The following is a 51,937-nucleotide window of genomic DNA, read 5'->3' as shown; positions in this document are numbered from 1 at the left end:
TCGTTTCGAGGCTGCCGGCCATCATCGCCATCCTCCTCATCGTGGCGGGTGCCGGGTTGTATTTACTGAAATTACGATCGCGAAACCGATGAGTTTTTTGTGATTGTGCATTATTATCGTTTTTTTTCATTTTGTTAAATCAACATCTGCTGTATTTTTCCCTGGTACGTGCAATTCAGTTTCGATATATATCCCGGCAGGCCATATCCCGGAACGGTTGCGTGGAGATAAGATCCGGGCCGTTCGCTACGGTGGGCGAGGGTTTCTGCATGCCCACGAGAAACAGTAAAGAATTGGCTGATGCAGCCACCTTCCCGTATTCTACGACCGTATGAAAATAAAGTGAATCCTTCTTTCCTGCCGTTCTCACATTGCCAGGCTCAGCACCCGGAACGCGATCCCGCCAATACCAATTGCCATGATGATCTCGGCTGCAGAAATCGAAAGCGCTTTCTTCCAGCCGAACTCCGATGCGAGTACAAGGATCACCGAGATGCACGGAATATAGAGCATCGAGACCAGGGCAAGGACAATCAGCTGGACCGGGGACATGATCGACGCGAAGTTTGTAGTGTGGAAGATCACGGCGAGGGTAAGGATCGTCAGCTCTTTCCGGACGATACCGAAGATCAGCGTAATCCCGATGACCGCAGGCAACCCGAGCCAGAGAACGGTCACGGGTGAAAGAAGATTGTTTACCGGGGTGAGGAGCCCGGCCGCATAGAATGCCTGGATTATTGCGCTCCCGATGATATACGCCGGGAAGACGATCCAGATGAGCGACTTTGTCCGGGTCCAGGTCTGCTTCAGGACGACCGAGACAGAAGGGACATGGTAATCGGCCATCTCCATGATCAGCCCGACCGATTCACCTGGAACCGCTTTAAACGCGATTCTTCCGACAACAATGATAAGGAGGATATCAAATGCATAGAGCGCAAGCGCCCACCAGATATTGACGAATGCGGCGACAAGGCCAAGGATGACAACCGTCCGTGCCGTGCAGGGAACAAGCGTCACCAGGAATGCAGCAAGGGTCTTCTGCTTCGGCGTTTCCATGATCCGGCAGGAATAGATGGCAGGGACATTGCACCCGTATCCAAGGATCAGGGGGATGATCGCTTTCCCGTGCAGCCCCAGTTTGTGCATGCCGCGATCGAGCATCACCGAGATGCGGGTGAGATAGCCCGAATCTTCCAGAATGGCCAGGAGCAGGTAGAACGGCAGGACATAGGGAATGACCAGAGTAACTCCCGCAACGAAACCGGTGAATGCCCCGTTCCAGAGAATGTCCATGATCGGTCCCGAGACAACCGGTTCATACTGTTCAAAATGGGAAAGAAATGCCTGCAGGAACCCCGAGACCTGTGCTCCGATTAAAAATGTCCAGACCAGCAACCCGCCGATCACCGCAATGACACCGAGATACCCGAAAACCGGGTGAAGGGCCACTTCATCGAGCCGGTCGGTCAGGCTCTTTTTCAGGGAACCCTCGCCCGGTGGCCGCATGGTCATTACTTCAGCTGCAATCCGGTCTGCAATCTGGTACCGCTCCGCGCTCATGACAACGCAAACCGGTTCCCCGTGGATGGATTCAATCTCCCCTGCGAGTAATCCCGCTTTTTCAACGATGGCAGGATCCTGCGCATTTATAAGCTGCACGATAGCCGGATCGCGTTCGAGGAGTTTGATTGCTGTCCACCGTACGGGGTACTGTGTAGTTACCGTTTCCAGCAGGGCGATTATTTTTCCAATCCGTTCTTCTATTTCCTTCCCGTAGTGGAGGACCGGGGGAACCGGGTGGTCCTGCATGAGACCCGTGATTGCGTCAGTGAGTACGGGGATTCCCTTCCCCCTGATGGCAACAGTCTGGACAACCGGAACACCAAGCAATGCGGAAAACTTCTGCGTATCGATCGTAATTCCTTTTTTCTCCGCGAGATCGACCTGGTTGACCGCTATCATCAGCGGGGGTGCCAGCTCCAGGAGCTGTATCGTGAAGAAGAGATTGCGTTCCAGTGCCGAGGCATCGATGACATTGATCACCGCATCCGGGTGTTCGAGTGCGATAAAATCCCGCGATACCAGTTCTTCCATGGAGTACGTGGAGAATGAGTAGATGCCGGGCAGGTCGATGACCCGGATCCGCTTCCCTTTGTGGAGCAGGAGTCCCTCGGCCCGCTCAACGGTCTTTCCCGGCCAGTTGCCGATGATCTGGTCAACACCGGTCAGCTGGTTGAAGATCACGCTTTTGCCGACGTTCGCATTGCCGGCAAGGGCAATCGTATAATCCACATTCCTGATTTTGGACTCCCCACCGGTTGAGCAGCCTTTGCATTCGCCACAACCGCTCATAGCTCACCCAAAAGAGGTGGTTCAATAAAGATATTCTCGGCGATTGCGTGATCGACAGCAAGTTTGGTCCTCCTGACCGAGATCTCCACCGGTCCGCCCATGGGCGCTTTTTTCAGGACAGAAACGTTTGTCCCGAGTGTCAACCCAAGGTCGGAGAGGCGCTGGACAACTTTACAGTCCCCCCGGATAAATGCGATCCGGCCTTTCTGTTCCGGGCGGAGGTCCGTGATAGGTATTATCTTTTTATCACGGATGACTAAGGGCATACCGGTGTTTCCTGCGCCATCGCACTCGGCGCAGCTCCCCACGCCTTTGTTACAGGGGCTGATCGGGCTGCCATGAGGGCAATGTGCCGGGGCGTCCAGCATCCGGCAGAGTGCATCCTCGGTCTCTTCTGAGATCGTGTGCTCCATCCTGCACGCTTCATCGTGGACCTTTTCCCGGTTCAGTTTGAGGACATCCGTTAAAAATACTTCAAGGAGCCGGTGTTTCCGCTTTATAGTACCCGCGATCTTTTTCCCCTCTTCCGTCAGGGTCGCACCACGGTACGGTTCATACTGTACGAACCCTTTGTCTGAGAGACTTTTCAGCACCTCCGTCACACTTGCCGGCGCGATCTTCAGGCACTTTGCTATCGCGGTCGTCTTCGCAGACCCGTCCCGCGATTCGAGATCATAGATTGTTTCGAGGTACTCCTCGACCTGCTCCTGAGCCATTATACCTGCTCCTGAGGCATGGTACCGGATAGCTGGGCCGGCCCTACTGTCGCGCCCTGCATGACCGCGGATTCTGGCACCTCGTATGTTGTACGTGTGCCTTCGATCTGGTATGGGCCGATGGCCTTCACCGGGTACGGGTTATCGCTTGTTGAATACGGGACGATGAATTCACCGTTGACACTCTCCTGCCGGTACGTGAAGTTCCTGCCGGTGTTGGTAACAAGGGGTATATCGATGATACCGGTTCCTTTGATATGAGCGCCATTGACGTATTCGAAGATCTTTACGTACTTTACATCGATTGTATCTGAGTTTGCCGCGTTGGTCGGAGACTCGTGGACAAGCCGGTAATGCCGGAGTGCGGGAACGGTGTCAAGGGGCTGGACGAGCGATAAACTGAGAACTGTAGCATGGTATCCCGCAGGAGCCGCCTGGTTGTATTGTTCTGCCGCAAGGGTTGCTGCAGAGAGATTTAATGGCTTGGCGTTAGTGATGACCGGTAATGATGCATGCGTTACTTCCGGATCAGCATATTCAATATAATAAACGTCTGTTGGCTCCGCCATTGATCCATCAGAGTTATGGAGACGGGAGATCATGGTCAGGTAATACGGCTGTTTATTGAGTGTTACGAGCTGGTATTTCTGGTCCAGACTATTGTCCTGCATGAACATGTTTTCCTGGTAGGGTTCTGTGGCGGCAGATGCGTTGTACCATGTTGACATCGCCCAGAATTTTCCGGTGTCCATTTCGATATCGGTAATCACGTAGCGGGTGCCGTCGCCATCGAGGATGGCATTTGCAGTATCCTCTGAAGTTGCCATGAAGTACGCAGCGGCACCATCGGGACCGGTAACGCCCTGCTGGAATGGGTTTGCATTCGGAATGCGTTTTGCGACATACGTGATCATATGCCCGTAGTCCCACCAAGACATGATCCCGTACGCGGTGGAAGGATACTGGAATGTCTTCTGGTCATAGATGGTAAAATAATTCACGCCGGTATCCGGTGTACTGTTGCCCAGCCATTCGAGAGATTCTTTCCAGTCGGGGTTCATCGTGTTAACCCCGCTGGATCCGACGGTGTAATTATAGGAAATTGATGTATAGGCAAAGAGGAGACCAAGGCCCAGCACGATTACTACTCCCCCAAGAACGGGGTAGTTCAGTTTTCGGGAATCGCCCGGACTTTTCTTGTGCTTCTGGCTTTTGCCCCTGCGTGGTTGATCTCTCCCGGCTTCGCCTGAACCACCCGATTCATCATGCGTCATGATTCCACTCACCAGCGTGCGGAGATCTCCCCACCCCCTCTCAAAAACGAAATGGACGCAAACAGCTGAAAGCAATGCGATGACAACTGCAAGATAATACTCGTACCGTACGTGCTGCCAGGTGGAGAATAATATGATGAGAGCCCAGACCAGCGCAAAAATTTCATGGGGCCGTTCATCCCTGAGGTTGTTGTAGAGAGCTACAAGTATGCCCCCGGCCATCAGAAAGAGGCCGTAGTTGAATGCCTGCCACGCTTCTGCAGGCGACCATGCCATCGCATCCATGACGGTCTGGGTTACGGATGCCTGACCGAAGAATGCATAGAGATCGTTGATAAACAGGGTATAGAGCTGCGGAGCTGCCACGAAGAGGATTGCCGCAAACAGGATCCCGCTACCGATAATGATTCCGGGATAATAGTATCGCTCCCTGTTTTTAAGATACCGGGCAAGGAGATACAACAGTACAGTTGCACCGATCAGGCATACATAGGCATACACATGGCCTATGGAATATGTCGAGAGATCCATGCCGGGGCTTTTGAATCCGAAGAGGAGGAGCCCGGCAGTTGCAATGGTAAAAACGATGGCGTTTGCAATCAGCAGGTATTCACTGGAACGTCCGCGGTAGAAATCGAACATGAACTGGATGACGGTGAATACACCGACGATGAAGGCGAACAGGATCATGGTCGGCATGACAAAGAGGCCGAGAAGATACGCGATACCCGCAAGGACGGATAACAAAGCGGTCTTTCTCCAGGTACTGAAATCGGTGAGATGTATCGTTGTGCCCTTTTCCGAGATCAGGATATACAGGTATGCCAGGCAGAACAATGTGGAGAAGAGCACCTCACCGTCGCGGTGATTAAAATAACCGTAGAGGGAGTAGAGGAAAAAGGTTCCGGAAACAACCGCGGTGAACCCCGAAGCGAGCAGTCCGGTCTTCCAGTCCCCGTACGCCTTTCCCACAAAATACATGAGAACTACTGTAGCGGTTGCGAAGAAGGGTGTCACAAGGAGACATACGCCGATAATATCCGGGCGAGTGACCACTCCTGCGATCGTGCAGGCAATTCCAGCAATATAAATGGTCATCGGACCCCAGTAAATCAATGTCCCATGAGGGAAATTTGACATCGGGTCGAACCAGGCATACTGGAAATGATTTGCAAGGAACAGTTCGACCAGCCGCAGATCGTACTGGGGGTCATCGCTTGCTACTTTCGAAAGAATATCGACGGGACCCGTAAACATGGGAAGAAGGCGGAGCCAGAGGGCAACGAGGGTAAAAATACCCACGAGACCAATGATCACCAGTCTCTGATGGTTTTTAAGGATTGAACAATTCACGTTTTAACACCATCTTGGACTTTTTGATACTACACAATTATTTAGGCTCCCCTAAATAATAAATATTTAGGTGATCCTAAAAATTACCCTACATCTCCCCACATCCCGTTTACAAGCTTGAGGGTTGCAGCTCATGGAAGATCAACCAAGCTCATCATGCCGCCAGGAGCACAGGCATGTGAGATCAGGATGAGCACCGTAACGGATGATATGCCCGCGTCCCGAGGTTTTCTGGTCTTTTTCTGATGTGATGGGTTTAATGTACCTTTCATAGTTTGTCGGCCGAGAGCTGTATCTGCCGCATCAGTCCAGCCTTTGAGCACCGTGATTGTTGGTATTGTCAGGGTTGTGCGAACACATCCTGTCAATACTTCGGAATCTGATCTTACCGATTTGAAAAAACCCTGCTGTTTATTCATAATATTGATACGAAAATATGGAGCTGATTTGTGTTCCAAAATTTCCGGCGTTCAGGACGCAGTTACACACAGGTGAGGGAGACAAAAATATACTTACTTGTAATAAGAAAGAAGAAGTGATGCTTGGATGGGACGGGGAGCTTCCTCCCCCTGCTGTCAGGACAATGGAAGAGATGCGCCCTGTCCTTGCCGACCCTTCGTGTACGTGTGGGGATCCGCTCTATTTTATGTACCGTGACCTTGCAAAATCCGACGCGGACTGGCGCTGGCTCCATGTCCATCACCTGCGCTATGATCTCACCGTTATCCCGTCCCGGGATCTCTGCGGGGAATGGGTGAAAACAAAAGGGCATTACCACCCGGAGAACAAGGCCGGGGTCGGGTACCCGGAGATTTACGAGGTGCTTGAAGGTGAGGCACATTATATTCTCCAGTCAAAAGACCTCACGGATGTAGTGATGATCCCGGCAAAAGCCGGGGACGTGGTGATAATCCCCCCGGGATACGGCCATATCTCCATCAACCCGTCTCCGGATAAAACTCTTGTAATGGCCAATCTCGTCTCAACTGCATTCGAGAGTGAGTACGGCGAGTACGAGTCCCGGCACGGTGCGGCATACTATGAGTACATCTCTGAGGAACTCCGGAAGAACCCCAGGTACCCTGCCCTGCCCCCGGTCCGGACACTCCGGCCGAAATCCGGGAACGGTGATCACCGGATCGCTAAAGGCCCGCTCTACAACCTCATCGGGGACGCGGACGCACTCGCCTTCTTAAACTACCCGGAAAAATATCTGGCTGTCTTTTCTGTACTTCTGAAAAACTAAAACGAGATAAGAGTGGGATAATATCAGGGCAGGAGACTTGGGACAGGCGCCCGCTTGTGCAGGTTCTTTTTCACCAGGGCAAGGATCTTTTCTTCCGTGGGGGTGTCAGCTTTCCATGCATGCGCATCAAGTGTTTTTAAGGAGGCGTCGATCTCGGCATAGGAGAGGCCAAGCTCCCCTTCGTCGCTCTGCCCGGCCCACAAGCCCGCAGAAGGTGCCTTTGTCATGATCGGGTCAGGGATGCCGAGTTCCTTAGCCACGATGTACACTTCGGTCTTGTATAAATGGACGATCGGCTGGAGATCGGCTGCATTGTCGCCGTACTTGGTACAGTACCCTAGCATGAACTCGCTCCGGTTCGATGTACCGCAGACGATCCGGTTGTCCCGGTTTGCATAATAATAGAGGGCGGTCATTCGGATCCGGGCCATGAGGTTACCAAGGAGATAGGGAGTTTCCACGAATCCCGGTATTGACGTAAACCCGGAGAGCATCGGGTCGATGTTCACGACCTCGTGAGCAATCCCGAGTTTTCTGCTCAGGTCCGCTGCATCCTTTATGTCAGCAGGATGACTGACCGAAGACGGCAGGGAGAGGCCGAGTACCTTCTCGGAACCGACAGCCCGGCAGCAGAAAGCGGCTGCAACCGCCGAATCAACACCGCCGCTCAGGCCGACAACGATTCCTTTGCATCCTGTGTTCCAGTAAGCGTACCGGATCATCTGTTCGACCCGGCCCATGCTGCACCCGATATCCTCTGCCATGGTTGTATCCGGTTAAAGTAGACGGATAAACCTTTTTAACTGTTCGGTATTCCCTACCACGATGATGGAATCATCCTGCTGGAGTACCTCTTCCTTCAATGGTGCAACAATGGTCCGGCTCACGCTCTCAATGCCAATGATTCGGATCCCCGGCACCTTTCGCATGAGCCATCCGACCGTCCTTGCATCGTTCCGTTTCACCTGCTTCATGACAACGATGTCGCCGTTGGGCAGATCGAGGAGGATAGTTACCGTGTCAGCAAGGATGATCCTCCCGATGATCTGGCCGCCGATCATGGGAAGGAGGGCCACATAGTCCGCACCTGCACGGTAGAGTTTGTCCACGGATGCCGGTTTATTCGCCCGGGCAAGGATCCGTATGTTCGGGTTGATGTTCCGTGCCATAAGGGTGGTGAAGATGTTCACGTCATCGTCATTCAAGGCCACGATGCAGTGCTGTGCGCTCTCAATCCGGCTTTCCTTGAGCACCTGTTCGTCCTCGGCATTTCCCACTACCTGATCCTGCAGGTCGTAGGGACCGGAATCGATCACCGTGGCGGTGGCACCGGCCTGCAGGAGCTCCTGGTACGCGGCCTTGCCGACATCGCCATACCCTGCGATCACAGCCCGGGTATCTTTCAGGCCACCAGCACAGAACTCCGTAGTGATCGCCCGGACGATCGCTTCGGCCCTGCCGAAGAGAAAGAGGGAAGTGGTATCGTCCACGATCACGTCATCGCCGGGCTGGGCTAAAAAAGTCCCCTCTTTCCAGAGGAAGAGGACGATGATACCGTACGTGTCGAAGAGCCGGAGTTCCCGCAGGTTCTTCCCCTGGGCGCTGCAGCCCGCAATTACCGGGATGTTGATCAGGCGGATACCATTATCCGGCGTATGATTGATGTTGATCGTGATCCGGTCAAGCCCCGGGATTTCCTGTATGGTATCTCCGGCCGGATTGAGGACTGCGTGGCGGGCGAGGATCCTTCCCGTGGAGTCCTTGGGCGAGAGCACGTAATCGGCCCCGGCGTACCTCAGGTACCGCTCAAAGGAGATCTTGTCGATGACCGATATGATCTTTCCCCTCGCCATTTTGCGTATACCGAGGATGATATTGGCGGTCAGCCGTTCCTCCTTGCTGATGACAACAAACGCGGCTGAGGTGATATGCGCTGCCTGCCACGTGCCGGGATCGGTATACTCGCCCCAGATCACGTATGCCCTCCGCCGGTAACTGGTGGCGATCTCGAGTGCGGTTGCCTTGTTCTCCTCGACAATCACGATATCGTGATCGGCGATGGTCAGGCTTTCAATGACGGAGCGGGTGAGTTCGTCGTACCCGAATACCACGGTGTGGTTGGAGAGGACGTGCGAGGTCGTTTTTGGTGGCGTGGGGGCCAGCAGCGTGGTGAGGAAGGGGGCCAGCAGGAGCGGGACCACGATGAAAATCATGATAACTCCCGATATCATGATCTGGATCGCAAGAAATATCGTCAGATTGTTGACGAATGGAGGAAGATCAGTATATCCTACCGTAGTCATTGATTCCACTACGAATAGCAGGGCATGGGACCAGGATATTGTGTTGTTCTCAAGAACGGGGTAGAATGCGTGGAAGATGTACGTGTAGAGGCCGATGAGCAGGGCAAATGCCAGGAAGTAGAGCGATATCTGGATCCCCGGCGAGTTGCGGATCGCCCGCCAGGTATGCCCCCGTTTTGGCGTCATGATATATCCTCATCGATATGCAGGCTGCACCTGGCCAGCTGGTGACCAAGACCGGCAACCGCGTATTTCGTGGCCGGGTGTCGCGAGCTGTACTCGTCCAGGAAAGTTTTCACTTCGTAATGGAACATCCCGCGAAGATCTCCATGACGGGAATTATCGCTGCCCACACCCTGCAGCTGTGCGTAGAGTACAATCTCTTCTGCCGGTATCCGGGAAAACGGGAATATGCAGGGTATCGTCCTGTCCATGACCCGGTGCTGTTCTTCGGGAATCGGGGCAGGTCCGGGCAATCCCCGGAGGATCCCGCTGAGCACAGAAATTGCGATCTCATCAAGGCTGGTTGGCAAAGCCAGGCGGGTGGCGCCGATATTTTCGGCTGCCTCTTCATACGGGGAAGCCTCCGGCCCCCCAACCGTCTCCCGGTTCCCGGGTATGGCAGAGATCCGCACATCCCGGCGCCTGCCACCCAGTTCCTGCAGGAAGAAGAGGAGGGCGCTGCAAGGCCGGTCACCGGAGATGGGAATTGCGATGTGATCGCCCGGCCGCATCCACTGGTGCTGCCGGATCACCCGTTTTGCCCTTGCCTCGAAATCGGCAATAAAATGGTCCCGGCAGAGATCCCGCCCGGAATAGGGCTGGAATATAACCGGGTCGCTCCTGCACCTGTCGCACTGCATCGCCTGATCAAAGCTAATCTGGACGATAAAAGATGTTTAAGGTTGTGCTGGCAGGCCAGGAGTGGTGTGGCACGGAAGATGCGATTTTATAGTCTGCCACATAACCACTCTAACGATTATGTCCGTCGCGGCAGAGCATATCCGCAGCCTGAACAAGTACGAGAAGGTGATCCTGCTCGCACTCGAACGCGGTATGAAGCGCTACGCGTGGGTCCCGCTCGAACAGCTCATCACCGCGACAAAGCTCTCGGAGTCTGAGGTCAATTACCGCCTGTCGCGGCTGATTGCCTGGGGCATGGTGAGGTTCAACCCGGTCCCCTACGATGGCTATGCCCTTGTCTTCGGGGGGTATGATACCCTCGCCCTTGCCACTCTCACTCATAAAGGAACGATCTCGGCGCTGGGGACTATGATCGGGGAGGGCAAGGAATCGGTCGTATACGAGGCCCTCGGGCTCGGGCCGGTAGCGATCAAGTTCCACCGGGTGGGGGGGCGATCCTTTTCCTCGGCCCGGGTGAACCGCGAGTACATGGATGACGGGCATTGCCCCTGGTTGGTGGCCTCGCGGAGGTCAGCGGAGCGGGAATACGAAGCGCTAAGGATCCTGCACCCCAAAGTCAGCGTACCTCTGCCGATCGCACAGAACCGGCACACCGTGGTCATGTCCCTGATCAACGGCGGGATCCTCAACCGCTGCCGGCTCGAGTCCCCGGAAGACGTGCTCGAAGAGATCCTCATGAACGTCCGGACTGCCTGGCAGGCCGGAGTCATCCACTCCGACCTCTCGGAGTATAACATCCTTGTCGAGGACGGGAAGTGCGTCCTCATCGACTGGCCCCAGTGGATAGAGACCACGCACCCGAACGCCACGACTATCCTGGAGCGGGATCTCGACAACATCCTCGCCTTCTTCCGGAGGAAGTACCAGATGAACCCCGACCGTGAGGACGCGGTACGATGCGTGACCGGCTGAAGGTCTTTGGCATCGATATCATCAAAGGATCTGTCCGGTCCCGGTCCCGGCGGCCGATGTATGCCCTCGTCCGCATGGAGGGCTCCCGAATCGAGAGCGAATCGGAGGTCTCATTATTCCGGCTCTTCCGCATGCTCACGGAGGAACAGCCGGACATCCTCGCGGTTGACAGCCTCCAGGAGATCGCCGCGGACCAGCGCGAGCTCTTCTTCTTCTTACAGGGCCTTCCTCCGCAGACACGGCTCGTCCAGGTGACCGGCGGAGAACGCAAGGAGACACTCGGGAAGGTCGCAGCCAGGTTCAATATCAGTTTCAACCGGTTCGACCCCTTTGCTGAGGCACGGACGACGGCCCAGGTCGCCTCCCTCGGCGCCGGAGCGGAGGTAATCGCATTCGAGAACGAGAGCGAGGTCGTAGTCAGCCGCCACCGGTCGCCCGGGAAGGGTGGCTGGAGCCAGAACCGGTACGTGCGGAAAATGCACGGGGCGGTGCAGCTCAAAGGCCGGGAAATCGAGCAGGAGCTCGTGGCTGCAGGGCTCCGGTACGAGAAAAAGGAGACACGGGCATTTGGCGGGTGCAGCCGGGTCGCCTTCCGGGTCTTTGCCACCCGGGACCAGGTGCCGGTCTCTACCTATCGCGGCGCGGATGTCCAGGTCCGGATCAGCGGCAAGCGGCTGGAGCGGATCCGGTTCCGCCCGCTCGCCGGGAAACCGCGGTACCTGATCGTCGGCATCGACCCTGGAACGACTACCGCGTTCGCGGCGCTCGATCTCGACGGGAACCTTCTCCACCTGCAAAGCTCCCGCCAAATGACCAACTCGGATGTGATCGAGGCCCTCTGCAAGGTGGGCAAACCCCTTATCATCGCTTCCGACGTCGAAGAGATGCCGTACACCGTAGAGAAGATCCGCCGGGCCTTCTCGGCGATCGCTTATACCCCTAACCAGGACACGAGTGTGGAAACAAAGGTGGAACTCACCGTCCCGTTCCCCTATGCAAACGACCACGAGCGGGATGCCCTCTCTGCTGCACTTGATGCATACCGCCAGTACCGGCACAAGTTCCAGAACCTGATGAAACGGATCCCACCAGGGCACGATCTCGATGAAGTGCGGGCCCGGGTGATCCGCGGGCAGTCTCTTGACCAGGTGATTGGCGATATGCGTATGCCGGCACCTGTTCCGACAATTCCGGTTCCCCCGGTGGCAGTGGATGCTAAACACGATGAACGGGTGAGGGTGCTGGAGGGGATGGTGAAGCGCCTGCGCAGCTATGTTGCCGAACTCCAGGAAGAGATCAAGGGGAAGGACTACGAGATCCACCGGCTCTCCGCCCGGCTCCGGAAGGTCCATACCTCGCGGGATGCTGAACTGGCAAGGGATGCGGAGGTGGTAAAGAAGGATGTTGTGATCCAGAGCCTGAAAAAGCATCTCCACAAGGAAGAGAGGCACAACCGGAACCTAGCAAAACGCCTTGCCCGGATAAAGAAATTCGCGGAGCTCTCAGTGGAGGGTGACGTGGTACCGGTGAAGGTGATGGAGAGCCTGACAAAAGAGGGGATCAGAAAGCTTGCCGAGGATGTAGGAATTGGTGAGGCGGACGTCATATGGGTAAACCGGACGGACGGGTGGGGCAGGAGCGTAATCAAGGAGCTTGCGGACCGCCGGATCACTGCAGTGATTGTGGGAGACGACGTATTCCAGGGAGGCGATCCCCAGCTGCTGCCCTCGTTCCATGAGGCCGGTCTCCCTCTCCTGTCAGGCAGGGAGACCGGAGTTCAGGTGCGAAACCGGCAGGGGCTCTGCGGGAAAGTGATCCTTGATGCCGCCCTTGCCCGCTGGAATGACCAGCAGGTGAAGGTCGAGCGGGAGAAAAAGACCGAGATGATCGAGCACATCTTCAAGGAGTACAAGAGCGAACGCGGTAAGGAGGTGCGGAAAGGTGGATGATCGCGAGCTCTTGCAGATCGTGATGAGGATTGTAGGAAAAGATAACTGCGCGGATGATTGCGCGGTTGTTCCCTGTGGTGACCTGGAGATGGTTATAACGACCGACATGCTCCACCGCACAACGGATTTTGTCCCCGGCATGACCGACTGGCAGGCAGGATGGATGAGCGCTGCCGTCACGCTCTCTGATATCGCGAGCATGGGGGCGGCCCCGAAATACCTGCTCATCGCCGTTGGGCTCGATGACTGGAAGTGCCTGGAAGGCGTGATGCAGGGTGCAAAGGACTGCTGTATGCAGTTCGGCGCCTCGATCATCGGGGGTGACATCGACCGGCACAACGAGCTGACCGTTGTGACAACCGGTCTCGGGTTGGTGGACAAGGATCATCTCGTCCGGAGGACCGGCGCCAGGCCTGGGGATCTCGTCTGCATTACCGGGACACCGGGGCAGGCGCAGGCATGGCTCGACGGTTATCTCCAGTTCGAGAAGGCCCTCTTCGAGCCGCAGCCCCGGGTGCGGGAAGGCCAGATGCTTGGGCGGGCTGGAGTGAATGCGATGATGGACGATAGTGATGGTATTGCCCTTTCGCTCTACGATCTGATGAGCGTGAACGGGTACGGTTTTGCGCTCGACTCCCAAAAACTCCCTCTCCCGGTCGGGATCCCACCCGGGCATGCTTTGGAGCTTGCCCTGTACGGGGGAGGGGACTATGAGTTGATCTATATGATTGATCGCGGGAAGTTCCCGGTCGAGGGCGTCCCATCCACGGTAATCGGTACGGTGGTGGCAGAACCAGCGGTCACCGTTGACGGCAGGCCCCTGGAAAAGCGGGGGTACCAGCACCGGTGGGAATAGACACCCATCCCAGCCCAACGCCGTGGCCTTGAAATATCATTGAAACGAGATACTGTATTTACTGTATAATGGCATCAGCAATGGAATCACTCGAGAGCAAACTGGACAGACTGGCCCCTGAACAGAGGAAAGAAGTGGAGGACTTTGTTGACTTCCTCATCTTCCGGTCAGGTGAACCTCAGGCAGCCCCACGGATGATCCCGCAGGCGCCCCCGTCCCTGGAAACAGTTCCCCTGCTGCCTGTACCCACCCCGGTCTCATCCCCTCCCCGGATGCAGGACATTCTCCAGCAGGATCCACCGCAGGTGTCTTCCTCCGTACCGATTTCAGCCCCGGCACCTGCTGAGGAATCCCGGTCGACCGGCGATGACTGGATCACCCGGGATTATATTGATTACGGGCAGTTCGAACGGGCTCCCTCACCTGCAACGGAAGCAGTCAAAAAAGTGAAACAGAAGATCAGCAAACACGAGGAGCAGGAGAAGTCTCACCAGCTGCTCGACTGGATTGATTAGTTTCTCCACCCGGAAGCGGCTTTTTTAGTGATAAGTCCGATATGGCAGCAGCTTATCGACAATTGTTTTTGATTCCCCTGAATAGAGGGTGATTACCACCTGAATCCGGTCGGTGCCGCGTGTACCCTGCAGCTGTACTTCAGACAACCGCTGGTTGAAATTGAGTTTACCTTCAGCGACTGTCCCGTCAGACCGTGTGAGGGTCACCTGGTTGTCCTCCACGAGGCCTGTTCCCGGTCCTCCGTTGAACTGGATCGTTACCATGGCATTGCTGTCATCCTTACTGGCATCCACATAGAGTTCCGTATCTTTGGCCAGTGTCTGGGTTGGTTCTGTTGTGAGCACAACGGTATTCACTGCGGCATCCGAGCTCCGGTAATCTATGGAGGGTGAAGGGGTGGTATTGATCGAACCCGGTACGAGTGGCCACTTTCCGAGGTTAAACATTCCTCCCTGCATTCCAATAAAAAAGAGAATTACTGCTGCGATGACGATTCCTGTAACGGCAAGTGCTTTTTTATGTCGTACAGGAAATGCCATGGGGGGATATGTCCCGGTTCCGGTGGATAGTCCGGCCCGGGTTCCGGAAGAATCGTTCCAGATCCGGAGGCCGGGGCAGGTGATGACTGGACCGGAGAAACCGGTGCGGGGTATCCTGCGATCTGCGGACTCTCCGCGACCGATCCCGCGTCCCTGCCGGCAGATTTCTGTTCCGTGTTTATAATGCCTTCAACAATTCCAACCAACCGGTCAATGTGTCTCTCCAGGGGCGGGGAGACTGCGTCGAGCCAGTGGGGGACGCTTATCAAGTATTCCATCGATTTGGAGGGGAGCACATCCTCAATCCGGAACGGGATGATAATCCGGCCCTTATTCACGGCATTCGTCAGTTCTCTGGTAACGTGGGGGGATTTGTTTGCAGATGAGGAAAAGATGAGCACAACCACTTTTCCGTCTTCAATACCTTCGATGATCGCTTCGGGAAAATTTTTTCCGGGTGGGATATCACGAGGGGCTATCCAGCACCGGATATTCCGGGATTCGAGTTTGGCACAGACGGCGTCTGCGATGGGTTTGTCCTCCTTGGCATAGCTGATGAAAACATCATGGTGACTCAAGTTTTTCCGAATCGACTCATCAGGCATAGACCGATCAGGATCGTGTGAATTTCCTGCTCCCGTTATCGATTTTTATTGTGGGTTGTGAGATTATTATTGTTGCTCTCATCCAGACGGATAATTTTCAGGTATACCTTTGCAAGTATTGCCGGCAGGGCCCTGACGGCATTCTGATCCTTCTGCCGCTGTGTTTCCGAGAGTTGTTCCCACGGGACAATGCAGCCATGGATTTTCTGCTGGTCATCGCGGTCCTTTCCATAAGCCCATCCTTTTCGCACCCGTTCTTCCACCCACCGCTCGTGTTCCTTCTCCGCAAGGAATTCAACCTCACTTTCAGTAAATGTAAAAAGCGGCTCCCTGCCGCTGACGGACAATCCGATCGTGCAGTCGATCTTGTGGAGAATCTTCCAGATATCCTCGACCTGCCGGAGATTTGAATCCTTTATCCGGTGAGGCAGTTCATCCCAGGAACGCATCGAAGGATTCGATTCCGGGGTTGCACCGGCTTTTTTTTGCTGTACTATGTATTCATCGTGAATTGCCCGTGCCACCAGCTCGTGGGTGCCGGCCGCACCGATATCGTAATATTTTTTGATGATATTCCGAACTTTTTCCGAATCAATCCATCCCTGGTCGATCCGGGTGATCAGGGCATCGATCTCCATTGCCCGGGCCTGGATCTTGGCAGCCGTTGTCCTGTCGTCCAGCAGTTCGCACAGGCCGATGATCGCGGTGAGCGGGTTACGCAGGTGGTCCCCAAGGACGGCAAACTGTTCGATGTTTTTCTCGATCTGGGTATAGGCGTACTTTTTTAATTGTTCCATTTCGATCGTGTCGGTGATATCCAGGCCGCTTAAAAAAATGCCCGAAATGCCCCGGTCTTTATCCCTGCGGGGGAGGGCCGTGAATCTGATCATTTTTCTCTCCCCGGACATTCCCTTAACCGATCGAATAATGCCGGAACGGAGTTCACCGGATTCCATCACATCACGGATGACCTCCATCATCTCGTTCGCATCTGCAGGAAACAGCATCCGGATGTCCCCGGGTGTATCGCCGGATTCCCGCGCACCCATGAATTCATTGAATGCACGGTTTGACCATTCTACGATTCCGTCAGGTCCCAGAAAGATTACCCATTCGGATACCCCCTCCAGGGTGTCTGTGAGAGTTTCCGTTTTACCATCAGTCTCACCCATTCGGTCTCCTGTCAGGTTTTCCCAAGTACCTTCCTAATGAATACTATCCGGCAGTAATTATCTAATAGTATCTGTTCCCTGTAACATCCGGGTTCCACCCTACGAACCTGGAGAGACAGTCTTAGGAAAAGTAAGCGAAAACAAGAATGGATACAACGAGATTACAAACTCATCCCAACGCGAGGGTTCTGCCCTTCGAACCCGGTAAGATCTTCCGGCCTTAGAAAAACCTAGGAAAACAAGAATGGACTCGACGGGATTTGAACCCGTGGCCTTCACGTTGCAAACGTGACGATCTACCCCTGATCTACGAGCCCGCAGTGCATATGCTTGCGGCATACTATTTTTCAGCCAATTCCTTATAGTTGTTACTGATCGATATGCCGATAGCACTGTCCCATTATAGTGGGACCCCCGCCTGCGCGTGAAGAGGGAATATTATGGAACCAGCGATTTGGATCGGCTGTACCTGTCAGGAAGGAATTGTTAACTCTCGTAATATAAGTGGATGAACGTGAGAAAAGCGCATGGACCCGGCGGGATTTGAACCCGCGGCCTCTACGTTGCGAACGTAGCGATCTACCCCTGATCTACGAGCCCGCTGCTGGTGTGGTGTATAGGTTTCGATCCGCAGGAATATAGTTGTTGGTTTCCCCGCGGGATTGGCATAAAAATGGGGATCAGAGAATGATCTCGATATCCAGTTTCTCTGCCAGTTCCTTGTACCGGTTCCGGATAGTGACTTCGGTCACACCTGCAACTTCCGCCACTTCGCGCTGGGTCCGGCGTTCCCCGCCAAGGATGGAGGAGATATAGATCGCGGCCGCCGCGACACCGGTTGGGCCCCTGCCGCTCGTTAGTTCGCGCTCGCCGGCCTGCCGGAGGATCTCTACGGCACGGCTCTGAACCTCGCCCTTGAGAGTAAGACCGGAACAGAACCGGGGTACGTAGTCGATTGGTGAGGTCGGGAGGAGTTTCAAGCCCAGCTCACGGGAGATGAACCGGTAGGTCCTGCCGATCTCTTTCCTCGAGACACGGGACACTTCTGCAATCTCATCGAGTGTACGGGGCACGCTGCACTGCCGGCAGGCTGCATACAGGGCTGCTGCTGCTACGCCTTCGATACTTCGTCCTCGGATCAGGTTCTTGTCGACTGCATCACGGTACACGACTGCGGCAGTCTCACGGACGTTCCGCGGCAGGCCCAGTGCGGAGGCCATCCGGTCCAGTTCGGAGAGTGCGAATGCAAGGTTCCGCTCGGTTGCGTTGCTGACACGGATCCGGCGCTGCCATTTGCGGAGACGGTAGAGCTGGGCCCGGTTCTTGGAGGAGATCGCCCTGCCGTACGAGTCCCGGTTGCGCCAGTCGATCATGGTGGAGAGACCCTTGTCGTGGATCGTAAAGGTCATCGGGGCACCGACACGTGATCTCTTCATCCGCTGGTCGTGGTCGAACGCACGCCATTCGGGACCACGGTCGATGAAATCGTCATCGATGACAAGCCCGCAACTCTGGCAGACCAGTTCTGCCCGCTCGTAATCGTGGACGAGCTGGCGGCTGCCACACTCCGGACAGACGGTCTCGGTGTGATTCTCTGCTTTTTTCTCCGTTTCTTTCTGTTTAGTGCGCGATTTGAGCGCTTCCCGCTCAGTCTGGAGGGTTTTTAACTTTTCAATTTCCTGCATCCACATTCACCTGATGATTACGTTAATCTCTGATCTTTGTTGCATGGAACCGGCGTATCCGTGGGGAGATCATTACTTTGTGAAGAGTTTTTCATTGGGCTGGACAGTGCATTTCCCTTTGCAGAGGACTGCTGCATAGGGGGCCTTGATGTTCCCGAAGAGATCAAGGATCTTGCCGACGGGTTGCATCTTCCTGTCGGTTACCTCGCTGTAGAGTGGGGGGAGTTGGGCGGCGTCACAGTGTATAATGAGCATCCGGTCGCCAATGGTGCTCATCGCCCGTCCAACAACTTTCACAACAACCTCATGGATACAATCGTGCTGAAATATTTCGGTAATCTATATATGTGCGACAGGACTCTATTTAAATGTTGCGTGAAAGTATAAATAGAAATTTCAGAAACCGAAGAATTGGTCGATATTTAAAGATAGTGCCTGCCGGCACTCTGCTTCGCTCAATCCGGCCCCTCTCGCAACGATATTTTTCGCGCGCTCGTCCAGAATGTCGTGGGGTGCGTGGGCATCCGAATCCACTACGAGCTGGCACCCGGCTTGGCGGGCAATCCTCGCTACGTGACCGTTCGTCCGGTTGTGCCCCCCGCGCGAAGTAAGCTCCAACGCTATGCCATTTGAAGCCGCCGCATGTGCTTCCTCCTTCGTTATCATGCCTGGATGGGCGAGCACACTGACATCCCGGCATGTACAGGCCGCATGATTGGTACCGGGTGCCACTGGCTCAACCGGTGTTTCACCATGGACCACCACGATGTCGGCCCCTGCGGCTTTTGCCTTCTTTGCGAGTGCGGCTATCTGGGCAGGTGGCACGTGGGTAATCTCGACGCCGCAGAGCAACCGTACTCCGAACAGACCTGCGGATTCCCGCACAAGGGCCAGGGTCGAAAGCACCGATTCCGTGTTGGATGTATCGACATGATCAGTGATCGCAACAGTTGTATACCCGGTAACTGCCATCCTCCGGATAAGTTCAATGGGGAGCATCTCGCCATCGGAAAGGATCGTATGCGTGTGCAGGTCGTACAGGCCGCTCATTTCCGCACCTCCAGTTTCTGGGCTACCTTGCGGATCAGCGCCCCCTTCTTATCGGTCCATTCCGCAATGACGCGCCCCTCGTGCCGGGTCCAATGGGACGGGTGGTGGTGCTCCTCTACACGGCACGGTATGCCGGATTTTCTGAGTGCACGTTCTATATCCGTCACCACCGGGCCCTTTACGCCAAGACTGCGCGGGACCCGCCTGCCCTCCTCACGTGTGTAATGGGCATTGAAATAACATGGATAAAGTATGCACTCACCAGCTGCCATTGCCGGATTGTTTGTGGGTCAAGGTATAAACACTGTACGCTCCCACCTTCTATCATGCATCACATCGACGTCAGGCTGGAGAAGGATGTCTATGACGCCAACAACACTCTCGCCGACAACAATGCAAAACGTCTAAAGGCCCACGGTGTCCGGGCGTTCGATCTGCTCGGTGCAATCGGATCGGGCAAGACTGCCCTGATCGAGCGCCTTGTCCCGCTGCTCGAAAAGAAAGGACTCAAAGCTGGCGCCATCGCCGGCGATGTATACGGTGATGATGACTTCAAGCGGATCGTGGCCCTGGGCGTCCCTGCATTCAATGCGAATACCGGTAAGGAATGCCATCTCGACGCTCACCTTGTCGAGCACGCGATCGACCACCTCCCTCTCGATGCGATTGATATTCTTTTCATCGAGAACGTTGGCAATATGGTCTGCCCCACAGATTTCCGACTGGGGGCGGAGAAGCGGATTGTTGTCGTGAGTTCAACAGAAGGCGACGATGTGGTGAACAAGCACCCGATGATGTTCCGTGACTGCACGATCGGTGTGATCAACAAAGTGGATCTTGCACCTCTTGTTGGCGCAAACCTGGACCGGATGGAGTCGGATATCCGCCGCTACAATCCGGGAATGCCGGTCTTCCGGACCAACCTCAAGACCGGTGATGGTGTCGCTGCCCTCCTTAATACCATACTCGCATAAACAGCCACGTGAAACCCGGCAGGATCGGATTCCCTCAAGGGAAACCAAAGAGGTACTATAAATAATTCTGAAAGGAATATATAGAGCACCATCTTCGGGCAGGATTCCCGGAGACCTAATTTGAGAGTGATACCATGCAGTGGCAGGGAGAATCAGTACGAAAGGTAACCGGTGGCAGGCGCCGCCCGGCACAGATGAAGAGGAGAGCGGAGATCGGACTTGCACCGGCAGACACCCATATCGGTGAGGACCGGAGAAGGATCATCCGCACGTATGGAGGGAATGACAAGGTGCGTGCACTGCGTGCCGCCTTCGCCAACGTGACCAATGCCAAGAACGGTGAGACAAAGAAGGTGAAGATCGAAAAGGTCGAAGAGAACGGTGCAAACCCGAACTATGTCCGGCGGAACCTTCTCACCAAGGGTGCCATCATCAAGACCGAGATCGGCCGCGCCCGGATCATGAGCCGCCCCGGCCAGGACGGCATCATCAACGCACTGTTACTCGAATAATCAATAGGGCAAAACAACCCCCCCCGCTTTTTATTTCAGGTATGCATCGTGCAGGCTTTTCCTGTGCGGTACGTGAGCAATCTTTTTTCTTTTGGACTCTCAATCTTCTACCATGCGAAGGATCTATTATCGTTTCCCCCAGCGGGTGGATCTCTCGTTTGCGATGGGCATGCCGTTCAACGAGACCCTGAAATATATTGCGGGATTACATAACGAGGAATCGACCAAGACCACCGGCAAGGAACTGGTCAAGGTCAAGACCCAGGTGGAGATCGCGGTTGACCGGGCGACCTTCGGCGAGATCACTTCCGATCTCCTGCGCCCCGGTGTCATCACGGAAGCCGTTGACCTGCGGGTGTCTGTACTGGCTCTCGCCCTGCGCGGGGGTGGCAAGGTCCCGATTGCCAATGATATTTTTTATCTCCGGCTGAGTGACCAGGGATCGCGGACTGATATTGACATTGCAAAAGAAGGCCGCGGAGAAGGTCTGGATGCACTGGATATGAAAAATATCCTCCTGGGTGCACCAAAGTGACGATCCGGACAACGATCGCTGCACCCTTCAAGCATACCCGGAAATCCGGGATGCGCAAGAACGAGCTCGTCTATTACTATGCCCTCGACCGCAAATGGATGAGCACCGAGCAGGCAAACCAGCTCCTGCGCCGGGCAGAGGAAGACGGCCTGATCAGCCAGGAGAACGGCGTTTTCTCACCCAGGTTTGATCTCGGTGAAGTGACCCTCCCGATCGGGTTCAAGCCCACGTCTGCGATCTTTGAGCGTAACGATCCCTCCCAGGAACTTATAGGCCGCATTGCAAAGACCCGGAACATGGATGAGACGGAAGTTGTAGCCGAGATGAACCGGATCATAAAGGAAGGATTCGACGGGAATCTTCTCCCGCCGGCAGCGCTTGTCCTGCTCGCGAAAAAATACGGTGTCCCGTGTGAGGATATGATCGGGTCCCTGAAGCAGTCCCTGCGAAAAGGATAGGTTTTTTCATATTCCCCCGCATTTCCGCAGGGAAATGAATCAGATCAATACACAAAGTATTTCGTCCAATTATTCACTATCTTTCAACAGATATTCTGGAGAACTGACATGAGACACAGGAAAAATACTTCTTTGGACCAGCCGTGGCTTCCCATTGCTGCGGTCATTGGTGTCATTGCCGTTCTGGCCATCGCAGCGATATTCTTTTTAGGTGGCGGAGGTTCCTCCACTCCGGCTGCTTCCCCCGGATCCTCATCCGGGTCCTCCACCCCGGGAACGGGTACAGTTGCACCGCAGACAACGCTTCTGAAAAATACCGGCATATCCTCCATCACGGTCATAGAAACTACACCGGTACCTATTTCGGCAACAGGAGTAAACGTAGAGGTAAATTATCTCGGTAGTTTTGCCGGGCAGTATGGAACGATCGGGAATATGAGCACTGCGAAGGATTCCGGTGACAAGGTGTACCCGATCGGGAACATGAACGGCACGTTCTCGGCAAACTTCCAGAAACAGGACAGCTCCACCACGCATGACCTGACCGTCCAGATCTGGAAGGATGGCAAGGCCGTCAAATTCGCAAGCAACAGCTCGGCATATGGCATCGTTAATATCGATTATACGCCCTGAATTTTTTTATTCATCATTTTTTGCCCGATAGGCGCGGCATAAAGGAAACGAAAAAAGGTATAGTTATTTCTTGCCGACCCGTGCCTTGGGTGCGGATTTCTCTGCCTTCTTCTCGCCCTCAACCTTGGGGAAGAGCTCATCAAGCGGTTTTTCGCCATATGTGGTGACACGTGCATTGATCTGCACGAAGTCCTGGGTGATCTCGCTTGCACGGATCGTCTTTCTCCGGCGCTCGCCGTCCATTGTCGGGTGGAACCCGATACCGCCGGCGAGGAGGAGCTTCTTGCGTCCTGCGCCCGGGATCCCCTTCTTTGCGGTGATCCCGGTCCGGTCAGAAGCACCGGTAATCAGGATCCTGTACCCTGCAAGCCCGAGGGAGCCTGCTTCCAGTTCATCACCGATACGTTTGCCAACGATCGCACCTGCTGCGCCGCCACTGGCGTCGACATTGTAGGCACGACCGGTCTTTGGGTCTGATACTACGACTTTAAACTCAACCATGATTGTCTCTCCGTATTGTTATCCAAGGAACCCGGACGGTCCAGGTTCCTTTTCACGTCTCCGGCTGCCGGCAGATCGCCTACACATGAGAAGTACCCATGCTATTATACCGGTACGCTATTAAACCCTCGTGTCACCTTTAGAAGAGGGAAACGCAACCCGGTTATTTGCCCCAGAAGGGATCGCCTTTCCGTCGCATGGCGGTGTATTCGCCGAGTACTTCCTGCGTCCCCGGGTTCAGGGTTTTGATCATCTCTTTCTCCAGCACCTTGACATGGCGCTCGGGAATGTCCACAAAAAGGTCATCCCCAACGCTTACCTGCCTGCCGACAGTAGCTCCCTCGATCGAGATCGCCACTTCGAGACCTGCATCCGCCTCGCGGATTGATTCCTGCCGGAGCTGCATGGTCTTGAGGTGCCCGACCTTCTTGCCATCAAGCTTGATCAGGTCAACGCCACTGCGTAGTTTCCCGCCCAGCACGCGCACGCCAACGACCGCCGGGTTGCTCTGGCGGAAGACACAGTCCGGGAGGAGCCGGATTTTCGCCGGCATGACCACGTGCTCGAAACGCTGTTTTTCCTGCAGACGTTTCTGTTCGTCCCGCCATTCAACATACTGGTCGATCAGCTGGTAGATCACCCTTCCGTCGAAAACCTTGACCTGCGTGTAGGAGGGGTCCTTGATCATCTCCGCTGCATCGGGAAGGACGGGGGTGTTGAACGAGAGAAGAACCCGGTACATCGGGTTCTTGATGGTCTCGGTCTCGATCAGGTCGAGGCGGCTGACCGACCCGACTTCTGCCCGCATGACGCCGATCTCCTTGCCTTCGAGTTCCTTGCAGAGCGCTTCGAGCGCCCCGATCGTATCCGCCTTGATCACGATCCCCTCTTCGGCCAGATTCACATGGATCTCGGTCATCTCTTTTTTGATCCGGGCCTCTACCTCGTCGCGGTTACCTCGGATCACGAAGAACGGCGATCCCGCGATCACACCCTCGAGGTTCGGCGCCGTGACCTTGATCCCAGCCGCCGCTGCAACGGATTTCACCCGCTCGAACCGTTCCTCAACCAGGATCTCTTTCATGGGCCGGGGTTTCAGGAGGGATCGCACTTTCGTCACAATGACATCCCCCTGCGTTGCGACCGCGATCTCATCGCCGATAGAGAGGGTCCCGTCGTACAGGATCACATCGAGGGTCGTCCCGAGGCCGCGTTCCTCCTTGACCTCGAGCACCGTCCCGGCACCTGCACCTTCGACAACGAGTTTCAGGGCATCGCTCATGTACCGCTGTGCAAGCCCGATCATGACCATCAGCAGATCGGATATGCCCTCCCCGGTATGGGCACTGACCGGGACTATGGCGAGGTTACGCTGGAAATCCGCCACCCGGTCGAACCGGTCTGCTGAGAACTCGAGTTCCGCCAGCTTGCCGACAATCTCGTAGGTCTTGTTCTCCACGGTTCCCTGGACCCGCTCGTTCTGCTTGGCGAACGAAGAGAGGAACGACTCGTTCTCGTTCACCCTCCACCCGTGGATACGGTCGATCTTGGTCGCGGCGATGACAAATGGCGTCCTGCAGTTCCGGAGGATCTGCAGTGCCTCGATCGTCTGGGGCTGGAACCCCTGGTTGATATCTACGACCAGGATCGCCATGTCTGCGAGTGCACCGCCGCGGGCCCGGAGGGTTGTGAATGCATGGTGCCCTGGTGTATCGATGAACAGGAGTCCGGGGATATTAATTGCAAGCTTCTCCATCGATCCGCTCATTGCACGGATTGCATCTATGGGGACGATCGTGGCGCCGATATGCTGGGTGATCGCCCCCACCTCGGAACTCACGACAGACGATCCCCTGATACGATCAAGGAGCGATGTCTTACCGTGATCCACATGCCCCATGACGCAGACAATGGGCGTCCTTATCTTAGGATTCTCCGCCATAATTCTCCCTCTTTATTGCTGACACTCCGGTCCCTTGGTAAAAATCCCTGCTCCTGCTGCTGTGCCGCAGACGGGTCATGTGTCTTCAGGAGAGAGGGACCAGAGCCACCTGATATGTAATGGACGCACAAGCCTATTAATAATCGCATCCCTGCGGATGCAGGACGCTGGTCACACCCGTCCCGGGGTTCCGTGTGAAGGCATTAAACGGATAGATTAAAATGAATCTGGTGCAAATGTAAAAGGGACATTTGCCAGGGTGGGGTAGTTGGTCATCCTAGAGGATTGTGGATCCTCCGACCCGGGTTCGAATCTCGGCCCTGGCCTAATTACCGTTAGTTAAAGTCTAATTCCACTTTTAGACTTAAATTGGGCTTATTCTTTTAATGGTCTTTAACAAAGAAAAAAATGATCCTGTTTTGCCTGAGGATTCTAAACTCGGGTTCTTTTCATGTGCTGCATAGGTTAAATCAGATCGGAGAACCGCCAACAGAAACGCATAGTGAGGTTTACCCCTGCTGATCGTTTATTAGAGCTTCTATAATTAGTGTTCAAAAACCGGATCACAAATCAGCTTCGGATATACAGCTGTGCCATCATAAACGAAATCATAGTGTGGGGTTTCTTCGCATTGTATTCTCACGACCCAGAGGAAACGGGGCATTGGTTTGCACAATAATTCCATTTTTTTATCAAAATTCTGGGTGAGTAAAAATTTTTTATAATTTCGGATATCAGTAAGGAAGAGTTCTGCCCTTGAATTCTCATTCATGTTTTTACTTTGAATTTGGATCTCTAATGGTCGCTTGAATTTCTCAAGGAAAATCTCATACATTCGACCAAAACTCAATCGTATTTTTGGATAGATCGGAATTAGTAGTCTAGTCACATTGACTTCTGAATAACCAGAAGCCAGCCATTCATTGTTCCAAGAGTAGAATTTTCCATTTTCTATCGGTGTAACTACACTATAAGGTCCGATATTATCATCATGAACATAGAGTTCTTGTACATCACCATTTCTATGTCGATATCCACTGATTACTACCGCATGATATTCAGGATCAGCATCATGATCCTTCAACTCCAATCCTGCAATTACTGGCAGACCCAGTTTTTTATACGATTTTACAACATCAGAAATGATATCGTCATTTTCGTTATATTTCTCGTAATTTTTAAACTCTTCAGGTTTGATAAACTCTGTTTCAAGACCAATTGAATTGAAATAATTTTTCATCTGGTATAATGACAACCCCTCTGAAGGGAAATTGCGGCAGTCTGCTGGAAATGATACAGACTTTTCTGTGACTTCAATCGGTGATAGCATCGGGACACCGAAAAGGGAGACCAATGGGAAGAGTGAGATCCAACATGCTATAGTTGCACATGCCCCCACTGCGGTATCTTGAACTTGGAATGGCAAAGATCTGATTGTTAAATGGATGCCATAGAGAGAAACATTATATTTTTCCGTTAGGTACTCTCTAAACTCACCCTGGTCCTTGTGAGGGTAGACATCGAGTACCGTCCTTCCGATTAAAAAATGTCCATACTTATCTTTTATAGGTTTAACAACGATGAAACCTTTGTATTTCTTCTCTAATTTATTAAAAAACCGGGTATCATTATTTTTTAGGGCGTCTTTGAATTCTGCCTCATTGAATGAGAAGGCAAAAAAATGGTATCTTTTTGTAACTTTACTAATAGGTTCGAATGATCTGGCATAAAATTTTGCATAGTCGATTAAAAAATCCTTATCGACATATCCATCTTCGAACACACAAGTTTTTACTTTTATTGCCTTGAGATATTTGAGCAGATAATCGCTAACTGCGGAATCACCAAATATCTTTACAGCAGGATCAAAAGAAAAAACAAGGGATGGATTTTGGGGGGTTTTAGGCATTATATCGTAAATGGTTTGAACAGATCCTCTTCCCTTAAGGTACTGATCCGTTTATGGAGTTTTTCTGCGTCTTTGATAATTTCAGGACTGATGGGTTTTGAGAATACATTCCTGATTTCATACAACTTAGGCTCGACCACCATTTACACTACACCCTCTCATGATCACAATGTCCCGATTGTACAATCTGGAAATTATGAGATTCCGGTCTTAATATGTTAGTTCTCCTGGCATTTGATCGTTGGCATCAGGTACTTACTTGGGACAGGAAGTGATGTATTTTTTATATTATTTAATTGTACCGGATTTTCATTCGGAATTTCAGAATGAATTCTCACCATTTTGTTCACAGTTTCATAGTTGGTTCTTTCGCGTCCTCTCCATTAACAACTATAGGTTCAGGGCCTACGACGTGGTTGTGGCGAGATATCGTGAATAAGTGATGGGCGAAGGTAGCCAAGCCAGGTCAACGGCGTCAGGTTCAGGGCCTGATCTCGCAGGAGTTCTTGGGTTCGAATCCCATCCTTCGCATTTTTCTGTTTTCTATCACCCTCAAAAACGGACTTCTTTTCATGTGCTGCATACTTTCCACCGATCAGACCGGCTATCTGCCAACAGAAACGCATGGTGGGTGTTTTAAGCCTATATTAATTCGATAATCTCTAATATTGAAAAAACAAGTTTCATTGCGTGAGAATCAATGTCTAAAGTGTGCCCGAAATGTGGTGCTTCAGCAAATGAGGATAAATCTCTGTTCTGCAAAAAATGCGGGACACAATTGCTTCCACCTGTTTCTGAATTAAAAACATCCGATCGATCGTTTAGATATTCAACCCTTTTTGCTCTCGTAATATATTCAGATCTACTTCTTTGTTTTATATTTTGTATTGCGTTCATCGAATCCTACCTCGATATTTCAAGCGCAAATTATCTGAATCCGTTCGCTCTGTATTTTGTCATAATTTTCCCTGCGAATTTTATTTTAGATTTACTCTTGCTAAAAAATGGGAGAGAGACTCCGAATAGTATTGATATTAGAATTTGTTGGATAAAAGGACTGATTGGAGTAGCAGGGATTTTAACAATTATTTCGGGATTGTATTTCATAATTATCAGTGTAAAAATGGACAGTGCATACAAAGCAAGTGTTGCATATGTAACAGGAGATCCGAAATTAAGGACCTGCAATACTGAAGACAAAGATCTTAAAAAATTGAATCCTCTGAATGAAAATCCTAAAACTGGCATCAATGATTTTGAAAAACTAAAGATAGAGATTGATAACTCTCTCTCTGAGTTGGAATCATCTGGAAATATTCAATTAATACGAAACTTTATTGAACGATATCCGAATTTTGATACGCGAGGTCAAAATTTCTCAAATTTGAATACGTTATTGGCTAAAAAAGGAATTCGCTTAACAAATTTTGAACTAATGTCAATTATTTCATCAATAAAACAAAAGGATGAATTGCAATACGTTAAAACGTGTGTTCTTTATAACAACCCGACATCATCAGACGGATGTATCAAAAACTATATCGAAGCCTTTGGAAAACTCAGCCAAAACGAACAAAAAGATCAGCTCATCAACTACCTCATCAAAATATTGAAGGACAACTTCAATTATCAAGGAAATTTGGCTTCTGATCTTATTAGAATTAAGAAAGATGTTGAACTTGAAAGATTTGAAAATAGTTTGACCTACGATCAAGCATCCGGAAACCGGATTACCATAAATGACATTGATAGAATTAATGGCTATGATTTTGAACACGTATTAAATGAGTTATTTCAAAAAATGGGTTACCATGTAATCCATACGCCTCTTTCCAATGATCAAGGGGCTGATCTGATTGTTGAGAAATTTAGCGTAAAAACCGTAGTTCAAGCAAAAAATTGGGCAAAAAATGTCGACAACTCTGGTATTCAAGAGGCAGTTGCTGCAATCAAACATTATGATGCACAAAGAGCTATGGTTATCTCTAGCAGCGGATTTACTCAGAGTGCACGAGAATTGGCTCGATCAAATAATGTCGTTTTGTGGGATAGGTCGATCCTATCCAGCATGCTTGATGAAAATCCCATTTTTCGCGTCTAAACACTATAAGCCGGCTAATCCGGCTAATCAATAAATTCCCCAATACTCTTATCGGGTCAGAGGTGAAGAAGCGATTATGCGGTCGCTCGTTGAATATCTTGGCTTGGTCGGCATTGGAGTCTCGGCCTTGGTGGTGCTGGTCGCAGTGGTGCTCCTGATACTCCTTATTGGGTGTGTAGCTCTAGGTGCTTACGAATCCGCCACAAACCCCAATGTCACGAACGACACTGCCAGAGAATACCAGCAACTGCAATCGAATATCAGCACGGGAACGGCTGGGATCTCCGGGGCGGTCCGGAACACTACCGGCGGTTGACCCCCAAAAAATCCAATTTTTTAAGATTTTTATCTGGCACCCCTGGCGATATATCTTTTCAAAACAGCGGTTGTGAAACGAGAATACGCGCCCCGATTGATACTTGCTGCCTCATATGGGCGTTATTGGGCTTCTTTTCGGTATAATGGTGTGAAGGCAGGTACGCGAGGGGGCCGGGTCACGGTCCCTTTTGTATTCTGCGTGAGAGGGTGTTTACATGGACGCCGAGCTCTTCCGCGATCTCTGCCACGGTCATGCCCTGCTCACGCTTGGCGTTGACTTCTTCCATATCGATATCCCTAAACGGACGCCCGACATGAACCCCCCGGGCCTTTGCTGCTACGAGTCCCTGCTTTGTCCTCTCGCTTAATAGATCCCGCTCCCGTTCTGCCATCGTGATCATGAAGGTGAGCATAATCCGGCGCATGCCCTTATCGGTGCAGGAGTTCAGGAACGCTTCCGCCGGGGAGAGACTGAATACTTCAATTCCCAGATCCTCAAGGTCTAATATTGACCGGATGCTATCTGCATATGTCCGGCCAATACGGGAAATTTCATAGACGTATAATCGGCTGACGGTGCCCGGGTTGCTCTTGACGTACTGGTATAATTTTGAGTATCCTGGACGGCTCCGGGCTTCGGTCTTGCCGCTGATCGTATCAACATAGATCCGCTCTTTATCCACATGCTTCAGGAGTTCTACACACTGGTTATCTGTGTGTTGATCGCCGGTTGAGACCCGGGCATATCCAACGTAATACACCATAAGTACCCTTTAGTGTGTAAAGTATATAAACTCACCTTAAACGTTCGTTTATGGTTTGTTTCCATTGGAGAATCTTCAGTGATTGCCCAGCCCGGCTGCCTGGGATCCAGCCCTACCAAAAACGGGATGCATCTCACTCTCAGAATGAACTCAAAAAACATTGATGAATGTTTGTGTGCGGATAACCTGGCCTTACGACGGCCGGGTAATGGCACAGGACAAGACCGGGGCAGGGTACTATATAAAGATTGTTGGAAAACGAGTGGCGCTCCCTGATCATCGAGAGGGATACAGGGGGATCACTATTGACCGTATCTTGCTGCTCGGCATACAAGCGGCGAAGGTACAGGTTGCTGAATGTTAGGAACTGATCCGCTGTGAAGGATGTGAAGGCATAACGCCATTTTCAGGTTTTGTCTATACGCGTGCGCGTAAAAAGAAGATAGTGAATTCCGTGTTTATCCTTCACATCCTTCACACTCTCCCGGGCATTTCCGTCTGTACTTCTCGTTTTGACAGGCTGATTCCCGAATACACATTCCCTGATCGTGTGTGTAGAATCTCAAAACGGCTTCCTATCTCCCGCCCGAACGCTTCTTTTGGCATTGGCCGGAATTCATCAACTGTGCACCATTGTTTGTATGCTGCGTAGAGATCAGAGGCTTTGATCTGGAGGGTCTTATTGTGCGGCTCGATCTTATAGACCGTCTCGCCCACCGGGTTTTTCTGGTACAGGAACTCATGCAGGAAATCTTCAGAGTTTTGGTATTCCACGGTCTCATCGCTGATTGCCTTGCACTTAACCAGCTTCCCGACATCCCGGTATCGTTTCCATCCGATTATACACCAGTTCAAGATCCCTGACGCTTCCTTGATCAGTTTCTTTTCAATATCCGGGTCGCTGTCTGCGGAGGTCGGGTCGAAGTAGTGCCGGAATGGGATCATCCAGATACGGTCCCACATTGCGGTGGATTGGTCGGCTATTCGCGGCTTGTGGTTGGTTGCCAAGAATAGGCATCCACTTATCGAGAAGCTTACCGGATCCCCATATAGATAACGGGCCGTTATTTGGTCACCGCCTGTCATGGATTTAATGAGCCCGTCGTCAATCTTCATTCCCTTCCCGGGCTCGGTGCAAGTAATCATCCGTGCGCCTTTTGTTGGCATCAGGTCCGATCGGATCTGCCCGGGTTTCATAGGCTGCAAGCTCTGGGACGCAATATTGACCGCATACTCACCGAGGATATAAACAAGCACTTTCAAAGTCACGCTCTTACCGTTTCGGCCTCGACCATACAGAACAAAGAGTGCTGCGGAGGGGTTGCCAATACCAGCAAGGATATACCCGCAAATTTCTTGGAAGTTATCAATCAGGGTCTTGTCACTATCAAACACCTTTGAGATATGGTCCTCCCATTGTGGGCACTTGGCATCAGGATCATATTTTACACCGGCCAATTTCGAGATCATATCTTCTGACGATTGTTCCCGGGCATCTCCTGTGCACAGGTCGTAGGTGCAATTTTTCAGGTTCAAGAGATACCCGTCACGATCAAAATCAAGCTCACAACATTCAAGATCCGATTTGGCAAGGTCGAGAAGGTTTATGACGCCATACCGGGTGTGAGATCGTTCAGCGTGTTTGAGGGCACGGGCTCGCAATGTATCGTCAGTCACATTGCCGGCATAAGCATAGAGCCGTTTAATGGTACTTTTTGCCCATCGTGTAACCTTCCCCCCCTGGTTAGGCTTCCATCGCTGCGCATTGTCCCACACATACCAGCGTTTACTATCGAATGAGAATTTACATCGATCTTTGAAATGATTGACAAACATTCTGCTATTACCGAGCTCGGTGAGTGATCCGGGGGTGTCTATTGAGATCCCCGGTTCGGGTTCGACCGATTCATCATCCCAGTGATCCTCTGGGGTTACAGGATCTGCGATAGGGACGGCTACTGGTGCGTTCTGTGGCACTTCCGCGGGCTCTTCGGCGATTGGTGCCGGTGGTGGGTTCTCTGCATCCCGGGCTATCATCGCGGGATGACCGGCTATGATCTCCTCCCGCCACTGTTCCCACTGATCTGCGCGCACTTTTTCCCGGGTTGTACCTGCCTCCCGAAACTCGATCTCTTGTTTGAGATCAATCGCCTCACCCAACCGGGCCGGGTCTGCGACGGCTTCGCCACAATCTCGATCAAGCTCAGCAAGAGAAGGTACTGAAACTGATCCGGGGGGTACCAATCCATTCATGGAAATTACTCCTCAAAATTATCGATGAGTCTCCATCTGCCATCTTTCAGACATGCGACAGCAATCAGGTAATGAAGCGGGCTGGCTTTCTTCAGATGCTCCAGGGTCTCCCGGTCTATTGTGAAATTAGGGATTATCCGGGGTTGTGGCAACGTTGATGTACCGGAACAAAGAGAGCTCATACGTCCACCTGCTTGTCAGTGTTGGATAGGGATGCCGGGGCCTCGTTTGTTGGTAGCTGCTTGGCTCCTGCATCGCCTTCTTTGATTTTCTTTTCAAGTGCTGTTCGCAATTCTTTTGACAATGATATTCCCCGCTCCTTTGCAAGATCTCTGATGTGACGGGGAATAGTCACATTTGTATGAATAAATTCCTCACCGTCGGATCTGATTGTTAGTGTTACCATTTTTACTTCCCGTGGCATGATTCCACACCACAGTTATGTATATGAGCAAGTGAGGAATATCACGACAATAAATACAATTCAAATGTGTTATCATGTTAGAAACAACGAGAAAGACTGTCGGACGTAAGCCTAAGTTTGGAAGAAAAAACCAGTCAGTTTTAATGTTACAACCTAAGCCTATCAGAATAGAAAAATGGAAATTGTTTCTTGAATCGAGGACCGGTAGAGGCAAAAAACAGTTAAAAGCTGTAATGAAGTTTATAATTGAAAAGGAAAAAGGATTTCCGGAGAGATGGGTTCCGTATACAGTAGTCTTGGAGTATATTAAAGAACAATTTTCAATATCTCGATCAAGACTGACCCAATTCATGAACGAGCTGGAAAGAAACAGTATGGTACTGAGACAAAAAAAGAAAAACCTAGTTTTTTATAAGGTTGATGGGAGTGCATTAACCCCTGTTCTTACGTATTACGGACTTCAAAAAGAATATTTACGTCTGAAAAGAGCGAACAATGAATTGTCTAATAAACTTGTAATTGCTGAGTCTATTCTCTCCGAACATGATTTAACTGAAACATATGGGTCGACGCTTCAACAAATACATGAAGAAATTGAGGCAAGAAAAGTACGAAGGAAAAATAAAAGCAGAGATGAAATTTTAGCTGAAATTATGAATTTAACCCCAGATGAAATGAAAAAGAGGACGGAGGACATTGAGTCAGCTCAAAAATCTATCATCTTAGAAGACCTGAAGAAAGTAAAAAATGAAAGAAATAATTTTTATGCTTGATTTTTTGCCTGCATCTGCAATAGTTCCCCTTTGACCCTATCCAGAATTGCCTGAAATTCCGGCTGTAGTTCTGCCTGCTCCTTTGACTGATTGACCTTATTTATCGCTTCTTCTGTAAGCTCAAAGCCACACGTCCGGCAGATGCCAATTGTCGGCCCGTTGATCGTATAGCACCGTGGACACTGCCGGGATTCCAGAGCTTTGGAGCGTTGGACCCGGGGGGCTACTCCCGCCTTCTCAGCTATCACCCTCTCCACATCGCTATCAACCAGGTGAAGATAAGTAGAGAACATTTTACTATTGAGGTTGCCCCAAAGCAGTTTCTTCACAATGGCCTCCCCGTATCCCTGGCGGATAAGGTGTGTTGCGCGGGTATGCCGGAAGATATGCGGGGTGATGTGCTTTGTTACTCCTGCCCTCGTTGCAATGACGCGTAGCTGCTTTGCGATTCCTGCATAACCTAGCGGGGCTTTCTTGTTGGTCAGGAATACAAAGGAGTCGGGAGATACTGTCAGGGGGTAATCGTTACGCCAGGATGCAAGATATGAGCGCGCCATGACTAACGGCACTGTCCGACTCTTCCCGGTCTTGAACGATGTGGTTATGGTTGCGTTCCAGTCAGTGAAGTTTACGTCTTTCCACTTGAGCGCGGCAATCTCCCCGATCCTGAATCCCCCTTCGTAGAGTGTGGCTATAATGGCACGGTCCCTGGAGTTCATGCAGGATTCTATCATTACCCGGATCTCCTCCTCAGTCAGAAGCATTTCCGGGGTTTTTGTCATTGTGTCAAATGCTGGGGGCCGGATCTTCTCGATCTTCTTCTCCTCAATGGTTGTGTAATGGTTCTCGCACATCCAAAGATAGAACCGTTTCAGGAACCGGACAAAATCACTGATCGAGTTCTGCTTATACCGCGGTGTACCGTTTTCCTTCTTTGCGTTCCTTACCCGATCTATTGCCGTGTAAATGTCTGCTACGGTATTCTGCCGGTACGGTCCGAGATATTCCCGGAGATTGACAAGGGTATAATGCAGTTTAAACGCTCTGCCTGAGCTGATATTCCGGGTTGCGCTGATCTCTGCGATAAACTCACGGATGAGGTTTGCATCATCTTCTGTGATCCTTCCCTCAGCAATCCCCCTGGTAAGCACATTTCCTGAATACGCGATCAGGGTTGCGGTTGCCGGGTGGAACCGTGAAACTTGTATGGAGTTGGTAGCTGCCATAGATCAAAATAGGCTCGTTTCTTTATATACTTTTGTCAGAGATTATAACCAGTGGTTCATAAGTGCGGCCCTGGCCTTTTCTTATTCAGCCTGTTTTCCCGGTGATGTGAACCAGAATATCGGAGATTTCGTTCCATCTATGATCCGCATACCGGGACATTCCCTGGCACCAGTATTTCCACCGCTTTCGGATCAGGGCCCGGTTCCGGCATTCCAGCGCACAGTACATTTTTGTGCAATAAACAACACAAATGTACACAACCCCGGCTCCCACGCGACTCCGGTTATGCAAGTACACGGTGACCAGAACGTATGGCAGATAACAGCTATGTTCACGGCTATTCCTCACGCGAGTCGGAACGTCTTGCCGACCAAGCGCAGACACTCACGGATCTCCTCCACCATGATACCCGGTATCTTCCGGGCTCACGGGTGCTCGAAGCCGGCTGCGGCACCGGCGCCCAGACCGTGATCCTTGCCCGGAATAGTCCAGGAGCCCTCATCACGTCAGTTGATATATCGGAGGATTCCCTGAAGCATGCGGAAGAAAAAATCCGGGAGGAAGGGATTGTGAACGTGACGTTCAGGCAGGGCGATATCTTCCGGCTCCCCTTCAAAAAGGGGACTTTTGACCATATCTTTGTCTGTTTCGTGCTTGAACATCTCGCAGAGCCGGAGCGGGCGCTCAGCCGGCTCCGCCCGCTCCTGAAAGACGGCGGCACGCTTACCGTGATCGAAGGGGATCACGGGTCTGCATACTTCCACCCGGAGAACGGGGATGCCCGGCGGGCGGTCCAGTGCCTTGTGGATCTCCAGCAGAAGATGGGTGGCAATGCCCTGATCGGCCGGCAGCTCTATCCTCTTGTCACCGGAGCAGGATATAACGGGGTTCAGGTCTCTCCCCGGATGGTCTACGTAGATGCATCAAAGCCGGCCCTTGTCGAAGGGTTCACGAAACTGACATTTACCGCCATGGTCGAAGGTGTCGGCACGGAAGTCCTGGACCAGGGGCTGATGAGCCAGGAAGCATGGGAGCAGGGGATTGCTGCACTGTACAGGACCGCTGAACCTGACGGCGTCTTCTGTTATACGTTCTTCAAGGCGACAGCACGAAAATAGTTTTCAGGGAAACCCATGAACATCTCCGTCATCCTTGCCCACCCGCGTCCCGGAAGTTTCAACCACGCGATAGCGGATACGGCAGCTGCCACCCTTCACGAAGCCGGCCACAGCGTGACCGTCCATGACCTGTATGCAGAGGGGTTCGATCCCCTGCTCCCCGTTGACGAGATCGCCCGTGATGCCCCCCTCTCCCCGGTGATTGCCAGGCATTGTGCGGAGATCGCCGTTGCGAACGGTATCGTGATCGTCCACCCCGACTGGTGGGGGATGCCCCCCGCCATCCTGAAAGGATGGATCGACCGGGTCCTCCGTCCGGGCATTGCATACAAGTTCGCAAGCACTGATAACGGTGAAGGAATTCCCGTCGGTCTGCTCCGGGCGAAGGCCGTGGTAGTCTTCAATACCTCCAACACACCCCGGGATAGGGAGCAGGAGGTCTTCGGCGACCCGCTCGAACGGATATGGAAAGACTGTATCGTCTCATTCTGTGGAGTACCTGTATGCTCCCGTCGCATGTTTGGCGTTGTCGTAACCAGCACGGCAGAGCAGCGCACTGCATGGCTGGAGGAAGTACAGCAGCTCGTGCTTAGCACATTCCCCCGGGACTAAAAGGCAGGCACTCACTTTCACCCTGTGCCTCCCCCCTCTTTTTACCTGCGCTGCCCGTTCTCTTAAAGTGGAGATGGAAATGGACACCTCAGCTCAGATATGCCTGATCGAAGAGACTCTCCGGTCCATGAACCGGTGCTGGACAGAATCATGGGATGAGCCGGGATTAAGGAACTACATCCATCCCGATGCCGTGGCTATTGTACCGACAATGCCCGGGCGCCTTGAAGGCCGGGATGCCTATGTGGCCGGGTGGCGGAGCTTTTGTGAAGCGGCGGTGATCCATGAATGGAGAGAGACCGATTACAAGGTCCAGATCTATACCGGGGGACGATCTGCAGTCGCCACATACCTGTTCTCTATAACGTTTTCTCTTGGCGGACAGGTGCAGACCATGAGGGGCCGGGATATGTTCTTCCTGGTAAAGGGAGGGCAGGACTGGCTCGTGGTCGCAGATCAGTTCTCTCCTGAACCCCTCACCGGATGAGATGCCCGGAAGGAGCGGCCCCCCAGGAAAAATCCCCCTGGTTTAAATTATCTGACGATAATAAAATAGGAGACATTCATGGATACCATCGTACTTGTCGGCTACATTGCCGGGACGCTCACCACGGTCTCGTTTGTCCCGCAGGTGATCAAGGCCTGGAAGATGCGGGAGACACGGGACCTCTCGCTTGCCATGCTCGTACTCTTCGGCATAGGTATTCTCCTCTGGACCCTGTACGGTCTCTGGACCGGCTCCCTTCCCATCATCGCAGCCAATGTGATCACGTTTGTCCTGATCCTCGTACTGCTCTTCATGAAGGTCCGTTACCGCTGATCATTTTTTTGGGAACCGGCCCCGTGCTTCGGATCAGGAATTGCCCGGAATCCATGGTGAGCTCGAGTAACCTGCCGCGCAATCTGTTTTGGATCAGCACAGGATTGCGGCCGGGAAAACAAAAGAAAAAAATGGTGTTCTGTTCAGTCCTGAAGGAGCACAAGGCATCCCGCGATCCTGTCGTGGAGCCCCTGGTGCTTTTTCGTGAACCCGATCATGAGGAACCCGATGAATATGATCAGGGTGGAAATATACTTCCCGAAGAACCGCAGCGTTGTCCGTGCAAAGGATGGCTTGTTGCCCTCGAGATCCGTGACAACGAGGCTCATGAGCACTTTGCCGGGAGTTGCCTGGCTGCGGGAGGATTCAAACCCGGCAAAGTACAGCCAGGGAACGACAATGAAGAGTATACCGAATGCCGCAACGATCGGGCCGAGCGCAGCATCAAGGGTCCCCGCCTCGGTCAGGTCATGGTAACTGACACCGCTGACCGTCATGAAGTAGGCATATTTCAGACCGTTCGAGAGGGAGAAGAAGGCAATCGCGATCCCCCCGGCGATCAGTACTAGGATAAAATCGACGATGAATGCAATAAGCCGCCTGCCCAGACCTGCATAAACCCCGACATCGGGCCCCTCGTCCTCTTCAGGAGTGGCGACGGGTCGTTGCTGGATAGATTCTATATCCGTCCCGCACCACTGGCAGAATTTTCCGGAGGCATCAGTCTCTTTTCCACATTTAGGACAGAACATTCGTTGAACTCCTGATATGTAAAGTTAATCCGGGTGTCCTTTTTAATTTAACTGTTCTCTTCCGGCATTTTCCTGTTTTTTGCCGTCCGGTGCGTTCGTACGCAAAGCCGGTATCATGCCCGGGGGACATTGTGGCGCCAATATATGAGCACAAATCAGTAATATCAATAGATTACAAAGAAATCTGCATGAAATGCATCGTAATTCTTGCGACCCTCCTTTTCCTCGGAGCGTGTGCGCTCTCTGCCGGCTGCACTAGTCCGACCCAGGCCGGGTTTCCACCGGTCGGGACGACCGCTGCACCTGTCCCGGCCACTCCGTCAACACCTATCCCTGCGGCGGTTGCGACTCCGGTCGCCGTGGAAACCCTGCCGGCAGAACAGTACGTAGATCTCGAACTGACCAAGGAGCGGCCGGATTATACCCTTCATCTCCTCTATAATGGTGGCAAGGGCGAGGGTTTTGTGCAGAATATCCTCATGAAAGCCACCCTGTCAGACGGGACGGTTGTCCAGCAGTATATGGATGACGGTACGAGACAACCCCGACGGGGCGACGAACTGGTCATACAGGGCACCCGGGGCAGTGACCGGGTCGAAGTCTTCGTGACTACCGCCGGCAGGACCTATAAAGTGCTCGACCAGCCGATGATCACCAATCTCTGATATATTCTCCCCCTTTTTTGTCCGCCCTGGCCAGAACCGCACCCGTCCCTGTCTTTCCTGAGAAGTCCTGCCTTACCCGGAATGGCTCTTGCGGCTGATCCGTTCTGCATACCTTTGCGTTGCATACGCCAGTACCACAATGATCGCGATTGTCGCAGCAAGGACAGCCCACTGCTCCGGGCCAGCGGTCCCCACGGCAAGTCTGGTCAGTTGGTTCATCGGGTTGGCCGGTAGGGAAAGGGCGAACAGGATCACGACCACGAGTGCCGTTGAGAAGATGAACTGTGCAGCAGTCCGCTCCCGGTAGTGCAGCGCGGTCAGGGCCCCAAGAAGGATCAGGATGAGAGAGCTGACCACAACCTGCAGCAGGATGAGGGGCGCATTATCGATCGCGATACCGTTGATCATCAGGAGGATCAGCCATGCCCCGGCCTGGACCGGTACGAGGATCTCGCAGGCCAGCACCTTTCCCCAGACCATCTCGGTGAACGCGACCGGTGTCGAGATCAGGGTCTCCAGCGTATCATGCTGGTACTCTTCGGTGATCATGTCGATAATGAGTGCCGATGAGATGATGGCCGGCATGAAGACGAGCAGCGGGATCAGCAGCCCGTACACGAACTCATAGAAGTCATCACCACTGTTTGACGGCGGGAGCTGGAGGGGCAGGGGCTGCTCGGTGATCCTGACGGTCCTGACCTGCCGCAGGTACGTTTCATACTGGAGGAAAATGTCCTTGAGCTTGACATCAACGATCGCGCTCTGGAGATCGTTCTCCAGTGTATAGAGCGTGATCTTGACCGGTCCCTGTGCGTCCGGCGCGGTATCCGGCACGTAGATCACGGCCGCAAGTTTACGCTCCCCAAGAGCTGCGACTGCTGTCGAAAGGTTCATTTTGAACACCCGGAAATCCCGGCTGTCCTGGAGGTAATTGAGCATCTCCGAATCATTTCCTGCGTACCCGACACTGTACCGGAAGTGTGAGTACTGGGAAAGGGAGGAAGGATCGTACATTGAGGTGAGCCCGACCATGAGGAAGGACGAGAAGAGGGCGATGAAGAGCTGGAGGAGCACGGCAAGGAGGATCGTCCGCTCGTTGAAGAGCCCCTGGAACTCCTTCTTTGCTATGATGGAGAGGTTCCGGGCCTTCATCCGATCCACCCCAGGATAAAATAGAGGTTATAGAGACAGTGCACGACCATTGCGATGGCAAGACCGGGGGCAAATCCCGCTCTCCCCCATTTCTTCAGGCAGAGGGCCACGATGAGTACACCGGCAAAATGGAGGAGGAGGGGGAGCCAGAGCGATCCGAGCGAGAGGAAGAGGATGCTGCCAAAGACCGAGTCCGAGATCTGTGCAAGGGTGACAAAAAGGAGCAGTTTCTCGCCTACCAGGAACCCAAGTGCAGTTGCCCCGCAGGCAAAGACCAGGTTCCTGCCGGAGAGGAACGACGGGTTGCGGACAAAGATCGTGTAAATCCCGACACCTTTTGCGATCTCCTCGATCAGTGCCGCGAGGAGGAGGAGGCCGATAAGCGAGTACGGCATAGGGAGGTTGAAGAAAAGCACAAGGCACATCATCTGGATCATGAAGACGAACGGGATGGAGCACCCGGCGAGCAGGAAGAGCGAGATGAAGGGGTGTTTCTGCGGCAGGATCTCCGAGAGGAACTCCCGCATGCGGGTTACCAGGTTCTTCTCCGAGAAGAGGCGCTCCTCCTTGAAGTTCTTCGCGGCTATGTAGAAGAGGAACGCGGCGGTCAGCCAGAAAAGCGAAGTCGAGTACAGGTAATCGGTCAGGGTCCAGGCAGTTCCCTGCATGGTGAGGACGATGAGCGTCAGGGGCGAGATGAGACTGATCACGTGGACATTGGCAAAGATGCTCGGGAAGAAGAGGTACGAGGTTGCCACCGTTGAGAAGAATATGGAGATGAACGAGAGTTCCTTGAAACTCCGGGAGAGCATCCCGATAAGAAGTGCGTTCGCAAGGAAGAATACAATGACCGGGATGAGGGGGAGGATGATGAGTAGCGGGGCTTTGAGATAGAGCGTAAGCCCGGTACATATTGCAAGCATCCCCATGAAGTACGGCAGCATCTTGCCGATGATTATAGATGAGGCTTTTACAGGAGTGGAGAGGAGGATCTCTCCTTTGCGCTCTATCCGCTCGCCCATGATGCTCATCATGAAGAACTGTGAGGTGAAATAGAGCGGGAAGATGAAGACGAAGACGAGGATGATCGAGTCAAAGGGCAGGGGCGGCGAGAGCTGGGAGGGTGTCTCGAAGTTCCCCATCGTGCTGCCTGTGGTAGAGAGTACATCCGTGTACCGTGATATCTGGGTGTTCTTTGCATTGGACTGGACCAGCTGCGACCGGAGCGTATCTTCGGAGACGGCAAGAGTCGCGGACGGAGTTGGGATCTCCTTCACCTCGCCCTGTGGCACCGGTGAGCCCCGGTTCGGGGCCGCGCTGACGTACTGGCCGCCCCGGGTGGAGAGGAAGTCGAGCTCGCTTTTTACAGATTGCGTATCGATCCAGAGCGGGTACGCAGCAAAGAGATCCGTCTCGTTGTCATAGACGCTGTTGACATATTTTGCATAATCCCGCTCCAGGGCGATCTCCGCGGCGCCGGCCCGTTCGCTCGTACCGGGATACACGATTCCCCCGGAAACAACGATGTCAAAGGCATTACGGTTCGCGGACAGGGTGGGCGGGTCGAGCTGGTAGACCGTGAACCGGGCATCTCCTTCCAGCAGCTGCGCCACCTGAGGGTCATCGACCCCGATCCTGTACATGCCGTCCTGCAGGTGCAGCCCGCTCCGGGCAGAGAACCCGGTTACCGCCACGAGCAGGACAAAGAGAACGATCGCAAGCGGCAGCATGTCCCGTCTCATCATGGTGAGGGACTTTTTAACCTCCCATCGCGCGATAGTCCGGATGTCAGTAAGCGTTCCCATGTGTTCGCCCGCAGATCAGGCCGGCCCGGATCATTTCCCTGCATGCCTCCGCCGGAAATGGCGGTACGGCACCCGGGATCGTCCTGAGTACAGAGTAGTATGGGGTATCCGTAAAATACCCATCGGTAAACCCGGCAGCTCCCGGGGTCTCTTCATCCCAACTTATATCAGCACCCCACAACAAGTCTGACTAAAGAAGGCATCCCTCCATGATAACGGCCCGCAGCCTGACAAAGGACTTCGACGGTTTCCTGGCACTTGATGATGTCAGTTTTGAGTTCGATGACGGCGAGATTTTTGGGATCATCGGCCACAACGGTGCGGGAAAGACCACGCTCCTCAAGATCGTCTCCGGCCTTATTGCCCCGACCTCGGGAGAGCTTTATATCAACGACATCGACGTGGTGAAAAACCCCCTTGCCCTCAAGGAGAACCTCGGGTACCTCCCGGAGGAATCCCGGCTCTACGAGACGATGACAGCCGGGAACTACCTGGAGTTCTTCGGGGAGATCTACGGGCTCTCCCCGCAGGAGATCCGGGTCCGGTCCACCCAGCTCTTTGCCGCCCTCTCGCTCGAACCGGACGGTAAGAAGATTGGGGAGTTCAGCAAGGGTATGAAGCGGAAGACGGCGATCGCCCGGTCGCTGATCCACGATCCGGGGTTCCTTGTCTATGACGAGGCAACGAGCGGGCTCGACCCGATGACTTCACGGTTCATCGCGGATTACCTGCGCAGGCTCAAATCCGATGGTAAGACGATAGTGCTCTCGGCGCACAATCTCTACCAGGTGGAGGCGATCTGCGACAAGGTAATGATCCTCAGGCGCGGGAAGATGGTTGCATTCGGCTCCATGCACGAGCTCCGGGATCAGTTCGGCACGCTCACGTACACGGTCTTCTTCACGATTGATGACCCGGGAAAACTGATCGGGCATTCCAAGCCGTACCGGCAGGAGGAGGGGTTCTTTGTCTGCGAAGCGGAGGACATGAAGGAACTCAACGAGTGCACTGCCACCATAACCGGGGCCGGTGGAAGAGTTGAGAAGATCGAGTCCCGTTATCCCTCCCTTGAAGAGATGCTCCTCAAGATCGGGAAATGAGCTGACGCCACGGTTTCCCGTCCTTCCCTATTTCCTTGCACAACTCCCGCAGCCTTTCCTGGCAGGGCCGGTGAACCGTTCGTTTGCATCTGGTTATAAAATCCGTTTAAATAGAAATCCGGGGAATACAATACTTTTTTTTACCCATACGGACATATTTCCAAAGAGTTTGTTGCAGTGCCCGGCAGGACTTGATGGCAGCAGGCGGGATGTGATTGTATGACCAGGATTCTTGTTATTGACGATTCATCATTCCAGCGCAGGATTGTTACCGGGATACTTGAAGAGGCAGGGTACGACCTGTCCATTGCAGAGAACGGCAGGGATGCACTCTCACTTGCACAAAAAGAGGCTCCGGATCTCCTGATCACGGATCTCCTGATGCCGGATTTCGATGGGTTCTACCTTCTCAGGGAAGCCAGGTCACACGATCTGGGGATCCCGATTCTCGTGCTGACATCCGATATCCAGGATACTACCCGCGAACAGTGCCTGGCCCTCGGTGCATCGGGAGTAGTGAACAAGCCGGTGAAAAAGGAGATCATCCTCTCTGCGGTTACACATGCACTATCGGGTGAACATCCCTGATGGAACCTGATGCCGGGGATGTGGACGCGATCCGGGAGCTGATCAACATCGGCGTTGGCCGGGCTGCCGGGATGCTCAACGATATCACCGGCTGTGCCATCACCCTCACGGTTCCTTCGATACAGATCGTCGAGTATGCGCACTTTTCCAAAGAGACCGGAAAAGAAAAGGATGCTGCGTTATCCACGGTATCACTCAATTTCCGCGGCCCTGTTTCGGGCATTGCCGCACTCGTCTTTCCCCCGGAGAGTGCTGCCCACCTCGTGATGCTGATGACTCAGGAGAACGAAGGGTCCGGAGAGCTCGACGCGATCCGGATCGAGACCCTTAAGGAAGTGGGAAATATCATCATAAACGCGGTGATGGGATCGATTGCCAACGTACTCCGGCAGCACCTCAGCTACTCGCTGCCGAACTACCAGGAGCTTGGGATCAGCTCGCTCGCCAGATCCCTGCATACCCAGGTGGACGACAGGGTCGTGATCGCCAATGCGCATTTCCGGATTGAGAAAACACCCATTAACGGAAACATCCTGCTGATTCTTGAGATGGGATCGATGGATGCCCTGCTCACCAGCATCCGTGGAATGGATCACTAAGGTGGAATGATGCCCGACAGGGTGATATTTGGAGAGGACTGGACTCCTTACGATATGCTGCCAGTCGGGATCATCGTGATCCGACAGGATTATACGATCCTCTCCTGGAACGACTGCATTGCTGACTGGACCGGCATCCCGAAGAGATCCATGGTGGGCCTGAACCTGCGGGAGCGGTTCCCTCACCTGGACAAACCGCTGTACCTGACCAGGATCGCGCAGGTCTTCTCCGGTGGGCCGGCGGTGATCTTCTCATCCCATTTCCACCCGCATTTCATCCCTGCCGCACTCCAGACGGGGGAGCTGCGTGTCCAGAGTACCACGGTTGTGCCGGTTGTCGCGGGAGACGGATTCCTCGCCATGATCGTGATCGAGGATATCACCGATCTCTCACGGCAGGTAAGGGCATTCCGGGAGATGAAGAATGTGGCCGAGTGCGAGCTTGAAGAGAGGAAGAAAGCCGAAGAACAGGCCCTGCGGCTCGCAGCTATCGTGGAATCATCCGATGATGCGATCGTGGGGAAGACGCTCGATGGTATCATCACGAGCTGGAACCCCGGTGCCGAACGGCTGTACGGGTATGCGGCAGGGGAAGTCCTTGGAAAATCCCTCGCAATCCTTCTCCCTCCCGATCGCAGCGACGACCTCCCGGTAGTCCTGGCCCGGATCAGGAAAGGGGAATCCATCAGCCATTACCAGACCCGGCGGAAGACAAAAGACGGCAGGATACTCGATATCTCCCTTACGGTCTCTCCTATCCGGGGCATAGAAGGAGGGGTTACCGGGGCCTCCTCCATAGCCCGGAACATAACGGAGACCAAGCGTATGGAAGAAGTGCTCCAGCAGGCAAACAAGAAACTGAACCTGCTCAACTCGATTACCCGGCACGACATCCTTAACCAGCTCATGGGACTTCGGGCCTATCTCGAGCTCTCAAAGGAATGTGCAAAGGAACCGTTGTTTATCGAATATATCCGGAAGGAGGAGCAGGCAGCGGAGAATATCGGGAAACAGATCGAGTTCACCCGGTCGTACCAGGATATCGGGGTGAAATCTCCTGCATGGCAGAACCTGCCCTCCACGATCCGGGAAGCGATCGATACCCTCGACATAAAACAGGTGGCGCTCGAGATCGATCTCCCTCAGATCGAGATATTTGCCGATCCCCTGCTGCAGCGGGTGTTCTATAATCTTGTGGAGAACGCGGTCAGGCACGGTGAGATCCTGACCACCGTACGCTTCAGGCTCGAAGACAAACCGGGCCGGTGCGTTCTCATCTGCGAAGATGACGGGGTGGGGGTACCGGCGGGAGTCAAGGAACAGATCTTCAAGCGGGAATATTTCGATAATACCGGTTTTGGGCTGTACCTCTCCCGGGAGATCCTTTCGATGACAGGGATCTCGATCCGCGAGACCGGCAAACCCGGGCAGGGTGCACGGTTTGAGATCGCGATCCCACGGTCAGCTTTCAGGTCGCTCTCTTAAAAAATATCAGCCGGACCGCTCCCGGCCGCCATGGACGTTCTCCCGGGAGCGGGCTTTTGATGCGGATCCCGGTATATGCGATTCAATCTCCTCAAAGGATTCCCTCGTGAGCCGCCCTTTTTTCCCGATTACATCCCCGCTCCGCAGCATCCGGACCCGGGAGACCATCACGTAACTCTCCCCGAACAGGTCAAGGCCTCCCTCAGCAAAATCGTCAAGGGAGATTGGGATGCACAGGGCATCGGTCGGGGGCCTGCTGCTCACCGGGCAGACCTGGACTTCACCGGTAATGCCGGCCCGGACTATGATCGCGGGCCGGGTCTTTGCCGGGCTTTTCCCGTCAATGGACAAGGAAGCGAGAACTACATCGCCCCGAACGTACTGCCCCATGCATACAACTCGGTGCCGGCAGAAATAAGGGATTTGATCGTGAGTCCCCCTTTTCGTCCCTCTCACAAGTGCTGCACCATGCTTTGAACCAGTCCCACGTCAAGAACGAGCACCGTTTCGGCTGCACAGACTACGAGTTCATTCAGTCCTGACCCGGGCCCCGCTGTTCCTCGCCCCGGTGAGGATGGTGGTTCCCCCGCCAGTCTCCTGCATGAACTCCTGTGCAGCCCGCTCTATCCCGGTCATGCCGGTATCTCCTACCGCATAAACCGCCGGACCAAACGAACTCAGGCCTGCACCTGCTGCGCCGGATTCCCGCAACCTGTCGAGAAGCCCGGTAACCGGTGCAGGCTGGAGGCCAAGCTCGACTTTCTTGAACCCGAGGCCCTGAACGGCATTTACTGATGAGCCGAACAGCTCGAGATCCCGCCCGGCAATCCCCGGCAGCATTCGCATCAGGACTTCGTGGCAGAGCTCCCGTACCTCGGAGAGCGGGACCGGGCAGTGGTTCCGGAAAATGTCGGTCTCGGTACCTCCGCTTGCACCTGGTGGCAGATCGGGGATGGCAAGCAGGATGCGCCAGTCTTCCGGGAAATCGTGGCGGGAGATCACCGGTGGCGGACTGACGTCGCGCGATGCGGACGACGGGCGGAAATCTGTCTTCTCCCCGCCCTCCCCAAACCGGTGCCCGCCGTCGATAATGAACCCGCCATACTCGAAGGCAGCCGTACCGATACCCGAGGTTCCGCCCCGTCCTACGAGCCGGGCGAGTTCCCTGACCGGCAGGTGGCGCCCATGCAGCTCGCTGATCGCCCGGGCCACGGCAAGCGAGAGCTGTGACCCGCTGCCAAGGCCCACGTGGGCGGGGTAACTGCTCCGGACCGTGATCGCCACGCTTCCGCCAGCGCCGATTTTCTGGAGTACACCCGCAGCCAGCTGCCCGACCCGCTCACGGGTTGCTGCATCCCCGCCGCTGACCTGCAGTACCGGGCTCAGCTCCGCCTCCAGCAGGATACCGGGCTCGTCGAGGGAGATACCGATACCGCCGTCAACCCGTCCCGATCCACCGTTCATGTCGATAAGCGTAACATGGATCCGCGAGGGAGTGCTGACAATAACCCGGCGGGTGTCGAGGAAGCGGTTGTAGGGGAACTGTTCCTCGATGAAGATGAGCGGTTTTCCCGAGTGGATGATCTGGTACTGCCGGCTGAGGACCGGTTCGTTCCGTGCGATCGAGAAGATCCGCCCGGTCTCCTCCGTTGCCGGCAGGACCCGGGCATTGAGGAGCTGCCGCCGCGCCTCGATATGATGCTGCTGGATGATCCTGCCGATGGGGATGTCGGCTTTCATCAGGTCGTCCCGGAATTCCGGCGAGAGGCGCGAGAGCGGCGTGTGGGAGATCGCGTAGATCAGCACGTCCCCGGTATCCCCGGTCCGGATTTCCACGATCCGGTAGTTGACCGGGTCGCCTTCTGCAATGCTCAGGTTGTCCGCAGTCTCCCGGCCCGCTGGTACAATTTTCTGGACGAGTGTCCTGATGACCACTTTTTTTCCGGTGACCGATTCGAGCAGCTGGGTGACCGATCCGTCCGTTCCCAGGAGAAATTTCTGCACGGGCGAGATCCGGCCTACCTGCGACTCGATCTCCCGTATGGCCTGTGCGATATCCATCCCATCAACGTCACCTCAGGATCTGATAAGGGTGCCGGTGCACCGCTCCGCCAGCTCCTGATCCCCTGTATCTGGACTAGTACTTGGATAAGCCCTGTACGGGCTCTGTTTGCCAAAAGGAGCAAGGTCATTTCCGGCTGGAGCGGGAATCGTGTCCACGCCCATGGAGAATTCCGATATTTGTGTCCATTTTTCAAAAATATGACAGTAAAACATCTTTTACACCTGCAAAATAGCGGCCTTTAAATCACCCCTGTTTTTCCATGGGATATAACAGGCAGGTTTTGACCGGAGCCCCGTATTGAGGATCATGCCTCAAACCTGCAGTTTCTTTCGTACTCCCGTGCCGGGAAGCAGAACGCTTTATGCACGGACGGCCCATAAAAAAATAATGAGCCGTTGCGATCACTGCGGCAAAGAGACTGCTCTGCCGTTTACCTGCCAGCACTGCGGGGGAAAATTCTGCGAGGAGCACCGGCTGCCACCCAATCACAACTGCGTCAACATTAGCAGCTGGAATGCAAAGCCGCGGCCCTCAGTCAGCCTGAACTATGGCAAGGGCGGCGTGACCGTGACCGGGGGAGGGTTCATCCCTGACCCGCGCAGGAATGCAAAGAAGACCCGGGCTGAAGGGCTGCCCTGGCTGAAGATCATGGCCGGAATCGTTGCCCTGATCCTGCTCGGGCTGGCATTGCTGGTGATGATCGGGTACCGGTTCGGGTGAAGACCCCATCCTGCCTGCACTTCCGGCTACCCGTGCTTCATTCCATTCTTTTATCAGTCCTGCCACTGAAACAGGAACGTATGCACAAGAAAGAGCATGTGACAAAAATGCTGGATGAGAAGACCGGACTTATGGAATGCCTGGTCTGCGGGGAGCGTCACAACGCTGTCATGAAACAGGGCCAGGACGGCAAATTCCACCCTGAGAACTGGGAATGCGTAAACAAATGCAAACTCATCCATGACGACGCAAAGGGGAATGCGTCCCCGGAAAAAAAGAAATAATTTCCGGTTTTCCCGGGAACTTGCGGTGATGCCGGTATCGGCATTGCACAACCTCCCGGACAAGGGTATTCACTTCCGGCACCAGTGTTTATGTCCCTGTCCAAAAAACCGGTCCCGGTGACTATCCACCCCGTTCCTTTTTCACTCTCCGGTACGCCCCTTTCGGGATTGCAATCTCAAACCGGGCCCCCCTGCCGTGGGCTCCCGTTTCGTGGATGAAGATGCCGGTGATCGCAAGGATCTCCCGTACCAGGAAGAGGCCGAATCCCGTGTGCTTGCCATAGCCTTTCTCGAAGATCTTCTGTTTTTCGTCAAGAGGTACACCTATGCCGTTGTCCTCGACCGTGATCACCAGTTCGTCTGAGGACACCCCGCACTGCACGGTGATCGCCGAGACCTTCCCCCCGTGCCGGATCGCGTTGTCGAACAGGTTGAAGAAGACCTTGTCGATCATCGGATCGGCAAACACTTCGCAGTTATCGCAGGCACAGGTAAGTGCGATGTTCTGCGGTTTTGCCGCCATTACAATATCGGTGACTTTGTGCCATGCCGGGGCCTGGACTCCAAGATCCTGGTAGTTACGGGTAAACTCGATCTGCCGCGCCATCACCTCTGCTGCCTGATCGATCTTGGCAAGGAACTCCGCGATGACCGGATCCGGTTTCCTGATCATCGCCAGCTGGGTGTAGCCCTGTACTACGGTCAGCTGGTTTGCGAGATCGTGCCGGGTGATGCTGTTGAGGAGGTTGAGTTTCCGGTTGCTCTCACGGATTGCGTTCTCGGACCGTTTCATGTCCGTGATGTCACGTGCGTTCCCTATGTAGGAGACAACTGTACCCTTTTCATCCATGACCGGGGAAACGTTCGAAGTGTGGATATGGATCGATCCATCGGCATGGATTACCCGGTATACGATTCCGGTCTTGCGCTCCCGGGTCTTCACCACGGTTGCAAGGAACGCGTCGCAGGCAGGGATATCATCCGGATGGATAAACTGGTGGAAGGATCTTCCGACAACCTTTTCCGCGGGATGCCCGAGCAGCACCGTCCAGCTGGGAGAGACGAAGGTGATGGTGCCATCGGTCTGCAGGGAGTAGATGATGTCGTTGCTGCTATCGACGAGCATCCGGTATTTCATCTCCGATTCATGCAGTGCGTTCTCCGCGTGCTTCCGCTCGGTGATATCCTGATTGACCCCGTAGAACCTGACTGTTTTCCCGGCAGGATCCTTCTCGATCCGGAACCAGACTTCCACCCACATGGTGGTACCGTCCGGCCGGATAATCCGGGACTCGAATCGTCTCTCGAACCGGGGATCTGTGGTCTTGATCCCCGCCTCTATGGATTCCTGGACAAGATGCACGTTTTCAGGGTGAACGAACTGCTCCGAAAACTGTGCTGCCGTCATGCGGTACCCACCTGCCTTTTCTGCAGTGGTGCCGATCAGCGCAAAATACTGGTTGTTAAAGATGAAGGCCCGGGTGGCTACGTCAAACTCGAAATGCCCCATACGGGCCACATCCAGCGCTTCCCGGTCGGTACGGCTGAGCCGGGCCAGCGCCTCCTCGGCATTTTTCCTGTCGGAAATATCATGGGAGAGCCCGAGCACCCCGATAACCGCCCCCTTCTCGTCGATCAACGGAGAGAGGCGGACCTCGAGCCAGGTTCCCCCGGCAGGCAGGACCTCGTACATCTCCTGCTGGGAGGACTGGCGGCTGGTGACGACTCTCTGGATCGCTTCAACGTGGCGCTGCGCATTACCTGGACTGAAGAGATCGGTCAGGTGTTTCCCGACAAGCTCGCCGGGTCTCGCCCGCATGTTCAGCGCCGCATATCCATTGACGTACTTGACGTATCCCCGGGCATCGATGAAGTAGATCATATCGGGAGAATTCTCGGCCAGCAGCCGGTATTTCCGCTCGCTCTCCGCAAGGGCTTTTTCGGCCCGCTTCCGGTCTGTGATCTCACGGCACAGGGTGATGATGCGGCTCTTCCCTTCCTCGTGCACAACGGTTGCATTGATCTCCACGGGCGTGATATGTCCCACTGAATCAGTATAATCGATCTCGAAGTTCCGGATGAACCCGTCATGAACGCACTGCCTGACTGCTGCAGCATTCTTCTCCTGCTCGTACTCAGCAGTCCATTCAACAACACTGTGGCCGGCAATTTCGCTCAGGTCACGGTGACCCGTGAGACGGACATATTCGGGGTTTGCATCAAGTACTTTTCCGGCATCATCGAGGATCACGTAACCGGTGTTGGTCGTCTCGATCAGGGACCGGTACTTCTCCTCGCTCTCGCGGAGGATCTCCTCGGTCTGTTTCTGCTCCGTGATATCCAGCAGGACGCCGGAGTACACCAGTTCATCTCCATGAATGACCGGGCTCGAGATCCCCCGGAACCAGATGGTCTCACCGGATGGCCTGGTAAACCGGCCCTCGAACACCCACCTCTTTCCTGTCCGTACAGCATCCTGTACTGACGCCAGAAACCGGGCCTTGTCGTCAGGGTGGAGATGATCCGTAAACCACCGGAAGTAGTCCGTAGTGGAGTTGTCGAAACCGAAGATCTCCTCCGAACGGGTACTCACGTAATAAATTCCGGTGCTGCCGTCGGGCCTGGCATAGAACTGGAAGACAACACCCGGTACCGTGGCTGCAATCTCTGCCATCTGCTGCTGGTGGCTGCTCAGCTCGGCCTCTGCCTTTTTCCGGCCGGTGAGATCGATGCCGATCCCGGTGAAGTATTTCCTCCCGCCGGTTTCGAGCATAACTGCGGTAAAGTAGAAGGGGATTTTCTTCCCGCTTTTGGTAGTCAGGTTTGCTTCGGCGCTGGCAAAACCCTCCCTGAGTGCCTTATCTACACCCGCTTTTATCACGGCCGTATCGTGTTCGTCACCCTTGTACCAGTCCAGCACGTGCATTCCCTTGAGCTCATCCGCAGAATAACCGGTTACCGTTTCGTGGTTCCTGTTCCACCGGATGAGGCGCCCCTCATCGTTATACAGGTAGAAGAGGCCGGGGATGCTGTCAAGGATTGCATCGGTGAAGTTCCTCTCCTCCCTGAGGGCCAGGTCCGCCTGTTTCTGGCTGGTAATATCCTGGATGACACCGGAGAAGAGCAGTTCGTCCCCGTGCCTGACCGGGCTTGATACACTCAGGAACCAGATCGTTTCGCCGGACGGCTTGATAAACCGGCCCTCGAACTCCCATGGAGCTGACGTTTTCACCGCGTAGTTGACAGAGTTTATGAGCCGGGTCCTGTCTTCAGGATGCACCCCTTCGACAAATGCCGGGAAGAACTCGCCGGTATTTTTGTCGATGCCAAGGATTTCGACAGCCCTGCCACTTACGTAATAGACGCCCATGCTGCCATCGGGCCGGGCATAGA

The 51,937-nt window shown here is 53.7% G+C and carries 50 protein-coding genes and 4 tRNA genes (1 of these 54 only partly in view); 26 read left to right on the top strand and 28 right to left on the bottom strand.

What is annotated here, in order from left to right; translation table 11 throughout:
• Positions 1–366 precede the first annotated feature (366 nt).
• The 3 genes from feoB to WBL42_RS12140 are packed head-to-tail and all read right to left on the bottom strand — an operon-like array spanning position 367 to position 5,662.
• Positions 367–2,355 carry a ferrous iron transport protein B gene (gene feoB, locus WBL42_RS12150; protein WP_424721547.1) on the bottom strand — a complete coding sequence of 663 codons (1,989 nt, stop codon included), beginning with the start codon at positions 2,353–2,355 and terminating at the stop codon, positions 367–369.
• Positions 2,352–3,071: a DtxR family transcriptional regulator gene (locus WBL42_RS12145; RefSeq protein ID WP_424721546.1), complete on the bottom strand. Its 720-nt coding sequence runs from the start codon at positions 3,069–3,071 to the stop codon at positions 2,352–2,354. The genes feoB and WBL42_RS12145 overlap by 4 nt, the downstream gene beginning before the upstream one ends.
• Positions 3,071–5,662, bottom strand: a complete 2,592-nt coding sequence (locus WBL42_RS12140; RefSeq protein WP_424721545.1) for an oligosaccharyl transferase, archaeosortase A system-associated — start codon at positions 5,660–5,662, stop codon at positions 3,071–3,073. The genes WBL42_RS12145 and WBL42_RS12140 overlap by 1 nt, the downstream gene beginning before the upstream one ends.
• Before the next feature lie 574 nt (positions 5,663–6,236).
• Here WBL42_RS12140 and WBL42_RS12135 point away from each other — a divergent pair.
• Positions 6,237–6,944: a glucose-6-phosphate isomerase family protein gene (locus tag WBL42_RS12135; protein ID WP_424721549.1), complete on the top strand. Its 708-nt coding sequence runs from the start codon at positions 6,237–6,239 to the stop codon at positions 6,942–6,944.
• Positions 6,945–6,967: 23 nt separating this feature from the next.
• Here the strand turns inward: WBL42_RS12135 and WBL42_RS12130 are convergent, their stop codons facing one another.
• Genes WBL42_RS12130 through WBL42_RS12120 form a run of 3 tightly spaced genes read right to left on the bottom strand, consistent with a single transcriptional unit; the run spans position 6,968 to position 10,110 of the window.
• A complete protein-coding gene (locus WBL42_RS12130) occupies positions 6,968–7,708 on the bottom strand; it encodes an NAD+ synthase (RefSeq protein WP_424721544.1) in 741 nt (246 codons plus the stop codon).
• Positions 7,709–7,720: 12 nt separating this feature from the next.
• On the bottom strand, positions 7,721–9,433 hold the full coding sequence (locus WBL42_RS12125; protein WP_424721543.1) for a potassium channel family protein: 1,713 nt from the start codon (positions 9,431–9,433) through the stop codon (positions 7,721–7,723).
• Positions 9,430–10,110, bottom strand: coding sequence for a hypothetical protein (locus tag WBL42_RS12120; protein ID WP_424721542.1), 681 nt, complete (start codon positions 10,108–10,110; stop codon positions 9,430–9,432). Before WBL42_RS12120 ends, WBL42_RS12125 begins: the two co-directional genes overlap by 4 nt.
• A gap of 118 nt (positions 10,111–10,228) precedes the next feature.
• Between WBL42_RS12120 and WBL42_RS12115 the strand changes: the two genes are divergently transcribed.
• From WBL42_RS12115 to WBL42_RS12100, 4 genes are all read left to right on the top strand, one after another.
• Entirely contained in the window at positions 10,229–11,083 is an 855-nt protein-coding gene (locus tag WBL42_RS12115) for an RIO1 family regulatory kinase/ATPase (protein ID WP_424721541.1), read from the top strand.
• Positions 11,068–13,032 (top strand): DUF460 domain-containing protein, encoded by a 1,965-nt coding sequence (locus tag WBL42_RS12110; protein ID WP_424721540.1) that lies wholly within the window; start codon positions 11,068–11,070, stop codon positions 13,030–13,032. Before WBL42_RS12115 ends, WBL42_RS12110 begins: the two co-directional genes overlap by 16 nt.
• Positions 13,025–13,888 (top strand): thiamine-phosphate kinase, encoded by an 864-nt coding sequence (thiL, locus tag WBL42_RS12105; protein ID WP_424721539.1) that lies wholly within the window; start codon positions 13,025–13,027, stop codon positions 13,886–13,888. The genes WBL42_RS12110 and thiL overlap by 8 nt, the downstream gene beginning before the upstream one ends.
• Before the next feature lie 68 nt (positions 13,889–13,956).
• Positions 13,957–14,403: a hypothetical protein gene (locus WBL42_RS12100; protein ID WP_424721538.1), complete on the top strand. Its 447-nt coding sequence runs from the start codon at positions 13,957–13,959 to the stop codon at positions 14,401–14,403.
• A 24-nt stretch (positions 14,404–14,427) separates the two neighbouring features.
• Here the strand turns inward: WBL42_RS12100 and WBL42_RS12095 are convergent, their stop codons facing one another.
• The 9 genes from WBL42_RS12095 to WBL42_RS12055 all read right to left on the bottom strand — a co-directional run bounded on the left by WBL42_RS12095 (position 14,428) and on the right by WBL42_RS12055 (position 19,727).
• Positions 14,428–14,850, bottom strand: coding sequence for a hypothetical protein (locus WBL42_RS12095; RefSeq protein ID WP_424721537.1), 423 nt, complete (start codon positions 14,848–14,850; stop codon positions 14,428–14,430).
• A gap of 29 nt (positions 14,851–14,879) precedes the next feature.
• Positions 14,880–15,521: a TIR domain-containing protein gene (locus WBL42_RS12090; RefSeq protein ID WP_424721536.1), complete on the bottom strand. Its 642-nt coding sequence runs from the start codon at positions 15,519–15,521 to the stop codon at positions 14,880–14,882.
• A gap of 62 nt (positions 15,522–15,583) precedes the next feature.
• Positions 15,584–16,720 carry a RyR domain-containing protein gene (locus WBL42_RS12085; protein WP_424721535.1) on the bottom strand — a complete coding sequence of 379 codons (1,137 nt, stop codon included), beginning with the start codon at positions 16,718–16,720 and terminating at the stop codon, positions 15,584–15,586.
• A gap of 245 nt (positions 16,721–16,965) precedes the next feature.
• Positions 16,966–17,037: transfer RNA gene (locus WBL42_RS12080), tRNA-Ala, on the bottom strand.
• A 211-nt stretch (positions 17,038–17,248) separates the two neighbouring features.
• A tRNA-Ala gene (locus tag WBL42_RS12075) sits at positions 17,249–17,320 on the bottom strand.
• Between the two features lie 80 nt (positions 17,321–17,400).
• Positions 17,401–18,405, bottom strand: coding sequence for a transcription initiation factor IIB (locus WBL42_RS12070; RefSeq protein WP_424028707.1), 1,005 nt, complete (start codon positions 18,403–18,405; stop codon positions 17,401–17,403).
• A gap of 72 nt (positions 18,406–18,477) precedes the next feature.
• A complete protein-coding gene (locus tag WBL42_RS12065) occupies positions 18,478–18,702 on the bottom strand; it encodes an H/ACA ribonucleoprotein complex subunit GAR1 (protein ID WP_424721534.1) in 225 nt (74 codons plus the stop codon).
• 99 nt (positions 18,703–18,801) lie between these two features.
• The gene (locus tag WBL42_RS12060; protein ID WP_424721533.1) at positions 18,802–19,455 is read right to left on the bottom strand and encodes a histidinol phosphate phosphatase domain-containing protein; all 654 of its coding nucleotides are present in this window, start codon (positions 19,453–19,455) and stop codon (positions 18,802–18,804) included.
• The gene (locus WBL42_RS12055; protein WP_424721532.1) at positions 19,452–19,727 is read right to left on the bottom strand and encodes a signal recognition particle subunit SRP19/SEC65 family protein; all 276 of its coding nucleotides are present in this window, start codon (positions 19,725–19,727) and stop codon (positions 19,452–19,454) included. Before WBL42_RS12055 ends, WBL42_RS12060 begins: the two co-directional genes overlap by 4 nt.
• Before the next feature lie 54 nt (positions 19,728–19,781).
• On the opposite strand from WBL42_RS12055, the gene hypB reads away from it, so the two are divergent.
• From hypB to WBL42_RS12030, 5 genes are all read left to right on the top strand, one after another.
• Entirely contained in the window at positions 19,782–20,429 is a 648-nt protein-coding gene (gene hypB, locus WBL42_RS12050; RefSeq protein WP_424721531.1) for a hydrogenase nickel incorporation protein HypB, read from the top strand.
• Between the two features lie 134 nt (positions 20,430–20,563).
• Positions 20,564–20,941 carry a 30S ribosomal protein S8e gene (locus WBL42_RS12045; protein ID WP_424721530.1) on the top strand — a complete coding sequence of 126 codons (378 nt, stop codon included), beginning with the start codon at positions 20,564–20,566 and terminating at the stop codon, positions 20,939–20,941.
• 112 nt (positions 20,942–21,053) lie between these two features.
• Positions 21,054–21,476 carry a hypothetical protein gene (locus WBL42_RS12040; protein WP_424721529.1) on the top strand — a complete coding sequence of 141 codons (423 nt, stop codon included), beginning with the start codon at positions 21,054–21,056 and terminating at the stop codon, positions 21,474–21,476.
• Positions 21,473–21,934: a DUF2240 family protein gene (locus WBL42_RS12035; protein ID WP_424721528.1), complete on the top strand. Its 462-nt coding sequence runs from the start codon at positions 21,473–21,475 to the stop codon at positions 21,932–21,934. The genes WBL42_RS12040 and WBL42_RS12035 overlap by 4 nt, the downstream gene beginning before the upstream one ends.
• A 108-nt stretch (positions 21,935–22,042) precedes the next feature.
• Entirely contained in the window at positions 22,043–22,567 is a 525-nt protein-coding gene (locus WBL42_RS12030; protein ID WP_424721527.1) for a hypothetical protein, read from the top strand.
• 63 nt (positions 22,568–22,630) lie between these two features.
• On the opposite strand, the gene WBL42_RS12025 is transcribed toward WBL42_RS12030, so the two are convergent.
• Complete coding sequence (locus WBL42_RS12025; protein WP_424721526.1) at positions 22,631–23,068, bottom strand: 30S ribosomal protein S6e; 438 nt, start codon at positions 23,066–23,068, stop codon at positions 22,631–22,633.
• A 163-nt stretch (positions 23,069–23,231) separates the two neighbouring features.
• The gene (infB, locus tag WBL42_RS12020; protein ID WP_424721525.1) at positions 23,232–25,010 is read right to left on the bottom strand and encodes a translation initiation factor IF-2; all 1,779 of its coding nucleotides are present in this window, start codon (positions 25,008–25,010) and stop codon (positions 23,232–23,234) included.
• Between the two features lie 253 nt (positions 25,011–25,263).
• Here infB and WBL42_RS12015 point away from each other — a divergent pair.
• Positions 25,264–25,336: transfer RNA gene (locus tag WBL42_RS12015), tRNA-His, on the top strand.
• A gap of 218 nt (positions 25,337–25,554) precedes the next feature.
• On the opposite strand, the gene WBL42_RS12010 is transcribed toward WBL42_RS12015, so the two are convergent.
• Entirely contained in the window at positions 25,555–26,919 is a 1,365-nt protein-coding gene (locus WBL42_RS12010; RefSeq protein ID WP_424721524.1) for a hypothetical protein, read from the bottom strand.
• 446 nt (positions 26,920–27,365) lie between these two features.
• On the opposite strand from WBL42_RS12010, the gene WBL42_RS12005 reads away from it, so the two are divergent.
• The 3 genes from WBL42_RS12005 to WBL42_RS11995 all read left to right on the top strand — a co-directional run bounded on the left by WBL42_RS12005 (position 27,366) and on the right by WBL42_RS11995 (position 29,336).
• Positions 27,366–27,450 (top strand) — tRNA-Leu (locus tag WBL42_RS12005).
• Between the two features lie 169 nt (positions 27,451–27,619).
• On the top strand, positions 27,620–29,020 hold the full coding sequence (locus tag WBL42_RS12000) for a restriction endonuclease (RefSeq protein ID WP_424721523.1): 1,401 nt from the start codon (positions 27,620–27,622) through the stop codon (positions 29,018–29,020).
• A gap of 76 nt (positions 29,021–29,096) precedes the next feature.
• A complete protein-coding gene (locus WBL42_RS11995) occupies positions 29,097–29,336 on the top strand; it encodes a hypothetical protein (protein WP_424721522.1) in 240 nt (79 codons plus the stop codon).
• A gap of 178 nt (positions 29,337–29,514) precedes the next feature.
• On the opposite strand, the gene WBL42_RS11990 is transcribed toward WBL42_RS11995, so the two are convergent.
• From WBL42_RS11990 to WBL42_RS11980, 3 genes are all read right to left on the bottom strand, one after another.
• Positions 29,515–30,102 (bottom strand): recombinase family protein, encoded by a 588-nt coding sequence (locus tag WBL42_RS11990; RefSeq protein WP_424721521.1) that lies wholly within the window; start codon positions 30,100–30,102, stop codon positions 29,515–29,517.
• Between the two features lie 474 nt (positions 30,103–30,576).
• Complete coding sequence (locus tag WBL42_RS11985) at positions 30,577–32,355, bottom strand: DNA primase family protein (RefSeq protein ID WP_424721520.1); 1,779 nt, start codon at positions 32,353–32,355, stop codon at positions 30,577–30,579.
• A 178-nt stretch (positions 32,356–32,533) separates the two neighbouring features.
• Positions 32,534–32,779: a type II toxin-antitoxin system CcdA family antitoxin gene (locus tag WBL42_RS11980; protein WP_424721519.1), complete on the bottom strand. Its 246-nt coding sequence runs from the start codon at positions 32,777–32,779 to the stop codon at positions 32,534–32,536.
• Between the two features lie 74 nt (positions 32,780–32,853).
• On the opposite strand from WBL42_RS11980, the gene WBL42_RS11975 reads away from it, so the two are divergent.
• Positions 32,854–33,552, top strand: a complete 699-nt coding sequence (locus WBL42_RS11975; RefSeq protein ID WP_424721518.1) for a hypothetical protein — start codon at positions 32,854–32,856, stop codon at positions 33,550–33,552.
• On the opposite strand, the gene WBL42_RS11970 is transcribed toward WBL42_RS11975, so the two are convergent.
• Positions 33,543–34,778, bottom strand: a complete 1,236-nt coding sequence (locus WBL42_RS11970; protein WP_424721517.1) for a tyrosine-type recombinase/integrase — start codon at positions 34,776–34,778, stop codon at positions 33,543–33,545. The genes WBL42_RS11975 and WBL42_RS11970 overlap by 10 nt on opposite strands.
• A gap of 312 nt (positions 34,779–35,090) precedes the next feature.
• Here WBL42_RS11970 and WBL42_RS11965 point away from each other — a divergent pair, with 312 nt between their 5' ends.
• From WBL42_RS11965 to WBL42_RS11950, 4 genes are all read left to right on the top strand, one after another.
• Complete coding sequence (locus WBL42_RS11965; protein WP_424721516.1) at positions 35,091–35,897, top strand: class I SAM-dependent methyltransferase; 807 nt, start codon at positions 35,091–35,093, stop codon at positions 35,895–35,897.
• 15 nt (positions 35,898–35,912) lie between these two features.
• Complete coding sequence (locus tag WBL42_RS11960; protein ID WP_424721515.1) at positions 35,913–36,509, top strand: NAD(P)H-dependent oxidoreductase; 597 nt, start codon at positions 35,913–35,915, stop codon at positions 36,507–36,509.
• 79 nt (positions 36,510–36,588) lie between these two features.
• A complete protein-coding gene (locus tag WBL42_RS11955; protein ID WP_424721514.1) occupies positions 36,589–36,996 on the top strand; it encodes a YybH family protein in 408 nt (135 codons plus the stop codon).
• 78 nt (positions 36,997–37,074) lie between these two features.
• Positions 37,075–37,329 carry a SemiSWEET family sugar transporter gene (locus WBL42_RS11950; protein WP_424721513.1) on the top strand — a complete coding sequence of 85 codons (255 nt, stop codon included), beginning with the start codon at positions 37,075–37,077 and terminating at the stop codon, positions 37,327–37,329.
• 143 nt (positions 37,330–37,472) lie between these two features.
• Here the strand turns inward: WBL42_RS11950 and WBL42_RS11945 are convergent, their stop codons facing one another.
• Positions 37,473–38,081, bottom strand: a complete 609-nt coding sequence (locus WBL42_RS11945) for an RDD family protein (protein WP_424721512.1) — start codon at positions 38,079–38,081, stop codon at positions 37,473–37,475.
• A 188-nt stretch (positions 38,082–38,269) separates the two neighbouring features.
• Here WBL42_RS11945 and WBL42_RS11940 point away from each other — a divergent pair, with 188 nt between their 5' ends.
• A complete protein-coding gene (locus WBL42_RS11940) occupies positions 38,270–38,746 on the top strand; it encodes a hypothetical protein (protein ID WP_424721511.1) in 477 nt (158 codons plus the stop codon).
• 72 nt (positions 38,747–38,818) lie between these two features.
• Here WBL42_RS11940 and WBL42_RS11935 read toward each other — a convergent pair whose 3' ends face one another.
• The gene (locus WBL42_RS11935; protein WP_424721510.1) at positions 38,819–39,898 is read right to left on the bottom strand and encodes an ABC transporter permease; all 1,080 of its coding nucleotides are present in this window, start codon (positions 39,896–39,898) and stop codon (positions 38,819–38,821) included.
• Positions 39,895–41,703: an ABC transporter permease gene (locus WBL42_RS11930; protein ID WP_424721509.1), complete on the bottom strand. Its 1,809-nt coding sequence runs from the start codon at positions 41,701–41,703 to the stop codon at positions 39,895–39,897. Before WBL42_RS11930 ends, WBL42_RS11935 begins: the two co-directional genes overlap by 4 nt.
• Before the next feature lie 209 nt (positions 41,704–41,912).
• Here WBL42_RS11930 and WBL42_RS11925 point away from each other — a divergent pair, with 209 nt between their 5' ends.
• From WBL42_RS11925 to WBL42_RS11910, 4 genes are all read left to right on the top strand, one after another.
• Positions 41,913–42,803: an ATP-binding cassette domain-containing protein gene (locus WBL42_RS11925; RefSeq protein ID WP_424721508.1), complete on the top strand. Its 891-nt coding sequence runs from the start codon at positions 41,913–41,915 to the stop codon at positions 42,801–42,803.
• 219 nt (positions 42,804–43,022) lie between these two features.
• On the top strand, positions 43,023–43,391 hold the full coding sequence (locus tag WBL42_RS11920; RefSeq protein WP_424721507.1) for a response regulator: 369 nt from the start codon (positions 43,023–43,025) through the stop codon (positions 43,389–43,391).
• Complete coding sequence (locus WBL42_RS11915; protein WP_424721506.1) at positions 43,391–43,990, top strand: chemotaxis protein CheC; 600 nt, start codon at positions 43,391–43,393, stop codon at positions 43,988–43,990. The genes WBL42_RS11920 and WBL42_RS11915 overlap by 1 nt, the downstream gene beginning before the upstream one ends.
• A 6-nt stretch (positions 43,991–43,996) precedes the next feature.
• Positions 43,997–45,475, top strand: a complete 1,479-nt coding sequence (locus WBL42_RS11910; RefSeq protein WP_424721505.1) for a PAS domain S-box protein — start codon at positions 43,997–43,999, stop codon at positions 45,473–45,475.
• A 6-nt stretch (positions 45,476–45,481) separates the two neighbouring features.
• On the opposite strand, the gene WBL42_RS11905 is transcribed toward WBL42_RS11910, so the two are convergent.
• Positions 45,482–45,865, bottom strand: a complete 384-nt coding sequence (locus WBL42_RS11905) for a type II toxin-antitoxin system PemK/MazF family toxin (protein ID WP_424721504.1) — start codon at positions 45,863–45,865, stop codon at positions 45,482–45,484.
• A gap of 138 nt (positions 45,866–46,003) precedes the next feature.
• The gene (locus tag WBL42_RS11900; RefSeq protein WP_424721503.1) at positions 46,004–47,536 is read right to left on the bottom strand and encodes a beta-ribofuranosylaminobenzene 5'-phosphate synthase; all 1,533 of its coding nucleotides are present in this window, start codon (positions 47,534–47,536) and stop codon (positions 46,004–46,006) included.
• 391 nt (positions 47,537–47,927) lie between these two features.
• Here WBL42_RS11900 and WBL42_RS11895 point away from each other — a divergent pair, with 391 nt between their 5' ends.
• On the top strand, positions 47,928–48,260 hold the full coding sequence (locus WBL42_RS11895) for an AN1-type zinc finger domain-containing protein (protein WP_424721502.1): 333 nt from the start codon (positions 47,928–47,930) through the stop codon (positions 48,258–48,260).
• An 80-nt stretch (positions 48,261–48,340) separates the two neighbouring features.
• Complete coding sequence (locus WBL42_RS11890; RefSeq protein ID WP_424721501.1) at positions 48,341–48,544, top strand: hypothetical protein; 204 nt, start codon at positions 48,341–48,343, stop codon at positions 48,542–48,544.
• 121 nt (positions 48,545–48,665) lie between these two features.
• Here WBL42_RS11890 and WBL42_RS11885 read toward each other — a convergent pair whose 3' ends face one another.
• Positions 48,666–51,937, bottom strand: the 3' portion of a protein-coding gene (locus WBL42_RS11885) for a PAS domain S-box protein (RefSeq protein WP_424721500.1). The gene runs 1,927 nt beyond the window's last position; 3,272 of the gene's 5,199 nt are visible here — the last part of the coding sequence; the start codon falls outside the window, past its right edge — the gene reads right to left on this strand; it ends in the stop codon at positions 48,666–48,668.

It is taken from the genome of Methanoregula sp., assembly GCF_049686655.1.
Taxonomy (GTDB): domain Archaea; phylum Halobacteriota; class Methanomicrobia; order Methanomicrobiales; family Methanospirillaceae; genus Methanoregula.
Note: the sequence above shows the minus strand (reverse complement) of the source record. Positions and strands in the feature narration are given on the sequence as shown.

Bases quoted from the DNA above. Each gene is read 5' to 3' on its own strand.
- WBL42_RS12030 (WP_424721527.1), top strand. From the start codon at position 22,043: ATGAGACACAGGAAAAATACTTCTTTGGACCAGCCGTGGCTTCCCATT.
- WBL42_RS11905 (WP_424721504.1), bottom strand. From the start codon at position 45,865: ATGGGGCAGTACGTTCGGGGCGATGTAGTTCTCGCTTCCTTGTCCATT.
- WBL42_RS12045 (WP_424721530.1), top strand. From the start codon at position 20,564: ATGCAGTGGCAGGGAGAATCAGTACGAAAGGTAACCGGTGGCAGGCGC.
- WBL42_RS11890 (WP_424721501.1), top strand. From the start codon at position 48,341: ATGCACAAGAAAGAGCATGTGACAAAAATGCTGGATGAGAAGACCGGA.
- WBL42_RS11960 (WP_424721515.1), top strand. From the start codon at position 35,913: ATGAACATCTCCGTCATCCTTGCCCACCCGCGTCCCGGAAGTTTCAAC.
- WBL42_RS11950 (WP_424721513.1), top strand. From the start codon at position 37,075: ATGGATACCATCGTACTTGTCGGCTACATTGCCGGGACGCTCACCACG.
- WBL42_RS12070 (WP_424028707.1), bottom strand. From the start codon at position 18,405: ATGCAGGAAATTGAAAAGTTAAAAACCCTCCAGACTGAGCGGGAAGCG.
- WBL42_RS12100 (WP_424721538.1), top strand. From the start codon at position 13,957: ATGGCATCAGCAATGGAATCACTCGAGAGCAAACTGGACAGACTGGCC.
- WBL42_RS12025 (WP_424721526.1), bottom strand. From the start codon at position 23,068: ATGGTTGAGTTTAAAGTCGTAGTATCAGACCCAAAGACCGGTCGTGCC.
- WBL42_RS11900 (WP_424721503.1), bottom strand. From the start codon at position 47,536: ATGGATATCGCACAGGCCATACGGGAGATCGAGTCGCAGGTAGGCCGG.
- WBL42_RS12055 (WP_424721532.1), bottom strand. From the start codon at position 19,727: ATGGCAGCTGGTGAGTGCATACTTTATCCATGTTATTTCAATGCCCAT.
- WBL42_RS11930 (WP_424721509.1), bottom strand. From the start codon at position 41,703: ATGGGAACGCTTACTGACATCCGGACTATCGCGCGATGGGAGGTTAAA.
- WBL42_RS12120 (WP_424721542.1), bottom strand. From the start codon at position 10,110: ATGCAGTGCGACAGGTGCAGGAGCGACCCGGTTATATTCCAGCCCTAT.
- WBL42_RS12085 (WP_424721535.1), bottom strand. From the start codon at position 16,720: ATGGGTGAGACTGATGGTAAAACGGAAACTCTCACAGACACCCTGGAG.
- infB (WP_424721525.1), bottom strand. From the start codon at position 25,010: ATGGCGGAGAATCCTAAGATAAGGACGCCCATTGTCTGCGTCATGGGG.
- WBL42_RS11965 (WP_424721516.1), top strand. From the start codon at position 35,091: ATGGCAGATAACAGCTATGTTCACGGCTATTCCTCACGCGAGTCGGAA.
- WBL42_RS12060 (WP_424721533.1), bottom strand. From the start codon at position 19,455: ATGAGCGGCCTGTACGACCTGCACACGCATACGATCCTTTCCGATGGC.
- WBL42_RS12110 (WP_424721540.1), top strand. From the start codon at position 11,068: ATGCGTGACCGGCTGAAGGTCTTTGGCATCGATATCATCAAAGGATCT.
- WBL42_RS11995 (WP_424721522.1), top strand. From the start codon at position 29,097: ATGCGGTCGCTCGTTGAATATCTTGGCTTGGTCGGCATTGGAGTCTCG.
- WBL42_RS11920 (WP_424721507.1), top strand. From the start codon at position 43,023: ATGACCAGGATTCTTGTTATTGACGATTCATCATTCCAGCGCAGGATT.
- feoB (WP_424721547.1), bottom strand. From the start codon at position 2,355: ATGAGCGGTTGTGGCGAATGCAAAGGCTGCTCAACCGGTGGGGAGTCC.
- WBL42_RS11955 (WP_424721514.1), top strand. From the start codon at position 36,589: ATGGACACCTCAGCTCAGATATGCCTGATCGAAGAGACTCTCCGGTCC.
- WBL42_RS11985 (WP_424721520.1), bottom strand. From the start codon at position 32,355: ATGAATGGATTGGTACCCCCCGGATCAGTTTCAGTACCTTCTCTTGCT.
- WBL42_RS12130 (WP_424721544.1), bottom strand. From the start codon at position 7,708: ATGGCAGAGGATATCGGGTGCAGCATGGGCCGGGTCGAACAGATGATC.
- WBL42_RS11940 (WP_424721511.1), top strand. From the start codon at position 38,270: ATGAAATGCATCGTAATTCTTGCGACCCTCCTTTTCCTCGGAGCGTGT.
- WBL42_RS12010 (WP_424721524.1), bottom strand. From the start codon at position 26,919: ATGCCTAAAACCCCCCAAAATCCATCCCTTGTTTTTTCTTTTGATCCT.
- WBL42_RS11910 (WP_424721505.1), top strand. From the start codon at position 43,997: ATGATGCCCGACAGGGTGATATTTGGAGAGGACTGGACTCCTTACGAT.
- WBL42_RS12125 (WP_424721543.1), bottom strand. From the start codon at position 9,433: ATGACGCCAAAACGGGGGCATACCTGGCGGGCGATCCGCAACTCGCCG.
- WBL42_RS12145 (WP_424721546.1), bottom strand. From the start codon at position 3,071: ATGGCTCAGGAGCAGGTCGAGGAGTACCTCGAAACAATCTATGATCTC.
- WBL42_RS11975 (WP_424721518.1), top strand. From the start codon at position 32,854: ATGTTAGAAACAACGAGAAAGACTGTCGGACGTAAGCCTAAGTTTGGA.
- WBL42_RS12135 (WP_424721549.1), top strand. From the start codon at position 6,237: ATGCTTGGATGGGACGGGGAGCTTCCTCCCCCTGCTGTCAGGACAATG.
- WBL42_RS11935 (WP_424721510.1), bottom strand. From the start codon at position 39,898: ATGAAGGCCCGGAACCTCTCCATCATAGCAAAGAAGGAGTTCCAGGGG.
- WBL42_RS11990 (WP_424721521.1), bottom strand. From the start codon at position 30,102: ATGGTGTATTACGTTGGATATGCCCGGGTCTCAACCGGCGATCAACAC.
- WBL42_RS12095 (WP_424721537.1), bottom strand. From the start codon at position 14,850: ATGTTTAACCTCGGAAAGTGGCCACTCGTACCGGGTTCGATCAATACC.
- hypB (WP_424721531.1), top strand. From the start codon at position 19,782: ATGCATCACATCGACGTCAGGCTGGAGAAGGATGTCTATGACGCCAAC.
- WBL42_RS11980 (WP_424721519.1), bottom strand. From the start codon at position 32,779: ATGCCACGGGAAGTAAAAATGGTAACACTAACAATCAGATCCGACGGT.
- WBL42_RS11915 (WP_424721506.1), top strand. From the start codon at position 43,391: ATGGAACCTGATGCCGGGGATGTGGACGCGATCCGGGAGCTGATCAAC.
- WBL42_RS11925 (WP_424721508.1), top strand. From the start codon at position 41,913: ATGATAACGGCCCGCAGCCTGACAAAGGACTTCGACGGTTTCCTGGCA.
- WBL42_RS12040 (WP_424721529.1), top strand. From the start codon at position 21,054: ATGCGAAGGATCTATTATCGTTTCCCCCAGCGGGTGGATCTCTCGTTT.
- WBL42_RS11945 (WP_424721512.1), bottom strand. From the start codon at position 38,081: ATGTTCTGTCCTAAATGTGGAAAAGAGACTGATGCCTCCGGAAAATTC.
- WBL42_RS12000 (WP_424721523.1), top strand. From the start codon at position 27,620: ATGTCTAAAGTGTGCCCGAAATGTGGTGCTTCAGCAAATGAGGATAAA.
- WBL42_RS11970 (WP_424721517.1), bottom strand. From the start codon at position 34,778: ATGGCAGCTACCAACTCCATACAAGTTTCACGGTTCCACCCGGCAACC.
- WBL42_RS11895 (WP_424721502.1), top strand. From the start codon at position 47,928: ATGAGCCGTTGCGATCACTGCGGCAAAGAGACTGCTCTGCCGTTTACC.
- WBL42_RS12115 (WP_424721541.1), top strand. From the start codon at position 10,229: ATGTCCGTCGCGGCAGAGCATATCCGCAGCCTGAACAAGTACGAGAAG.